The organism is Kutzneria buriramensis (assembly GCF_003387475.1).
Taxonomy (GTDB): domain Bacteria; phylum Actinomycetota; class Actinomycetes; order Mycobacteriales; family Pseudonocardiaceae; genus Kutzneria; species Kutzneria buriramensis.
This window is the reverse complement of sequence record NZ_QUNO01000027.1, coordinates 1-57671: the sequence shown is the minus strand read 5'-3', so window position 1 is coordinate 57671 and position 57671 is coordinate 1. Positions and strand designations below refer to the sequence as shown.

General features: G+C 70.7%; 37 protein-coding genes and 1 pseudogene. 15 read left to right on the top strand and 23 right to left on the bottom strand.

The genetic code is table 11. The annotated features are described in order from the left end of the window. Positions 1-398: 398 nt before the first annotated feature. The 4 genes from BCF44_RS56215 to BCF44_RS49135 form a co-directional block, all read right to left on the bottom strand. Positions 399-542: a hypothetical protein gene (locus BCF44_RS56215; RefSeq protein WP_170218171.1), complete on the bottom strand. Its 144-nt coding sequence runs from the start codon at positions 540-542 to the stop codon at positions 399-401. After that, positions 539-1171 (bottom strand): 8-oxoguanine DNA glycosylase OGG fold protein, encoded by a 633-nt coding sequence (locus tag BCF44_RS49145; protein WP_116181486.1) that lies wholly within the window; start codon positions 1169-1171, stop codon positions 539-541. The genes BCF44_RS56215 and BCF44_RS49145 overlap by 4 nt, the downstream gene beginning before the upstream one ends. A gap of 145 nt (positions 1172-1316) precedes the next feature. Continuing rightward, positions 1317-2519 (bottom strand): PucR family transcriptional regulator, encoded by a 1203-nt coding sequence (locus tag BCF44_RS49140; RefSeq protein ID WP_116181485.1) that lies wholly within the window; start codon positions 2517-2519, stop codon positions 1317-1319. Positions 2520-2684: 165 nt separating this feature from the next. Then, positions 2685-4595, bottom strand: coding sequence for a S53 family peptidase (locus BCF44_RS49135; RefSeq protein WP_116181484.1), 1911 nt, complete (start codon positions 4593-4595; stop codon positions 2685-2687). Positions 4596-4761: 166 nt separating this feature from the next. On the opposite strand from BCF44_RS49135, the gene BCF44_RS49130 reads away from it, so the two are divergent. After that, positions 4762-5745 carry a LuxR C-terminal-related transcriptional regulator gene (locus BCF44_RS49130; RefSeq protein WP_116181483.1) on the top strand — a complete coding sequence of 328 codons (984 nt, stop codon included), beginning with the start codon at positions 4762-4764 and terminating at the stop codon, positions 5743-5745. Between the two features lie 175 nt (positions 5746-5920). Here the strand turns inward: BCF44_RS49130 and BCF44_RS49125 are convergent, their stop codons facing one another. Further along, a complete protein-coding gene (locus BCF44_RS49125) occupies positions 5921-6577 on the bottom strand; it encodes a class I SAM-dependent methyltransferase (RefSeq protein ID WP_116181482.1) in 657 nt (218 codons plus the stop codon). A gap of 116 nt (positions 6578-6693) precedes the next feature. Here BCF44_RS49125 and BCF44_RS49120 point away from each other — a divergent pair, with 116 nt between their 5' ends. From BCF44_RS49120 to BCF44_RS49110, 3 genes are all read left to right on the top strand, one after another. After that, complete coding sequence (locus BCF44_RS49120) at positions 6694-7911, top strand: ROK family transcriptional regulator (RefSeq protein WP_246016262.1); 1218 nt, start codon at positions 6694-6696, stop codon at positions 7909-7911. A gap of 33 nt (positions 7912-7944) precedes the next feature. Continuing rightward, the gene (locus tag BCF44_RS49115; protein ID WP_116181480.1) at positions 7945-9249 is read left to right on the top strand and encodes a 6-phospho-beta-glucosidase; all 1305 of its coding nucleotides are present in this window, start codon (positions 7945-7947) and stop codon (positions 9247-9249) included. A gap of 69 nt (positions 9250-9318) precedes the next feature. Beyond that, the gene (locus BCF44_RS49110) at positions 9319-9954 is read left to right on the top strand and encodes a winged helix-turn-helix transcriptional regulator (protein WP_116181479.1); all 636 of its coding nucleotides are present in this window, start codon (positions 9319-9321) and stop codon (positions 9952-9954) included. A 251-nt stretch (positions 9955-10205) separates the two neighbouring features. Here BCF44_RS49110 and BCF44_RS49105 read toward each other — a convergent pair whose 3' ends face one another. After that, on the bottom strand, positions 10206-10835 hold the full coding sequence (locus tag BCF44_RS49105; RefSeq protein ID WP_116181478.1) for a DUF4360 domain-containing protein: 630 nt from the start codon (positions 10833-10835) through the stop codon (positions 10206-10208). Between the two features lie 162 nt (positions 10836-10997). Continuing rightward, positions 10998-11732, bottom strand: coding sequence for an SDR family oxidoreductase (locus BCF44_RS49100; RefSeq protein WP_116181477.1), 735 nt, complete (start codon positions 11730-11732; stop codon positions 10998-11000). A gap of 205 nt (positions 11733-11937) precedes the next feature. On the opposite strand from BCF44_RS49100, the gene BCF44_RS49095 reads away from it, so the two are divergent. Next, on the top strand, positions 11938-13446 hold the full coding sequence (locus BCF44_RS49095; RefSeq protein WP_211353593.1) for a serine/threonine-protein kinase: 1509 nt from the start codon (positions 11938-11940) through the stop codon (positions 13444-13446). A gap of 38 nt (positions 13447-13484) precedes the next feature. Here BCF44_RS49095 and BCF44_RS49090 read toward each other — a convergent pair whose 3' ends face one another. Then, positions 13485-15056 carry a cellulose binding domain-containing protein gene (locus BCF44_RS49090; RefSeq protein ID WP_116181475.1) on the bottom strand — a complete coding sequence of 524 codons (1572 nt, stop codon included), beginning with the start codon at positions 15054-15056 and terminating at the stop codon, positions 13485-13487. 92 nt (positions 15057-15148) lie between these two features. Between BCF44_RS49090 and BCF44_RS49085 the strand changes: the two genes are divergently transcribed. Both BCF44_RS49085 and BCF44_RS49080 read left to right on the top strand, forming a co-directional pair. Further along, entirely contained in the window at positions 15149-17086 is a 1938-nt protein-coding gene (locus BCF44_RS49085) for an ABC1 kinase family protein (protein ID WP_116181542.1), read from the top strand. Between the two features lie 10 nt (positions 17087-17096). Next, positions 17097-17756 (top strand): 4'-phosphopantetheinyl transferase family protein, encoded by a 660-nt coding sequence (locus BCF44_RS49080; RefSeq protein WP_116181474.1) that lies wholly within the window; start codon positions 17097-17099, stop codon positions 17754-17756. Here BCF44_RS49080 and BCF44_RS49075 read toward each other — a convergent pair. After that, positions 17719-18288 (bottom strand): DUF4360 domain-containing protein, encoded by a 570-nt coding sequence (locus BCF44_RS49075; RefSeq protein ID WP_116181473.1) that lies wholly within the window; start codon positions 18286-18288, stop codon positions 17719-17721. The genes BCF44_RS49080 and BCF44_RS49075 overlap by 38 nt on opposite strands. Before the next feature lie 94 nt (positions 18289-18382). Between BCF44_RS49075 and BCF44_RS49070 the strand changes: the two genes are divergently transcribed. Continuing rightward, positions 18383-19219 (top strand): LLM class F420-dependent oxidoreductase, encoded by an 837-nt coding sequence (locus BCF44_RS49070; RefSeq protein ID WP_116181472.1) that lies wholly within the window; start codon positions 18383-18385, stop codon positions 19217-19219. 172 nt (positions 19220-19391) lie between these two features. On the opposite strand, the gene BCF44_RS49065 is transcribed toward BCF44_RS49070, so the two are convergent. The 3 genes from BCF44_RS49065 to BCF44_RS49050 all read right to left on the bottom strand — a co-directional run bounded on the left by BCF44_RS49065 (position 19392) and on the right by BCF44_RS49050 (position 23430). Then, positions 19392-20009, bottom strand: a complete 618-nt coding sequence (locus BCF44_RS49065; RefSeq protein WP_147328976.1) for a hypothetical protein — start codon at positions 20007-20009, stop codon at positions 19392-19394. 33 nt (positions 20010-20042) lie between these two features. After that, positions 20043-22322, bottom strand: a complete 2280-nt coding sequence (locus tag BCF44_RS49060) for an ATP-binding protein (RefSeq protein WP_116181470.1) — start codon at positions 22320-22322, stop codon at positions 20043-20045. Between the two features lie 295 nt (positions 22323-22617). Next, complete coding sequence (locus tag BCF44_RS49050; RefSeq protein ID WP_116181468.1) at positions 22618-23430, bottom strand: LysR family transcriptional regulator; 813 nt, start codon at positions 23428-23430, stop codon at positions 22618-22620. 70 nt (positions 23431-23500) lie between these two features. Here BCF44_RS49050 and BCF44_RS49045 point away from each other — a divergent pair, with 70 nt between their 5' ends. Beyond that, on the top strand, positions 23501-24670 hold the full coding sequence (locus BCF44_RS49045; RefSeq protein ID WP_170218170.1) for a pyridoxal phosphate-dependent aminotransferase: 1170 nt from the start codon (positions 23501-23503) through the stop codon (positions 24668-24670). Positions 24671-24705: 35 nt separating this feature from the next. On the opposite strand, the gene BCF44_RS49040 is transcribed toward BCF44_RS49045, so the two are convergent. Further along, on the bottom strand, positions 24706-25212 hold the full coding sequence (locus tag BCF44_RS49040; RefSeq protein WP_116181467.1) for a hypothetical protein: 507 nt from the start codon (positions 25210-25212) through the stop codon (positions 24706-24708). 205 nt (positions 25213-25417) lie between these two features. On the opposite strand from BCF44_RS49040, the gene BCF44_RS49035 reads away from it, so the two are divergent. Continuing rightward, positions 25418-26737, top strand: a complete 1320-nt coding sequence (locus BCF44_RS49035) for a lysine N(6)-hydroxylase/L-ornithine N(5)-oxygenase family protein (RefSeq protein WP_116181466.1) — start codon at positions 25418-25420, stop codon at positions 26735-26737. Here BCF44_RS49035 and BCF44_RS49030 read toward each other — a convergent pair whose 3' ends face one another. From BCF44_RS49030 to BCF44_RS49020, 3 genes are read right to left on the bottom strand one after another with little or no spacing between them, the layout of a single operon-like run. Beyond that, a complete protein-coding gene (locus BCF44_RS49030; RefSeq protein WP_116181465.1) occupies positions 26738-27547 on the bottom strand; it encodes an ABC transporter ATP-binding protein in 810 nt (269 codons plus the stop codon). A 6-nt stretch (positions 27548-27553) separates the two neighbouring features. Further along, a complete protein-coding gene (locus BCF44_RS49025) occupies positions 27554-28573 on the bottom strand; it encodes a FecCD family ABC transporter permease (RefSeq protein ID WP_116181464.1) in 1020 nt (339 codons plus the stop codon). Continuing rightward, positions 28573-29592 (bottom strand): FecCD family ABC transporter permease, encoded by a 1020-nt coding sequence (locus tag BCF44_RS49020; RefSeq protein ID WP_116181463.1) that lies wholly within the window; start codon positions 29590-29592, stop codon positions 28573-28575. The genes BCF44_RS49025 and BCF44_RS49020 overlap by 1 nt, the downstream gene beginning before the upstream one ends. 113 nt (positions 29593-29705) lie before the next feature. Here BCF44_RS49020 and BCF44_RS49015 point away from each other — a divergent pair, with 113 nt between their 5' ends. The 4 genes from BCF44_RS49015 to BCF44_RS49000 are packed head-to-tail and all read left to right on the top strand — an operon-like array spanning position 29706 to position 49319. Continuing rightward, entirely contained in the window at positions 29706-47621 is a 17916-nt protein-coding gene (locus tag BCF44_RS49015; protein ID WP_116181462.1) for a non-ribosomal peptide synthetase, read from the top strand. A gap of 3 nt (positions 47622-47624) precedes the next feature. Then, a complete protein-coding gene (gene panD / locus BCF44_RS49010) occupies positions 47625-48059 on the top strand; it encodes an aspartate 1-decarboxylase (RefSeq protein WP_116181461.1) in 435 nt (144 codons plus the stop codon). A gap of 41 nt (positions 48060-48100) precedes the next feature. Then, positions 48101-49099 (top strand): ABC transporter substrate-binding protein, encoded by a 999-nt coding sequence (locus BCF44_RS49005; RefSeq protein ID WP_379798258.1) that lies wholly within the window; start codon positions 48101-48103, stop codon positions 49097-49099. 10 nt (positions 49100-49109) lie between these two features. Continuing rightward, entirely contained in the window at positions 49110-49319 is a 210-nt protein-coding gene (locus BCF44_RS49000; RefSeq protein WP_116181459.1) for an MbtH family protein, read from the top strand. A 54-nt stretch (positions 49320-49373) separates the two neighbouring features. Here BCF44_RS49000 and BCF44_RS48995 read toward each other — a convergent pair whose 3' ends face one another. From BCF44_RS48995 to BCF44_RS48985, 3 genes are all read right to left on the bottom strand, one after another. After that, complete coding sequence (locus BCF44_RS48995; RefSeq protein ID WP_116181458.1) at positions 49374-51125, bottom strand: ABC transporter ATP-binding protein; 1752 nt, start codon at positions 51123-51125, stop codon at positions 49374-49376. After that, on the bottom strand, positions 51122-52792 hold the full coding sequence (locus tag BCF44_RS48990) for an ABC transporter ATP-binding protein (RefSeq protein WP_116181457.1): 1671 nt from the start codon (positions 52790-52792) through the stop codon (positions 51122-51124). The genes BCF44_RS48995 and BCF44_RS48990 overlap by 4 nt, the downstream gene beginning before the upstream one ends. A gap of 226 nt (positions 52793-53018) precedes the next feature. Further along, positions 53019-53351 carry a histone-like nucleoid-structuring protein Lsr2 gene (locus BCF44_RS48985; protein ID WP_116181456.1) on the bottom strand — a complete coding sequence of 111 codons (333 nt, stop codon included), beginning with the start codon at positions 53349-53351 and terminating at the stop codon, positions 53019-53021. Positions 53352-53559: 208 nt separating this feature from the next. Between BCF44_RS48985 and BCF44_RS48980 the strand changes: the two genes are divergently transcribed. After that, on the top strand, positions 53560-54459 hold the full coding sequence (locus BCF44_RS48980; RefSeq protein ID WP_116181540.1) for a dihydrodipicolinate synthase family protein: 900 nt from the start codon (positions 53560-53562) through the stop codon (positions 54457-54459). Positions 54460-54579: 120 nt separating this feature from the next. Here the strand turns inward: BCF44_RS48980 and BCF44_RS48975 are convergent, their stop codons facing one another. The 4 genes and pseudogenes from BCF44_RS48975 to BCF44_RS58275 all read right to left on the bottom strand — a co-directional run. Further along, positions 54580-55278 (bottom strand): GntR family transcriptional regulator, encoded by a 699-nt coding sequence (locus BCF44_RS48975; protein ID WP_116181455.1) that lies wholly within the window; start codon positions 55276-55278, stop codon positions 54580-54582. Then, on the bottom strand, positions 55278-56027 hold the full coding sequence (locus BCF44_RS48970; protein ID WP_116181454.1) for a type 1 glutamine amidotransferase: 750 nt from the start codon (positions 56025-56027) through the stop codon (positions 55278-55280). Before BCF44_RS48970 ends, BCF44_RS48975 begins: the two co-directional genes overlap by 1 nt. After that, positions 56017-57294 (bottom strand): DUF1727 domain-containing protein, encoded by a 1278-nt coding sequence (locus tag BCF44_RS48965; protein WP_246016261.1) that lies wholly within the window; start codon positions 57292-57294, stop codon positions 56017-56019. Before BCF44_RS48965 ends, BCF44_RS48970 begins: the two co-directional genes overlap by 11 nt. 203 nt (positions 57295-57497) lie before the next feature. Next, positions 57498-57671: pseudogene (locus BCF44_RS58275) on the bottom strand (ATP-binding protein); the annotation flags it as partial.

Here is a 57671-nt window from a genome sequence, read left to right as displayed (position 1 = left end):
GGGCGTGAAGCTGAAACTGAGTCGTCAGCCTGACCACACCCGGTCACAGTGGAGGTTCGAGTCCTCCTCCCGGCACCACCGAGCCGGGGTAGCCCAACCGGCAGAGGCAGCCCGGGTATCAACCTCAGACTCTCGCTCCAGCTTCAGCATTGCCGCCGAACACCGGATCGCCCGGGGACGGGCGAGCCTCGCCGAGGTGCGGGTTCAAATCCCGCCGGCCGAGCCACCTGCGGCCGTAGCTCAACGGAAGAGCGCGGCGACCTGAGCGTGACCCGTCCCCTTAAACGTGCCGGTGTGCCAATTGGGCGGACCTCTCGACCCCCGGACTGGCCATGTCCGGGGGTCACCTATATCTCCAGGTTCCGATCCTTCGCCGTCCACTCCGGGGAGCGGCCGATCTACGCGCAGTATTCGGCCCACGTCCAACGGCCGGGCGTCGACCGCTCGGGTCTGGCCCAGTAGGTCTCGCCGGGTTCGACGCAGTCGGTCAGCGGATCGAGCAGATCGTCGGTGATGCCCTCGTGCACGTCATTGGTGGTCATTCGTGCCCCTTGAACAGGAGGAGTTCGATCTCGTCGGCGGCGCGGTCGCGGGTCTTGGCCTCCTGAGCCAGTTGGTCGCAGTACCACGCGTAGGTCTCCGGATACCAGCCCCTGATCGGGAACCAGGTCGCGCCGCAGTGATCGCATACGGAGGTCGCGACCCGCTCGTCGAGAATCAGGCAGCGGTGAAGTGGATCGCCGCCGCCCGCGAAGTACAGGAACTTGGTGAAGAAAGCCGGGCCCAGGTACTTGATCGCGGCCCGGCCGTTGGGCATCAGCAGCTGGTATGCGCCTTCGGGGTCGCGCCGCGCCTCTTCCCGTGCGGCCTCGAGGAGTTTCCTCGCTCCGTCCGGGTCCGCAGCGATGCTGTCCAGGCGGCGCTTGTTGTTTCGGAGGTGAGGACCCGATCCCCACGCGAGGGCCCGCCACAGGAGGGAGAACACGTCGTCGTCGGGAGACCAGACCTCGGCGCGGGTGAGCGACGGTGACGCCGGCGGCGTGCCGTCGAGCCCGAGCCGGTTGATTTCCGCCGACCACCACTGATCGCGAATGTCGATCTTTTGATTGACGACCTTTGTTGCCCGCGGTTCCGACGGAACGGCCCAGTCAGGCAGGCGGAAATCGGTCACGACGCATGCATCGCCGCCCGCCCGGGGCCGTTACGTCAGGCGAGGTCCTGGCGGCGCGGACGGCGTTCCGCCGCCAGGGACCGGCGGTTTCGATCTTCTGCGTGAAACCTACATTCGGTGTGTCCGTGAGCGCGACTCGCGGGGGTCAGCCGGCTTCCTCCTCTTGGACGGGGGGCGCCGGGGCTTCGGTGAGGGAGGCGGCGCGGAGGGCGACCTCCAGCTCGAAGCGGGCGTCGGGGCAGCGGAGTTGGTCGCCGAAGAGGCGTTCGACCTGACGCATGCGGTACCGCACGGTCTGGGGGTGAACCCGAAGGCGGGCGGCGATCTCGGGGGCGCCGCCGCGGGTCTCGAGCCACGCCAGCAGCGTCTCGCCGAGCCGCTTGTGCTGCTTGTCGGTGAGCGGCGCGAGCGGGGCCAGGCGCTTGCGGATGAGCTGCTCCACCAGGAACTCGTCGGTGAGCAGCCACAGCGTGGACAGGTGGTCGACGCAGCGGACGGGCGAGGTGCCGTCGATGGTGTTGCGCCGCACCAGATCCCGCGCGAGCTGGGCGTGCTTGAACGACTTGGCGGAGTCGGTGAGCGCCACCGTGGGGCCGATCACGACGCGCCAGTCGGCCAGCTTGGCGCCGCACCGCGCCCACCAGTCGGCGGCGTCGGGATCGGGCACCAGCACACACGCCTGGGCGCCCTGGACGTCGACGAGCATGTCGTCGGGCAGCTCGGGCACACCGTCCCCGCTGACACGATCCAGCATCACCACGCACAGCTGCGCGGGCAGCGGCCAGCGCGCGACCGGGGCGAGCTCGACGGCCTCGGCGCGGTCCCGGTCCTCCTCGCTGAGCAGCAGCCGGACCAGCCGCTTGCGCCGCCGCTGGAGACCCTGCGCGCTGCGGGCCTGCATGTCGGCGTATCCCTCGACGGACAGCGCGATCAGCTCGTCGGCGTAGGCCAGGGTGGCCTCGCCGAGCGTCCACATCATCTGCGTGGGCAGCCCGCTGCGCTGTCTGAACCGAATCAGGTGCCGCCACGCCACGCGCGTGCCCAGTCGGTACGCCTTCTGCAACGAGTCGAGGCTGCGGCCCTCGCTGGCCTCCAGCCGGCCGAGCTGGCGGTACACCTCGGCGAAGTCGGCACGGGATCGGTCGGGCTCGGCGATGCGGTCCACGAACTGCGTCAGCGCCTGGTTGACACCCAGCCGGATGGCCTGCCCGTAGCAGCCGTCCAGCGGTTTCGCGTATTCCGGGATGGTGGCCCGGATGGTGTGGATGATCTCCTCGGCCAGCGGTGGCAGCTGAGGTCTGATCAGTGTCGCCAATTCCCTGGGCAGCCGTTCGGCGGTCGTTCTCATGGCTTCATCCCCAGAACTGTCGGTGTTCGGCGATTCTGCCACACGGCACCAGGTTTTGACTCCGGTCAGTAATCGTCACCGTCGTGACAGTGACATAGTCACGATCATGACAAAAGCGGGGGCGGAGCACCGCGACGTGCTCCGCCCCCTGTGTAGAAAAGCGTTTCAGCTCAACGTGAGCGCCGTGTCGTCGAGGACGAAGGACGTCTGGAGTGAGGAATCCTCGGTCCCGCTGAACGAGACGGTCACGGTCTGGCCGGCCAGCGACGAAACGTCGTACGAGTGCTGAACGTAACCGGTGGCCGCGTTGAGGTTGGAGAAGGTGGCCACGGTGGTCGAGCCGACCTTGACGGTCAGCTTGTCGTACTGCGTCGTCGTGGTCGTCTCCGCGGTGTCGATGTGCAGCCAGAACGACAGCGTCGCGTGGCAGCCCGCCGGGATGGCGACCGACTGGGTGGCGGAGTCGGTGTGCGTGGTGCCGTAGCCGTCCAGCCAGGCGTAGTGCGTGCCGCCGTGGGCGGTCTCACCGGCGCCGTTGGCGTTGATCACGCCGGCGGTGGTGGTCCACGGCGCGGTGCCCGACTCGAAGCCGGGGTTGCCGAGCTTCTGGCCGGTGCTGGAGCAGCCGCCGCCGCCCTGCGGGTTGATCGTCCACGAGAACGTGGCGCTGCCGGTCTTGCCGGCGGCGTCGGTCACGGTGGCGGTCACCGAGGAGGTGCCGGCCGTGCTGGGTGTGCCGGAGATCAGGCCGGACGAGGAGATCGACAGGCCGGCCGGCAGGCCGGTGGCGCTCCACGTGTACGGCGTGGTGCCGCCGGTGGCCGAGAGCTGGAGGCTGGCCGCGGTGCCGACGGTGCCGGACTGGCTGCCGGGGTTGGTGACGCTGGGCGAGCCGGGCGGCGGCGGGGTGCCGCCGGCGGTGAACGCCGCGGTGCCGTTCGGGGTGCCGAGGCCGGTCGGGCCGTCCCAGCCGGCGCCCGCGTTGCACTGCACGGACGGCGAACAGCTGCCGTTGCTGCCCGAGGTCACGTCGTAGAGGGAGCCGGTGTTGGCGTACGGGTAGGAGGCCGGGCGGTCGCTGGAACCGGGGGTGCCGGCGAGGGCGTACACCGAGGCGATGATCGGCGAGGACGCGCTGGTGCCGCCGTAGACGGCCCAGCCGCTGCCGCCGTAGGTCTGGTACACGGCCAGGCCGGTGTTCGGGTCGGCGACCGCGGACACGTCGGCGTCGGCGCGGTTGGAGCAGCCGGTGTTCACGCTGCCCTGGAACGACGGCTTCGCGACGTCGCTGGAGCAGCCGGAACCCGCGCCGCTCCACGCGGATTCGGTCCAGCCGCGGCTGTTGCTGGCCCGGCTCAGCGACGTGCCGCCGACCGCGGTCACGTACGCGGAGGAGGACGGGTAGCTGATGCCGTAGCCGGAGTCACCGGTGCTGGCGGTGATCGCGACGCCCGGGTGGTTGAAGTAGCTGGAGTCCGAGGAGTTCTCCGTGCCGTCCTCGGAGCCGCCGTAGCTGTTGGAGACGTACTTCGCGCCCAAGCTCACCGCGGTGTTCACGGCGGTGCCCAGGTCGCTCATGGACGGCTGGTTCGCCTCGACCAGAAGAATGTGACAGTTCGGGCAGATCGCCGAAACCATGTCCACGTCCAGCGAGATCTCGCCGGCCCACCCGGTGTCGGCGGTGGGCAGCGGGCTGGTCTGGCCGTTCTCGTTGACCTTCTTGAAACAGCCGTTGGCGGTGGTGCACGCCGGCAGGCCGTAGGTCGAGCGGTAGGTGGACAGGTCCGACTCGGCGTTGGGGTCGTCGTTCGAGTCGACGATGGCGACGGTCGCCGACGCGCTGCCGCCGGCGGTCAGGTTGTAGGCGCTGCGCAGGTCGCTCGGGCCGTAGCCGCTGGGCAGCGACGGCGTGTTCGGCGACGCGGTGACATCCGTTCTGCGCAGGGCGAAGCAGGCCGCGAAGCCCGGCTTCGGGTGTTGGTCGCAGACGTGGGTGACGGGGTGGTTGGTCGGGGCGGCGGGCGCCGGGGTCGCCGAGGCCATCGCCGATCCGGCGGTGAGCGCGATTGCGGCCATTCCGGTGAGGGCGGCCAACCATCGTCTGGGACTGCGCACGTTTCCTCCATGGCAGGGTAGAGGGAAAGCCGTGCTCCGTTGTGTACTCCGCCACGGGCCGCCCCGGTGGCGCACGGGTGTCAGTGGCACTAATGTGCCGAAACGCACCTGCCCGAGGGGGATGCCAATGGGTTCGGCGGACACCGGTCACCTCGTCACCCTCGGACTCGGCGAACAGGCCGCGCGGACCTACCTCGCGCTGGTGGCCCTCGGAACGTCCACATTGGACCAGCTCGCCGAGGTCGTGGGGCATCGGCCGGACGAGATCCGTTGCGGCGTCGAGGAACTGATCCAGGTGGGGCTGGCCGGTCGGGCGGGCCCGGACCGCGGGCAGTTCGTGGCGATGCCGCCCGGCCCGGCGCTGGACCTGTTGACCCGCCGAAGAGAGGCGGAGCTGGCGGCGGCGCGGGTGGCCGCGGCGGACACGTTTCGCGCGCTGCGGCAGGGAGTCGTCGAGGGCGTCGAGAACCTGCTCGAGGTCATCAGGGGACCCGCCGTGCAGGACCGGATCCGGCAGTTGGAGCAGTCGGTGCGCAGCGAGGTCCGCGGCCTGGACTCGCCGCCGTACTACACCGGCGCGGACGTCAACCAGACCGAGCTGGACAATCTCGCCGCCGGCATCCGCTACCGCGCGGTGTATGCGAAGACGGCGCTGGAGCGGTCGGAATACCTGACGGACAACGTGGTTCCGTGCGTCAAGGCCGGCGAGGAGGCCCGCACGCTGCCCGAGGTGCCGGTGAAACTGTTGATATTCGACACGGACTGCGCGCTGCTGTCGCTGTCGTTGGCCGAGATCGACAACGGCGAGGGCGCGGCGCTGCTGATCCGGCCGTCGAGCCTGCTGGCCGCGCTGACCGGGCTGTTCGAGGTGTGCTGGCGGGCCGCGCTGCCGCTGGCGCTGGGGGAGCAGGACACCGGGCCGTACCTGCAACCGAGCGAGCGTCGCCTGCTCGGCCTGCTGGCGGCCGGTCTGGGCGACGAGCAGGTGGCCCGGACGCTGGGCATCAGCCGCCGGACCCTGTTCCGGCACCTGGAGGGCCTGATGTCCCGCACCGGCGCCGCCAACCGCTTCCAGCTGGCCCTGCACGCCAAACGCAACGGCTGGATCTGACAACCCCCGCGGGAGCGCGCGAGGTCGCGCCGGCCTCTGGACCGCAGGCTCAGCTCGATCGAGTCTGTTCATCGATCGAGCTGAGACAAGGAAAGAGGTCGGATCTTCAGCGACCTCGCCCCGCGCGGAACGCGCGGCACAAGCACAGACACACCGAATGTGGGTTTGGGGTAGATCAACTCCGCACGGCGACCAGGGACTTGGTGAGGCCGGCGGCCCGCTCGTGCCAGATGTCCGAGGACGGGAACAGCAGGCGCATCTCGGTCAGCGACAACAGTTCCGTCGCGAGCACCGCGTCCGTCGACTCGTCCTTGCCCTTGATCGCCGCGTGGCCCAGCGGCCACTTCCGCACCGCCGCCGCCCGCGCCGACACCGGCAGGAACTGGAGCCCGGGGAACGCCCAGTGCGGCTCGATCGGGAAGTACCGGTACGGCGTCTGCACCCAGTGCCGTTCCGCGTACCCGTGGATGACCTCCGCGAGCTGCCGCCGCCGCGCGTAGCCGCCGACGTGCTCCAGCAGGCTGTTGGACACCACCAGGTCGAACTTCTCGTCGGACAGGCCCTCCGGCGCGCAGGCGTCGCTGACGACGTGCTCCATCCAGGCTTCCTCGGTGTCGGCGGTCAGCAGGTTCACCGTGGTGACGTGGGCCGGGCGCACGGTGGACTTGCGCCAGAAGTCCGGCATGCCGCCCAGGTCGAGCACCCGCATCGAGTCCAGCGCCGGGAACCGGCGCATCAGCTCGTCCCACCGCTTGGCCCGCGCGCGTGCCGACAACGACCGGGGATCGTTCGAGTTCGTCAGCCGCTGCTGGATCCTGCGCGCGATCGTCATGCCCGCCTCATCGGAGCCGGCAGCCAACCGATTACGGTCCGCGCGCAAGGTTGGTACGTTCGGCTCAAAGTCCCTTCGGCCAGGCCGACGCGGAACCGTTCCGTACACTTCACGGCGTGAGTGAAACGGCCGGCGTTCCCGTCCGCCAGCAGGGGATGCGCGACCACAACCTGGGCGTGGTGCTGCGCAGCGTCGCCGACGGCGAGGGCGTCTCCCGCGCCGAGGTGGCGGCGGCGACCGGCCTGACCAAGGCCACCGTCTCCAGCCTGGTCGACGAGCTGACCCGGCACGGGCTGATCGTCGAGGCCGGCCCGGCCGGCAACAGCGTCGGCCGGCCGGGGCAGGCGCTGCGGCTCAACCCGGACGGCCCGGTCGGCGTCGGCGTGGAGATCAACGTCGACTATCTGGCGTGCTGCGTGCTGGACCTGTCCGGACGGCCCCGGCACCAGGCGGTGTCGCTGGCGGACAACCGGGGCCGCCCCACCGCCGAGGTGCTGGCCGAGGCCGCCGACCTGGTCGACACGGCGTTGGACGGCGCGCGCTCCGCCGGTCTGCCGGTGGCGGGCGTCGTGGCGGCGGTGCCGGGCCTGGTCCGTACGTCCGAAGGGCTGCTGGCGTCGGCCCCGAACCTCGGCTGGACGCAGGTGCCGCTGGTGGCGGAGCTGACCCGGCGCGGCTGGCCGCCGGTGAGCGTGGAGAACGAGGCGAACCTGGCGGCGCTGGGGGAGCTGTGGTTCGGCGCCCCGCCCCGTACGGACTTCATCCACGTCTCCGGCGAGATCGGCATCGGCGCGGGCGTGGTCGTCGGCGGCGAGCTGTTCCGCGGCCGCAACGGCTTCGCCGGCGAGCTCGGCCACGTCACGGTCCGGCCCGAGGGACCCGTCTGCGGCTGCGGCGCGCGCGGCTGCCTGGAGGCGATCGCCGGCCAGGAGGCGATCCTGCGCGCGGCGGGCCTCCCGCCGCGGACCGGCACGACGCTGGCCACCCCCGCCGGCCCGCTGGCGCGGCTGGTGGAGCGGGCCGAGGCCGGCGACGAGCGGGCGGTCGACGCCGTCGAGGCGGCGGGCGAGGCCCTCGGCGTGGCGCTGGCCGGCATGGTCAACCTGTTCGACCTGGACGCCGTGCTGCTCGGCGGCATGTTCGCGTTGCTGGCCCCGTGGCTGCGGGAGCCGGTGGAGGCCGAGCTGTCGGCGCGCGTGCTCGGTGCCCGGTGGACGGAGCCGCGGGTGGAGGTGTCCCGGCTCGGCTGGGAGGCGGCGGTCCGCGGCGCGGCCGGCTCCGTGATCAACCGGATCGTGCAGCATCCCGCCGATCACATGCGTCGCACCGCCTGACCGATTTGGGCGGTGGCGGTTAGGGTCGTCGGCATGAGGCTGACGATCCTGGGCGGCGGCGGATTCCGGGTCCCGTTGGTGCACAGGGCGCTGCTGACCGACGGCGCCGTCACCTCGCTCGTGCTGCACGACCTGGACCCGCAGCGGCTGGCGGCGATCGGCACGGTGCTCGCCGAGCAGGCTCATACCGCGTCGAAGCCGCCGGAGATCACCGTCACCACGGACCTGCGCAAGGCCTTGGCCGGCACCGACTTCGTGTTCTCCGCGATCCGGGTCGGCGGCCTGCGCGGACGGGCCGTCGACGAGCGGATCGCCGTGGAAGAGGGCGTCATCGGCCAGGAGACGGTCGGCGCGGGCGGCATCGCGTACGGGCTGCGGACGGTGCCGGTGGCCCTGGACATCGCGCGGACGGTCGCCGAGGTCGCGCCGAAGGCGTGGGTCATCAACTTCACGAACCCGGCCGGCATGGTCACCGAGGCGATGGCCGAGCACCTCGGCGATCGCGTCATCGGCATCTGCGATTCGCCCGCCGGCCTGGGCAAACGCGTCATGAAGGCGCTGGGCGTGGAGCGGGCGTTCCTGGACTACGCCGGCCTGAACCACCTGGGCTGGCTGCGAGCCGTCGTCGTGGACGGCGAGGATGTGCTGCCGCGGCTGCTCGCCGACGACGCGCGGCTGGAGTCGTTCGAGGAGGGCAAGCTGTTCGGCGCGCCCTGGCTGCGCGCGCTGGGCGCGATCCCCAACGAGTACCTGCACTTCTACTACTTCGCGCGGGAGGCCGTGCGCGCCGGGCAGAGCCGAGGGGCGTTCCTGCTCGAGCAGCAGCAGCGGTTCTACGACGGCGGCGGGTCGCTGGCGAGCTGGGAGCGGACCCGGCTGGAGCGCGAGGCCACGTACATGGCGGAGAACCGGAAGAGCGCCGGTGCGGGGGAGCGGGCCGCCGACGATCTCGACGGCGGCGGCTATGAGCGGATCGCGCTGTCATTGATGCGGGCGATCGCCGGGGACGAGCGGTCGACGCAGATCCTCAACGTGCGCGGCCGCGGGGCGCTGCCCGGCGTGGACGCCGAGGCGGTCGTGGAGCTGCCGTGCCTGGTGGGTGCGAACGGGGCGCGGCCGCTGGCGACGGCGCCGCTGCCCGGTCATGCGCTGGCGCTCGTGACGGCGGTGAAAGCCGTTGAGCGGGCCGTGATCGAGGCCGCTCGGACCGGCTCGCGGGACGCGGCGCTGCGGGCGTTCGCCGTCCACCCCTTGGTCGATTCGGTCACGGTCGCCGGCCGGCTCTTGGATCGATACGTGGAAGAACACCCGGAGCTGGGTGCATTCCGCCGCCCGTGACCGTTCCCGGCGATAAGGTTGTATCAGCAAACTTTCGGCTAGAGTGGCGTCCCGGGGGAGGTGAGGATCTTGAACATCAAGCGTGCCTATCACCAGTACTGCGGCCTCGCGGTCGCGCTGGACGTGCTGGGGGAGCGGTGGACGCTGCTCATCGTGCGGGAGCTGCTGCTGGGGCCGCGCCGGTACAGCGACCTGCTGGCCGACCTGCCCGGCCTGGGCACCAACCTGCTCGCCGACCGGCTGAAGTTCCTGGTCGACCGGGGCGTCATCCGGCAGTGCCCGAGCCGGCCGGCCTACGAGCTGACCGATGCCGGCGCGCTGCTGCGGCCGGTGGTGCTGGACCTCACCCGGTGGGGCTTCGGCTTCACGCCGGAAAAGTCCACTATGGACGCCGTGCGGCCGCGCTGGGGCTTCCTCGCCGCGGAGACCCGGCTGCGCGCCGAGCTGGCCGGCGATGTGGACGAGGACTACGAGTTCCACGTCGACGACGAGGTCTTCCGGTTCGAGGTGCGGGACGGCCGCGTGCAGGCCGCCGCCGGCCGGGCCGGCGAGGCCACCGTGGTGGCGACGGCGGACGCGGTGACGCTGGTGCGATTAGGCGCCGGGCAGATGTCCGCGGCCGACGCCCTGGCCGCCGGCGAGCTCACCATGAGCGGCCCCGACGACGCCGTCCAACGCTGCCGCCGCCTCCTCGACCTGGTGTAACCCCCGCGAGTCGCGCTCTCAGGCACACCGAATGCAGGTTTCGGGCAGATCTGAGACCCGCTGCTCGTCTCTGCCGGAAACCGCAGTTCGGTGTGACGCCGGGCGGGACTCGCCAAGGTGTGTCCGAGACGCGCATTCGGTGTGTCCGAGAGCGCGACTCGCGGGGGTTTGTGGCGTAGCGATACCCCGGGCGATGGGGGGCGCCCGGGGTATCGCAATCTTGCCGCGCCGTCAGTTTCTGTCCCTGGGCGTCAGGGGCAGGTCTTCCAGGCGAAGTGGTAAATGGTGGTAATGCTGGCGTCCGTCGAGTCCATGCTCAGGAAGCTGGTCGTCGTCTTCGTGTTGGACGTTCCGGCGGCGACCCGAAGCTCGGTGTTAATGTTGAAGTCGCGTTCCTGGCCGCACGGCTCCCAGACCAGCGATCCGATATCCGTCGTATCGGTGTTCTGCCAGTCGTCGTCGAACGGGCCGTTGATGGGGTGCGAGACAAACGCAGTCGGTGCGTTCCCCTGGAAGTAGTAGTTCGCGCGCTCCTGTCCGGAGGCACCCTTCTCCAGATGGCCGAAGCCGCGGTAATCGGCCTCGGCGATCGCGTAGGTGAATCCCTGCGGCACGTGAACCCGGAGGTCCAGCTGGCAGTTCTTCCGCAGGTCGGTGGGCTGCGCGCCGACGCCGACCTGGGCCGTGTAGTTGCTGTAGGTCACGGTGAACGCCGTGTTGTCGGGGGCCACGGCGACGGCGGCCGTGCCGGCCGGGCACCCTGAGCCGTTCACCGTCGCGACGTCGATGACAATCTTGTCGGGCGGCGGCGGGTTGGTCCACGCAAACGGCGTTTGCAGCAGTGAGGTAACCACACCGATTGCGGCCAGCGTTTTCAGCATGGGTGTCCTTCCCAATACTCCACGACTGGGGGGCGGGTGAGACACACGGTAGCCGCAAATTGTGAAAAATGTAGCCCTCTGAACGGAGTAACAACTTGAGGCGTATTCACCTTCGTCCTGACAGGGCACGATCGGATGGTCCCATGAGCGGCGGCAATGGGATCAACCGCGACCGATGAATGGCATCGTTGTCGCCATCACCGTCATGAACTGCACGTTGGCGGACAGCGGCAGTCCGGCCATGTAGAGCACCGCGTCGGAAACCGCGGAGACGTCCATCCGCGGTTCCGGCCGAATGGAGCCGTCGGCCTGCGGCACGCCGTCGGCCATTCGGGCGGTCATCGCCGTCTCGGCGTTGCCGACGTCGATCTGGCCGCACGCGATGTCGTAAGCCCTTCCCTCCAACGACAACACCCTGGTCAGCCCGGTCACGGCGTGCTTGCTGGCGGTGTACGCGGCCGAGTACGGCCGCGGCACGTGCGCGGACAACGAGCCGTTGTTGATGACCCGCCCGCCCCTCGGCCGCTGCCGCTGCATCACCCGAAAGGCGGCACGGGCGCACAGGAACGACCCTGTGAGGTTGGTGTCCACAACCTTCCGCCACGACGCCAGCGACATCTCCGCCACGGGCGCGGCGCGCCCGCCGGTGCCGGCGTTGTTGACGAGCAGGTCGAGCCGGCCCCAGGTGCTCTCGACCGTGTCGAACAGGGTGTCCACCTGTTCCTCGACGGCCACGTCGGTGGGCACGACCAGCGTGTTCTCCCGGTCGCCGGCCGTCTCCCGCAGCGTCGCCTCCCGCCGTCCGGCCAGCGCGACGTGCCATCCCGCGTCCAGCAGGGCCACCGCCGTGGCCGCCCCGATGCCGGCGCCCGCGCCGGTCACGATTGCTGTCCTCATGCTGGTCAACGTACCTTCGGGCGTCCATAGTGGACGTCGTGCGGGTGTGGCGTACACCTACTGCCCGTAGTAATACAAGGTCGCTATTGTGTGACCCATCGAGGGACGTGCGGGTCGGGGTGTTCACGAGGAGTAATCGGTCATCGACACGGGGCAGCTGATCGGCGGGCACTACCGGCTGGTCGAACGCGTGGGCAGCGGCGCCATGGGCGTCGTCTGGCAGGCCAGGGACGAGCGTCTCGAGCGCATGGTCGCGATCAAGCAGCTCGTGCTCCAGCCGGGCCTGTCCGAGCAGGAGTCGGACGAGGCGCGCCGGCGCGCCATGCGCGAGGCCCGCATCGCCGCGCGGCTCCAGCACCCCAACGCGATCACTGTGTTCGACGTCGCCGAGAACGACGGCGAGCCCTGCCTGGTGATGGAGTTCCTGCCGTCCCGCAGCCTGTCCTCGGTGCTGGCCGAGCGCGGCACGCTGTCGCCGGAGGAGGCCGCGAAGATCTGCGGCCAGGTGGCGTCGGCGCTGTCCGCCGCGCACAACGCCGGCATCGTGCACCGGGACGTGAAGCCGGCCAACATCCTGCTCACCGAGAACGGCACCGCCAAGATCACCGACTTCGGCATCTCCCGCGCGGTCGGCGACGTCACCGTGACGCAGACCGGCATCTCCGCCGGCACGCCCGCCTACCTGGCGCCCGAGGTGGCCCGCGGCCACGACCCGAGCCCCGCCGCCGACGTCTTCTCGCTCGGCGCGACGCTGTACAACGCGGTCGAGGGCCGGCCGCCCTTCGGCACCAGCCAGAACCCCCTCGCGCTGCTGCACGCCGTCGCCACCGGCACGATCCCGCCGCCGAAGCAGGCCGGCGCCGTCACCACGCTGCTGATGGGCATGCTGGACGCCGAACCGGCGGCGCGTCCCACCATGCGGGAGGCCGCCGACGCGCTGACCGAGGTCGGCGCCGGGCGTCCCGCGGCTTGGACGCCGTCGCAGAAGACGGCGGTGATGGCCGCCGAGGCGCCGGAGCCGCCGTCCCTGTTTCTCGCCACCGCGACGCTGCCGACGGAGCAGTCCACCGCCCAGGACCTCACCGGCCCGCCGGACGACCAGCCCGCGTCGCGGCGGGCGATCATCATCGGCGCGGTGATCGTGGTGCTGGTCATCGCGGCCGGGCTGATCATCATCACGGTGATCAACGACTACAACAGCCCGCCGCCCGTGGTGAACAGCTCGACGACCACGCCGGCGCCCACCACCGCGCCGCAGCAGCCGGGCACCAACGGCACCACCACCGGCAAGAGCGCCACCTCGACGACCGGCAGCAGCACGACGACCACCACCACGACCACCACGACGACGGCGCCGTCCAGCGTCACCAACGACCCGACCGGCGGCCCGATCGACTTCGGCCAGGCCGGCCAGCTGGTGATCAACTACTACGACCAGGGCAACGGCCCCGGCGGGAACTGGGCGATGCTGTCGCCGAACGCGCAGGCGCAGTTCGGCAGCCAGGCCGCTTTCAGCGCCTACTGGGGTCAGTACAGCAATGTCGTCGGCAACAATGCCCAGGGCGTGACCGCGAATCCCGACGGCTCGGACAATGTGCCGGTCGACGTCACGTACACGAAGAACGGGCAGCCGCCGGTCATCCAGCACAAGGTCATCAGGGTGATCCGGTACAACGGCCAGTTGCTCATCGACGGCGACACCCGTCAGAGCTGACCGGGTCGGGGCCTCAAAAGACCCCGACCCGAATCACCTCAGCCCATGAATCCCTCGAATCGCTTGCTGAAGTCGTACGGCTGCTGCGCGACGTTCGTGCAGTTGGTCAGGCTGCCGTTGCACGCGTTCCGGTCGCGGGTGACCTCCCAGAACGCCAGCTCGCCCAGGTGCTTGCCGTTGGCGTAGCTGACCAGCGCCGACGCGTCGGCCAGCGAGAACGTGGTGCCGTCGTCGTTCACGCCCAGCATCGGCGTCACGCCGATCATGCCCCACAGCTGCGAGTCCGTCTTCGCCGGGTAGATCGTCTTCAACTGGTCGTGCGTCGCCTGCGCGGCCTGCTGCGCCTTCAGGCCCATGTCGATGCCGTCGCCCTGGCCGTAATCCATCGCCATCACATTCACCAGGCTGACGTTGACGCCGTGATTCGCCGCCGACTGCACGATGTACGTGCCGTCGGACGTCAATCCGTACGGCATGACCGGCAGCGTGTACGAGACCTGAAGGCCCGGATTCGCCGCCTGCAACTTCGCCAGCACCGCATTGCGCCGGTCCACCGCGGTGTGGTCGACGACCGCCGCGCCCTCGATGTCGAAATCGATCCGACTCGCCGAATACGCCGTGACAATGGCCTGGTACTGCTGCTGGATCGCGGTCTGGTCCGTGCACGACCCGGCCAGCTCCGTGCCGGCCTCGCCGCCGAACGAGATCGTCACGTCGCCGCCCTGGGCCCGCAGCGCGTCGATGTCGTCCCGATCCCACCCGGTGGTCGGGTCGTACGCGTTGAACCACGTCGCCTTGCAGCCGTTGCCGGTGATGAAAGCCAGCGTGAAGTTCTGCAGCCCGGAGGCGTTCGACGTGTCGGTCAGCACCGGCGTCGGCCACGAGCCCATGTCCACGTACGGCGCCACCTTCAGCGGCCAGGTGCTGCCGCTGCCGGAGCCGGCCTGCGTGGTCACCGTGATGGCATTGGACGCCGCCGACTGGTTGCCGGCCAGGTCGTGCGCCTTGACCGTGAACGTGTACTGCGTGGACGGCGCGAGGCCGGTGACGGTCGCCGAGGTGCCGGCGATGGTCAACGCCTTCGTCGATCCCTTGTAGACGTCGTAGCCCGTGACGCCGATGTTGTCCGTGGACGCCGACCAGCTCAGCGCGACGCCGGTGGTGGTGATCGTGCCGGCCTTGAGGTTGGTCGGCGCGGACGGCGGCGTCTTGTCCACCACGCCGGCGCAGGTCGCCCCGTTGAGCAGGCAGTTCGTCGGCGCGGCGGAGCCGGCGGCGACGAAGCCGAACGCCGCGGTGGCCCCGGCGGCGACGGTGCCGTTGTAGCTCTTGTTGGTGAACGTGTAGTGGCTGCCGCTGACCGTCTCGGTGGCGTCCCAGGATGACGACACGGTGGTCCCGGCGGGCAGGTCGAACTCGACCTTCCAGCTGGTGATGCCGTGGTTGCTCTGGTTGTCGATCGTGTACTGGCCCTGGTATCCGCCGCCCCAGACCGACGTCTGGGCGAAGTCGGCGCTGACGGCGCCGGGCGTGGCTGCGGTGACGGGAACCGCGGTGATGGCTGCGAGCGCCAGCGCGGCGGCCACCGGCAGGGTGAGGCGTCTGAACATGAGGCTGCTCCAGTCGGATGGTGGCAGCCGAGCACATCGTGCGGGACCGTTCGTCCCTCGCGCTAGGTCCGTTCGCCGTAGCCTGCACGATCATGGGGAACGTGGCGAACTTCGTCCTGCTCGCGGTGTTCACGGTGGTGACCGGGCTGCTGTTCGCGGGCATGATGTCGCGGCTGCTGGGCCTGAACTTCGGGCTGTGGCGGCGGCTGGCCGCCGGCCTGATCGCGGTCGCCCTGTTCGACCCGATCCTGAACGGGATGCGCACGACGATCCTGGCCGCCGGCGGCGGCGCGCAGCTGTTCCTCACCGTGCTGGGCCTGGCCGCGGCGGTGCTCGGCGCGATGATCTGCCTGGTGCTGGCCGAGGTGCTGGTGCCGACCGGCTCGGTGCCGCACCCGGTGGACCTGGTCCGCGGCCTGCGCGGCCAGGCGGCGCGGGCCCGGCGGTACTCGAGGATCACCCGCATCGCCGTCCGGCACGGCCTCGGGCCGTACCTGACCGGCCGGCGGCGGGCCGACCTGACGCTGCCCAACGGCCGGTCGCGGCTGGCGGCGTCGCTTGCGACCGCGCTGGACGAGGCCGGCGTGACGTTCGTGAAGCTGGGGCAGATCCTGTCCACCCGCAGGGACCTGCTGCCGCCCGAGTTCGTGGACGAGCTGAGCCGGCTGCGGGACCGGGTCGCGCCGGTGCCGTGGCCCGAGGTGGAGCGGGTGCTGGCCCAGGAACTCGGCGGGCCGGTGACCGAGGTGTTCGCGGAGTTCTCGCCCCAGCCGCTGGCGGCGGCGTCGGTCGCGCAGGTGCACGCGGCGACGCTGAAGTCGGGGGAGCGGGTGGTGGTGAAGGTGCAGCGGCCCGGCATCGGCTCGGTGGTGGAGCGCGATCTGGACATCGTGGCGCGGCTGGCCGCCACCCTGCATGCCCGGACCCGCTGGGGCCGCACGATCGGCGTGCGCGATCTGGCCGCGGGTTTCGCCGACGCCATGCGGGAGGAGCTCGACTTCCGCGTCGAGACGGCGAACATGGTGGCCGTCGCGGCCGGCAGCCGCACCGACGTGCACTATCCCAAGCCGTACGAGTCGTTGTCCGGCAAGCGGGTGCTGGTCATGGAGCGGCTGGACGGCGTGGCGCTGAGCGCGGCCGGGCCGGAGACTCCGGACCGTGAGGGGCTGGCCCGCACGCTGCTGGACACCATGCTGCGCCAGGTGATGCTGGACGGCGTCTTCCACGCCGATCCCCATCCCGGCAACGTGTTGCTGCTCGCCGGCGGCGGCCTCGGCATGATCGACTTCGGCTCGGTCGGCCGGCTGGACGGCGCGCTGCGCGAGGCCCTGCAACGCCTGCTGCTGGCCATGGACAAGGCGGACGTGCTCGGCATGGCCGACGCGCTGCTGGAGGTGGTGCGGCGGCCGGACGAGATCGACCAGGTGCAGCTGGAGCGGGCGATCGGCCAGTTCCTGGCCCGGCACCTGAGTGCCGGCGCGCCCGCCGGGGTGCGCATGTTCGCCGACCTGTTCAAGATCGTCGCCGACTTCGGCCTGTCGGTGCCGCCCGAGGTGGCGGCGGTGTTCCGGGCGCTCGCGACGTTGGAAGGCGGCCTCACGCAGCTGTCCCCTGGCTTCGACCTGGTCGCCGAGGCGCGCGGCGTCGCCGCCGGCTACGTGCAGCAGGGCATGGACCCGGAGGCGTTGCGGCAAACCGCGATGGACGAGTTGGTGACGCTCGTGCCGATGCTGCGACGGCTGCCGCGGCGGGTCGAGCGGATCGCCGGCGCCCTGGAGAACGGGCGACTGGGGCTCAACATCCGGCTGTGGGCCGACCGGCGCGACCGCCAGTACGTGACGGAACTGCTGCACCAGGTGCTGCTGACCGTGCTGGGCGCGACCGCCGGCGTGATGGCGGTGATCCTGCTCGCAGCCGACAGCGCCGCGCCGCAGATCACCCTGCTCCAGTTGTGCGGCTACAGCCTGCTGATCATCAGCGCCGTGCTGGTGCTGCGTGTGCTGGCCCTCATCTTCCGGCGCGACCGGTAACGTCGGCCCCGTGATCGAGGACCTGCTGCCCGCCGAGGTGGTCTCCGCCGACGTGGTCGGGGACGACCCCGACGCGCGGCTGCTGCCGGAGGAGGAGCCGGAGATCGCTCGCGCCGTGGAGAAGCGGGTGCGGGAGTACACGATCGCCCGCAGCTGTGCGCGCCGGGCGCTGGGCAAGCTCGGCGTGCCCGAGGTCCCGATCCTGCGTGGACCCAAGCGGCAGCCGCTGTGGCCGGACGGCATCGTCGGCAGCATCACCCACACCCGCGGCTACTGCGCGGCGGCGGTGGCGCGGTCCGCCGAGGTGCTGACCGTCGGCATCGACGCGGAGACGGACGCGGAACTGCCCAACGGGGTGCTCGACGTGGTCACCCTGCCCGAGGAGCGGGCGATGCTCGCCGGGCTGCCGGCGGGGTTGCACTGGGACCGGATCCTGTTCAGCGCAAAGGAAAGCGTCTACAAGGCGTGGTTCCCGCTGACCCAGCGGTGGCTCGGTTTCGGCGACGCCCGGCTGACCTTCCACCCCGGCGAGAACACGTTCTCGGTGGAGCTGCTGGTCGACGACCTGCCGGTGCCGGGTTTCGAGGGCCGGTTCCTGGTCCGCGACGGCTTCGTTCTGACGGCGATCGCCGTCAGCACTGCAACCAGGACAGGTGGTACCGCAGGCTGACCTCGCCGTCGGTCGAGTCCATGGTCATGAAGCTGGCCGCGGACTGTCCGTCCAGCTTCAGGTCGGCGGTGATGGTGAGCGGCTTGTGTTCCTTGCACGGCCCGTGCACCACCGACCCGGCGTCGGGCATGTCGGTGAACTGCCAGTCGTCGTCCACGGGACCGGCGAAGGTCTGCGTGGCGTGCCTGGTCGGCAGGCCGGTGAAGTGGTACGTGGACGTGACGACGCCGCGGGCGCCGGCGTCAAGGTGCGCGAAGCCGCGGAAGTCCGTCTCGTCGATGCCGTAGGTGAAGCCGGCTGGCGGGTTCACCTGGACCGTGAGGGTGCAGTCCTTGTGTGCCGTCTGGCCGTGGCCCTGCACGGTGAAATCGCTGTAGGTCACCGTGAACGCCTGCTTGTCGGGGGAGATCGAGACCGCCGTGGTGCCCGACTGGCAGCCGGTGCCGGTGGCCGAGACCAGGTCGATGGTGACCGGGCCCGGCGGCGTGACGGTGGCCAGCGCGAGCACGGCAACGGACAGCGCGGTGAGCATGCGGTGCAACCTAGCGGTGGCATCCGTGCAGGAGACACCGCCGACCGGCGGCTGCTATCTTGCAACTAGAACACGTTCTAGTTTGCGAGGTGTCATGAGGTTCGGGGTGGTGCTGTTCAGCAGCGACCGGGGCATCCGGCCCGCGGTGTGCGCGAAGGCGGCCGAGGACGCCGGCTTCCACTCGTTCTACGTCCCCGAGCACACGCACATCCCCGTGCGGCGGGACGCGGCGCACCCGCGCACTGGCGGCGCGGAGCTGCCCGACGACCGGTACCTGCGGACGCTGGACCCGTGGGTGTGCCTCGGCGCGGCGGCCGCCGTGACGTCGACGATCCGGCTGGCCACGGCGGTCGCGCTGCCCGTGGAGTCCGACCCGATCACCCTGGCCAAGACCATCGCCACCCTGGACTTCCTGTCCGGCGGGCGGGTCACGCTGGGGGCCGGCTTCGGGTGGAACACCGACGAACTCGCCGATCACGGCATCCCCGGCCGGTACCGGTACACCGCGCTGCGGGAGTACCTGGAGGCGATGCGGGCCCTGTGGACCTGCGATGTGGCGTCGTACCAGGGGAAGTTCGTGTCGTTCGGGGACAGCTGGGCGTACCCCAAGCCGGTGCAGGCGTCGCTGCCGGTGCTCGTGGGCGCGGGCGGCACGGAGCGGACCTTCGACTGGATCGCCGCGCATGCCGACGGGTGGATCACCACGCCGGGGGAGGGCGACGTCGACGGCAGCGTCCGGCTGCTGCTGGAGCGTTGGGCGAAAGCCGGTCGCGCCGGCAAGCCGTACATCGTGGCGCTGGACCGGGCGACCCCCGAGCGCATCGAGCACCTGGCGGGTCTCGGCGTGGACGAGATCGTCATCGGCGTCCCCGACGGCGACGAGCCCACCGCCCTGGCCTACCTCTCCAAAATGGGCTCCCGCCTCCACTGACCCCCGCGAGTCGCGCTCTGGGACAGAGCGAATGTAGGTCTCAGGCAGACCCGGCGAGTCCCGCCCAGCGTCACACCGAAATGCGGTGTCGGGCAGATCCGAGACCGAGGCTCGTTTCTGCCTGAAACCTACATTCGGTGTGTCTGTGAGCGCGACTCGCGGGGGTTGGGACTCAGCTGAAGTGGGAGAGGACGAAGTTGTAGCCCTGGGCGCTGTGGTCGGCGCCGGCGGGGCAGACACCGTTGCCGGGGTAGCCCCAGTAGAACTGCCCGAAGCACTTCTGGCAGAACCGCCACTGGTTCTGGGCGGTGCCGGTCGGCGCGACGTCATGGGTGAGCACGAAGTTGAAGCCCTGGGCGTCGTGTCCGCCGCCGGCCGGGCAGACCCCGTCCGTGGGGTAGCCGCGGAAGAACATGCCGAAGCACTTCTGGCAGAAGTGCCAGTTGTCCTGCGCGTTGGCGTTCGGCGCGACGTCGTAGGACAGCGTGAAGTTGAAGCCCTGGGCGCTGTGGTCCGCGCCCGCCGGACAGACGCCGTTGGTCGGATAGCCCCAGAAGAACAGGCCGTAGCACTTCTGGCAGAACCGCCACTGGTTCTGCGTGCTCAGCGGGGCCGCGGACGCGGCGCCGGAGAGCAGGGTGGGCAGCGCGGCGGCCGCGGCCACGCCGGTGGCGATTTTGACCGCCGTGCTGAGGAAAGCCCGGCGACCGGTCACGTCATGGGTGTCCGTCATGGTGGTCAGGTTCGCGCCCGGCCGCCCCCAGCCGGCAGGGAATGCATTCATGCTCATGCGGGCACTTTTCCCGGCCAGGCCGGGAAAGCGTCACCCTCTCGGCGCGGTGACGCGAGTGTCCGCCATGCGTCGTTCGAGGTCATCGGCCTCGGCGGCGCGGTGCTGTTCCCGGTACAGCGCAAGGGCCTTGCGCCAACAGCAGGAGGCCTCGGCGGGGTCGTCCAGGGCCTCGTGCGTACGCCCCAGGTAGTCGAGCACCGTCGCCTGGTAGTAGAGGTTGCCGACGTTGTACAGCAACGTGTCCGCCCGCTCCAGGTGGCTGCGCGCGGCGACGTGGAAGCCGGTGTTGAAGGCGATGAAGCCGAGCACGCTGGTGCTGAGCGCCTCGTCCTCGGCGAGCGCGTGCCGACGCGCCGTGGCCAGGGCGGCCTCGCCGTCGCAGCGGGCGCGTTCGAAGTCTCCCGACAGCGCGCGGTACCAGCCCATCACTGTCAGCTCACGTGCCTCGCCTGCCGGCATGCCCAGCGCGCGGTACCGCCGCAGCGACTCGGCGGCGTGCCGCAGGGCCCGTTGGTGATCGCCGCGGAGCGACCAGAGCCAGCCGAGGGCGTGATGGGTGTACGCCTGGCCGGGCGTGTCGCCGGCCCCGGCGGCGATGTTCAAGTGCCGCAAAGCTTCCTCGTGTCGGCCGAGCTCGCCGTAGATTGCGCCCAGCAGCTGGTGCGTGCCGGTGCGGATCATCGGATCGTCGAGCTTGGCGGCCGCCGCCTCGCCGGCCCGCCAGACCGCGAGCGCGTCGTGGAACCGACCCTGCCGGTACAGGAACGTGGTCAGCGTCCAGGCCAGCCGCCAGACGTCACGATCGGCGGCAAGGCATTGCGCCGCTTGGAGATTCCGGTGCTCGGCGGCGAACCACGCCAGCGCGCCCGCCTGGTCGGTGATCACTTTGGGGGTGCAGCCGTCGGCCGGCGGGTCGAGCGGGATCGGCGGCAGCAAGGGCTGGAGCAGACGCTCGGCGCCGAAGGCCGTGTGCACATAGAAGTCCGTCAGCCGCTGGAGCGCTGCCGGGTCCGCGGCCTGATCCTTGGCGTACAAGCGGATCAGGTCGTGCATCCGATAGCGGCCGGGTGCCCACTGCTGGATCAGCGACGCGGATTCCAGGCCGTGCAACAGGACTCGGGTCTGTTGGAGTGGACGTCCGACGAGGCTCGCGGCGGCCGACAGGTCGATGTCCGGGCCCGGCGCCAGCCCCAGCAGTCCGAACGCCCTCGCGGCCTCGGCCTCCAACGCGTGGTACGACCAGGAGAACACCGCCCGCAGGTCGGTCGCCGGATCGTCGCCGGCGAAGGCGCTCAGCCGGCTCTCGTCCAGCTCGCGTACGAGGTCCGGCAGCGGAACCCGCGGGTTGACCGCCGCCCGCGCGGCCACGATCGCCAGCGCCAGCGGCAACCGCGCGCAGTGCGCGACGAGTTCGTCCACCGCACCGGGAGCCGCCGCCGCCCGCTCGGCGCCGACGGCACGGGCCAGCAGTTCGCGGGCCTCGTCGGCGCTGAGCACGTCCAGCGTGATCGGCTCCGCGCCGTCCGTCGCGACCAAACCCTTGAGCTGATTGCGACTCGTGACCAGCACCAGACAGCCGGGCGCGCCCGGCAACAACGGCCGCACCTGCGCGGTGTCGCGGGCGTTGTCCAGCAGGATCAGCATCCGCCGATCGGCCAACAGGCTGCGGTACAGGGCGGCCTGTGCGTCCGGGCTTTCTGGCGCCTGATTCACGTGCAGGGCATCGAGAAAACTCCTGATCGCCGCGGGCGGGCTGACCGTCGCGCCGGCGTCGAATCCGCGCAGGTTCACATACAGCTGGCCGTCCGGGAAGCGGTGTGCCATCTGGTGCGCCCACTGCACGGCCAGAGTCGTCTTGCCGATGCCCGCCGCGCCGCTGATCGCCGCGACGCGGACCGCGCCGGGCGTGACCGGCTCGTCCAGGAGCTCGGCCAACGCCGCCAACTCGGTGGCACGGCCGGTGAATCGCCGCACCGAGGCGGGTAGTTGTCGTGGCACGGAGTTCGGCGCCGGCGCGCGATCGGTCCTGCGCAGCTCGGCCACCCGGTCCCGCGCCGTCGCCAGCGCGCCCAGCTCGGCCGGCGTGGCGCCGAGCAGAACCACCAGCGCGTCGAACCGATCGGTCGGCGGCAGGGTCTTTCCCGTGAAGTACTCCGCCACCGCCGTCAGCGACCAGCCGGTCTTCGCCGCGAGCTCGCGATACGTCAACTCGCTGTCCCGGCTGGTGCGGGCGTGTCGCCGACGCAGCGTGCGCAGCAGTTCCGCCAGGTCTGCCAGCGTGTCCGCGCCGGCGGTGTCCAGCTCGGTCACCTGTGCCCGCCCCAGTCTCGGTGTCGCCGAAGGCTATCGCCGTCGAACCGGCCGTCGACAGGTCTGTTCGGCCTTGTTCGCCGATGTTCGGGATCGGCGCCGCCGGGCGCGGCCGCCGACCACGATGCCGTCGCACGTATTCGCGAACATCAAGGGAGCACCAGCGATGAGAGTTCGGCTCGCCAGGGTCGGTGCGGCGCTGTCGATGATCGTGGTCACGATCCTGACGGGCGGCCCGGCCGGCGGCCGCCGGTGATCACGCCGATGGCGACGTGGGCGAAGCGCGGTGCGGTAGTCACGCCAGCTCCTGAAGCGCGCCGATGACGGCTCGGACGGCCGGGCGGACCTGGGATCCGGCGCGGATGACGGCGTCGATCCGCCGGGACCGGCCAGTGGGCGTGGTGGGCACGTCGACGTGCAGCAGCGCCAGCTGGGGGAGGACAGCGGCGCCGACGCCGGCGGCGACCAGGCTGGCGATGGTGGCCAGGCCCATGAACTCCCAGCGGGAGTCGGGTTGCACGCCCAGCTCGGTCATCACCTCCTCGGCGACGCGCCGTGACGGCTGGTCGGCTGGCGCGACGAGCCAGGTCGGGTGGTCGAGGAGGCCGGCGATGACCAGCGGATCGTTCATCAGCGTGGTGCGGACCAGGCCGGGTTCCGGTGGGGCGTCGTCCCACACGTCCACGATGGCGATGTCGACCTCGCGGGTGCGCAGCCGCTCCAGGGCCTCGTCGTCCACGTACTGGCGGAGCACCACCTGCGGGCCGTCGATGAGGACCAGGTGGGGAGCGACGGCGACCGCGACGGTCGGGATGGTGCTGACGACGACGCGGCCGGTGGTGTCGCCGGCGGCGTCGGCGAGGTCGGACTCCGCCGCCTCGACGGCGTCCAGGACCGTGGCGGCGTGTTTGGCCAGGCGGTGGCCCGCTTCGGTGAGGGCGGCGCTGCGGGCGGAGCGTTCGAGCAGGGCGACGCCGGCCTCCCGTTCGAGGACCGCGAGCTGCTGGGACACGGCCGAGGCGGAGTAGCCGGTGGCGGCGGCGACCGCGGCGATGCTGCCGAGGGCGGCGAACTGATGCAGCAGGGCCAGGCGGCGGAGTTCGAGCATCGGGTTAGCTTATGCTCGCCGTCGAAGATTCGCGCTTTACGTGTTGCTCGACGGCGGGCACGGTGGTGGCATGCCAGTCTCCGCAACGCTCGCCGCCAATGACGCGATCGCCCGCCGCAGGGCCCAGGGCTTGCCGGTGGTGCCGCTCGGCTTCGGCGAGGCCGGCCTGCCCGTGCATCCCCTGCTCGCGAAAGCGCTCTCCGACGCGGCCGGGTTCGCCGGCTACGGTCCGGTCGCCGGGATTCCCGCCTTACGGGACGCGGCCGCCGGGTACTGGTCGCGGCGCGGACTGCCGACCGAGGCATCGCAGGTGGTCGCCGCACCGGGCAGCAAGCCGCTGCTGTGGGCGATCCTCGGCGCGCGGGGCGGTGGCGTCGCGCTGCCTCGTCCGAGCTGGGTGAGCTACGCCGCCCAGTCCGCCATGCACGGGCTTCCCGTGGTGCGGGTTCGTAGCGTCGGCGGCGTGCCCGATCCCGTCGAACTCGACGCCGTGGCACGGGAAGGTCGGCTGTCCACGGTGGTCGTGACGCTGCCCGACAACCCGACCGGTCGGTTGGCGCCGCCGCCGGTGATCCGCGAGCTGTGCGAGGTCGCCGAGCGGCACGACCTGCTGATCGTCTCCGACGAGATCTACCGCGACCTGACCGAAATGGAGTTGCTGAGCCCGGCCTCCGTTGTGCCGCACCGGGTCGTGGTCACGTCCGGGCTGAGCAAGAGCCTCGCCCTCGGCGGCTGGCGGCTGGGAGTCGCCCGGTTCGGCGATGACGCCCTGCGCGACGCCGTGATCGACATGGCCAGCGAGGTCTGGTCGGCGCCCGCCCAGCCCGTGCAGCACGCTGCCGCCTTGGCATTCTCCGAGCCGCCGGCCCTGGTGGAACGCGTTGCGCAGAGCCGAAACCTGCACCTGCGGGTCGGGGCCGCCGTCGCAGCCCTCTTCGACACCCCGCCGCCCGACGGCGCGTTCTACCTGTACCCGCACGTGCCCGGCTTCGACACCGACCGGCAGGTCGCCGAACACCTGTTGGCCAGCAACGGAGTTGTCGTGCTCCCCGGCTCCGAGTTCGGCGACGACCCCGCCGCCTGCCGGATCCGCGTCGCCACCAGCCTCCTCTACGGCGACACCGACGCCCAGAAGCTAGCGGCCCTCACCAGCGACACCCCCGAATCCCTCCCCTGGATAGCCGCCCACCTCGCCACCCTCGCCGCCGCCCTGCACCCCGGCGAGTTCGCCCACAAATGAAACACCGTCAGACACCCCGAATGTACGAACGGGATTCACGTCCACTCCCACCGGATCCCGTGCACCCCGGGGCGGGCGTCCAGCGTGACGGTGTGCGCCGACATGCCGCCGGTCAACGTCACCGGCGACTCCACCAGCCGGCCGTCGTTTCCCTGATACCCCAGGCATCGTGCCGGCGGCGCGGCCGGGTGGAACCGGACCTGGATCACCAGGTCCCAGGCGGACGTGGCCAGCACGTGCTCCCAGTGGTCCGACGGGGCCCGGCACACCTCGTACTCCACAATGCACGTCTCGCCGGCCAGCAGGGCGTTGTCGAACAGGAGAATCCCGTTGACGGCCCGGCAGTTCCGGGTGTCGATCACCCGTGATCCCAGTTCGAGGCCCGGCGCGTACCGGTCCACGCCGTCGCGGCGGGCCCGCAGCACCACGCGGGTGCGCGCGGTCTGCCGGGGCGCGTGGACGACGGTGTGCAGCGAGACGATGAAGGCGTCGGCGGCGTCGAGCGGGTCGCAGGTGGTTCTCGGGGCGGGAATCGTCGGCACGGTACTCCCATTGGCGGCTGTCGTCCGCTTCCGATTCTGCGCTGCCGGACGCGCGCCGCGCCGTCTTAACTCTTGACGAGCCGCGTCCGGGAAAGCGCTCCCCCGGGTGATCGCGGGACGAACATCACCGCGAACGTACTAGGGTAGGCTAGCCTAAGTTAGGTTAGGGTGCCCTCAATAACGCAGGACCGTCCAGGGGAGCGACATGAGTGCTGTGGCCGGCGAACAGGTCCCGATCTACGACGTCGTCGGGGTCGGGTTCGGGCCGTCGAACCTGGCCCTGGCGATCGCGTTCGCCGAACACAACGCGGGTGCGGGGGAGCCGGTGACGGCGCACTTCCTGGAGCGGCAGCCACGTTTCGGCTGGCACCGGGGCATGCTGATCGACACCGCCACCATGCAGGTGTCCTTCCTCAAGGACCTGGTCACCATGCGCAACCCGACCAGCGAGTTCAGCTTCGTGAACTACCTGCACGGCGCCGGCCGCCTGGTCGACTTCATCAACCACAAGAACCTGTTCCCGCTGCGGGTCGAGTTCCACGACTACTTCGAGTGGGCAGCGGCCAAGGTCGACGACGTCGTCTCCTACGGCGTCGAGGTCGTCTCGGTGCGGCCGGTCCACGACGGCGACGAGATCGCGTTCTTCGACGTCGAGGCCTCGGACGGCACCACCCTGCGCGCCCGGAACCTGGTGATGGGCACGGGTCTGCGCCCGCAGCTGCCCGACGGCGTCACCGCCGGCTCCCGTATCTGGCACAACAGCGAGCTGCTCTTCCGCATGGAACGCCTGCGCACCGCCGATCCGCGCCGGTTCGTGGTGGTCGGCGCGGGGCAGAGCGCGGCGGAGGTCGCGGCGCTGCTGCACGACGAGTTCCCGCGCGCGGAGGTCTGCGCGGTGTTCGCCCGCTACGGCTACAGCCCGGCCGACGACAGCTCGTTCGCGAACCGGATCTTCGACCCGGACGCCGTCGATCAGTTCTACCGGGCGGGCGAGCCGGTCAAGGACCGCCTGATGCGCTACCACGGCGCGACCAACTACTCCGCCGTCGACGTCGACCTGATCGACGAGCTGTACCGGCGCGTCTATCGCGAGCAGGTGCTTGGCGTGCAACGGCTTCGGCTGTTCAACGTGTCCCGCCCGGTCGAGGTGGTGGACACCGGGAGCGCGGTCACGGCGGCCGTCGAGTCGCTCACCACCGGCGAGCGCACGATCCTCGACGCCGACGCGGTCGTCTACGCCACCGGCTACCGTCCCGCCGACCCGACGTCGCTGCTCGGCGACCTCGGCCCGCGGTGTGCACGCGACGAGGAGGGTCGGCTGCGGGTGGAGCGCGACTACCGGATCACCACGGACACCGTTGTGCGCGGCGGAATCTACCTTCAGGGCGGCACCGAGCACACGCACGGCATCACGTCCTCGCTGCTGTCGAACACCGCCGTACGGGTCGGCGAGATCCTGGGATCCATTGTGGACCGCCGCGCCGTGCCGAACCCGGCTGTCGAATACGCGGTCAGCGCCCGCTAGCTACGCCGGCCCCGGGTGGTGCCGCCCGATCGGGATCACCATCGGTGTCCCGCTTACGGGATCCGGCGCCACCTGGCACCGCACGCCGAACACCAGCTCCACCAGCTCCTCGGTGATCACCTCGCTAGGACGCCCGGAAGCCACGATCTTGCCGGCCTTCATCGCGATCACGTGGTCGGCGTAGCGGCAGGCCTGCGGCAGATCGTGCAGCACCATCACCACCGTCCGCCCCTCCAGCCGGTTCAGGTCGACGACCAGGTCCAGCACGTCGATCTGGTGCGCCAGATCGAGGTAGGTCGTCGGCTCGTCCAGCAGCAGCACCGGCGTGCCCTGCGCGACCGCCATGGCGATCCAGGCCCGCTGCCGCTGGCCGCCGGAGAGTTGGTCCACGGGCCGTTCGGCGAGGTCAATCATCGTGGTCGCCAGCAACGCATCTCGCACGGCCTCTTCGTCCGAAGTGGACCACTGACGCCACCAGGTCTGGTGCGGGGCACGGCCCCGGCTCACCAGATCCGCGACGGTCATGCCCTCCGGTGTCACCGGCGACTGCGGCAGGATGCCCAGCCGCTGCGCCACTTGACGGGTGGGAAGGTCGTGGATCGACCGTCCGTCAAGGTGAACCGTACCGGCGCGCGGCGTGATCAGACGGGCGAGGGTACGTAGCAGCGTGGATTTGCCGCAGGCGTTCGCGCCGACGATCGCGGTGATCCGCCCGGGTGGGATGTCGAGGTCGAGCCCGTCGATGACAACCCGGTCGTCGTAGGCGACCCGCAGCTGCTCCACCCGCAGCGATGGCGCGTCCGATGTCATGGTGTGTCAGCCTCCGGAACGGTTGGCCCTGGCCAGCAGCCAGAGCAGGATCGGGGCGCCGAGCGCGCCGGTGACGATGCCCACCGGCAGCTCGACGACCACACGAGCCAGGATGTCGCTGCCCAGCACGATGACCGCCCCGGTCAGGGCGGACGTGACGATCGGCGGCGCGGACAAACGGGCCAGGCGCTGCGCGATCTGCGGGGCGGTCAATGCGACGAAGGCGATCGGGCCAGCCGAGGCCGTCGCGAACGCGACCAATCCGGCACCAGCCAGCAGCAGGCCCAGACGCACCGGCTGCACCGGCGTGCCGAGCCCGGCGGCGACCTCGTCGCCGAGCTGGAGCGTGCCCATCCATCGCGCCAGCCCCAGCACGACCGGGAACAGCACGGCCAGCGAAAGCGCCAACGGCACAACGTTTTCCCAGCCACGATTGGCGAGGTTGCCGACCAGCCAACCGATCGACGCCTGCGCGTCGGTGATCTGGGCCCGGCTGAGCAGGTAGTCGGTCAGGCTGGTGCACATCGCGTAGATGCCGATACCCACCAACAGAATCCGGTACCCGGTCGTGCCGCGCCGCCATGCCAGCGCATACACCAGCAGCCCGGTTGCCAGGCCGCCGAACAGGCCGAGGGTCGTGGTGCCGAGCCCGCCGCCGAAGCCGACCCCGATGCCGGCGACCACCGCGGTCGCCGCGCCGGCGTTGATGCCGATCATGTCCGGGCTGGCCAGCGGGTTGCGGGTGATGGTCTGGAACACCGCGCCGGACGCGCCGAACGCGAGCCCGGCCAGCAGCCCGGTCAGCGCCCGGGGCATCCGCAGATCCTGCACGATGTACGCGGCTCCGGCGTCCCCGACACCGGCCAGACCCGACAACACGTCCGAAAGGCCGAGGGGGACGTCCCCGATGGTCATGCCCAGGCAGAACAGCAGGAACACCAGCACGAACAGCGTCAGGCCGACGGCCACCAGCCGCGGCCGCAGCCGCCAGGACACGGGTGGAGTGGCGAGACGGACCGTCAGCATCACGACTCCAGCTGCTTGCGCCGGCGGACCAGGTAGATGAAGAACGGCGCGCCGAGGAACGCGACGATCACGCCGGCCCGGATCTCCATGGGCCGTGCCATGATCCGGCCGAGGATGTCCGCCGCCAGCAGCAGACACGGCGCCAGCACGGCGGAATACGGCAGCAGCCAGCGATGATCCGTCCCGAGCACGAACCGCACCGCGTGCGGGACGATCAGCCCGAGGAACACGATCGGCCCGGCGACGGCCACGGCCGCGCCGGTGAGCAGCGTGATCGCCAGGGCGCCGCGCAGCCGCAGCGGACCCAGCCGGCGGCCCAGCGAGATCGCGACGTCGTCGCCGAGGGCGAGGCTGTTCAGCGCCGGCCCGCTGGCGATCGCCAGCACCATGCCGACCAGCATGAACGGCAGCACGCGCGCCAGGGAGCCGCCGTCCACGCTCGACAGCGAGCCGGCCGACCAGAACCGGAAGCGGTTGAGCGCCACCGGATCCGTCAGGACCATCGCGCTGGTGAACGAGCCGAGCAGCGCAGTGACCGCCGCGCCGGCGAGGGTGAGTTTGACCGGGCTCGACCCGGCATTGCCGCGCGTGCCCAGGAAGTAGACGACGGCGGTGGCGGCCAGCGCGCCGGCGAAGGCGAACCAGATGTAGCCGTAGAGCGAACTGACGCCCAACACCGCGATCGAGAAGACGATCGCGAACGCCGCGCCGGCGCTCACGCCGAACAGCCCCGGGTCGGCCAGCGGGTTGCGGGTGAGTGCCTGCATGACGGTGCCGGCCAGGCCCAGCGCGGCGCCGACGAGCACCGCGAGCGCGGTGCGGGGCAGCCGGACACTGTGGATGATCACGGCGTCGGCCGAGCCGTCGTTGTGCAGCAGCACATGCCAGACGTCGTCGAAGGCGATCTCCTTGGAGCCGAGCCACACGCTCAGCAGGCAGAGCAGGCCCAGCGCGGCAACGGCGGCCAGCAGACCGAGCGCCCGGGCCACCTGGTGTGGCGGACGTCGCTCGGGTCCCATGCGCCCTCCGGGTGCTCGTCGATTTAGGTAAGGCTAACCGATGGTACCTGAGCCTATCCTTTGTTAGGGTCGCCTAAGTTTGGGTTCGATCAGGGCAGGAGGCTGGGGTACCGGTGAGCAACGGTGACGCTGTGCGGCAGGTCGCGGACCTCGGGTTCTGGCTTGATCGGCTCGCCACGGCGCCGAAGGAACTCCTGCTGCCGGTGGACCGGCCGCACCCGGCCGAGCCCGCCCCGCCGCGCGGTCGGGCGACCCGAGCGCTGCCGTTCGACCTGGACGACGCGACGCTGATGGCGGCGTTCGTCGTCCTGCTGCACCGCTACGCTGGCACCGCCGACATCGTCTTCGGCACCGGCTCGCTCCTCCCGATTCGCGTCGACCTCGCCGGCGCGCCGGGGTTCGCCGAGGTCGTCACGCGGGTCCGGGGTGCCCACGCCGCGGCCCTGGCGCACCAGATCCCGTTCGACGAGCTGGTCGGCGAGTTGCAGCCCGAGCGCGGCCGCGGCGGTGTCGCGCTGGTGAACATCGGCTTCGCCGCGGAGACGGACCTCCCGCTGGATCTGAATTTGTCCGCGGCCGGCGGCGTTCTCGAGGCGCGCTACCGCGAGGACGTCCTCGATGTGTCCACCGTGGATCAGATGCTGCGGCACTTCGAGCAGCTGCTGACGGATGCGCTGGAGCGTCCACAGTGTCCGGTCGGACACCTTCGCCTGTTGTCGGAGCCGGAATTGCGGCAGCTGCTGGTCGAGTGGAACGACACCGACCTCGACGCGCCGCCGGCCACCTTTCCCGAGCTGTTCGCCGCACGGGTCGCGGCGACGCCGGACGCGGTGGCGCTTGTGTTCGGTGACCGGGAGCTGACCTACACGGAGCTGGACGCCTGGGCGAACCGCCTCGCGCACGTCCTGATCGAGCACGGTGCGGGTCCGGAGCGAGTGGTCGCGCTGGCGGTGCCGCGTTCGCTGGAGACGATCATCGCGGAGTTGGCGGTGCTCAAGGCCGGCGCCGCCTATCTGCCCCTGGACCAGGACTATCCGGCCGATCGCATCGCGTTCATGGTGTCCGATGCCCGGCCGGTCTGCGTGGTGACCACGCGCGAGCTGGCCGACCGCTTCGACGGCGATGTCGTGCTGCTCGACGAGCTGTCGCTGGACGGCGCGCCGGCCACCGACCCCGGCGCGCCGATCGTGCCGGCGAACGCCGCGTACGTGATCTACACCTCCGGCTCCACCGGGCGTCCCAAGGGCGTTGTGGTGTCCCACTCCGGCGTGGCCAAGCTGGTGGCGACGCAGGTGGAGAGGTTCGGGGTGGGGCCGCAGAGCCGGGTGTTGCAGTTCGCGTCGCCGAGTTTCGACGTGGCGTTCTGGGACCTGTGCCTGGGTTTGCTGTCCGGCGGACGGCTTGTCGTCGTGCCGTCCGAGCTTCGCTTCCCCGGCGCCGGCCTGGCGGACTACGCGTTCAAGCACGACGTGAACTTCATGATCCTCCCGCCTGCCCTGCTGGCGGAGTTTCCCGAGGACGTCGATCTCCCTCGGGACAGTGTGCTGCTGGCCGGCACCGAACGGGTTTCGCCCGAGTTGGTGCGCCGGTGGGCTCCGGGCCGGCGGATGTTCAACGCCTACGGCCCGACCGAGGCGACCACGAACTCCACCCTCGGGCTCACGGATCCGGCGAGTCCGATCGTGCCGATCGGCATACCCGACCCGGGTACTCGCGCATATGTGCTGGACGCGGGTCTGCGGCCGGTGCCGCCCGGTGTGGTGGGGGAGTTGTACCTGGCCGGTTCCGGTCTCGCCCGGGGCTATCTGGGTCGCGCGGCGCTGACGTCCGAGCGTTTCGTGGCGGATCCGTTCGGCGACGGCGGGCGGCTGTATCGCACCGGTGACCTGGTGCGGTGGCTGCCCGATGGCCGCCTGGTGTTCCTCGGTCGGGCTGATGACCAGGTGAAGATCCGTGGCTACCGGATCGAGCTCGGCGAGATCGAGTCCGTGTTACTGGAGCACTCACAGGTCGCTCAGACCGTGGTGGTGGCCCAGGACGGTCGCCTGAACGCCTACGTGGTGCCGGTGGCCGGCCGGGACGAGGAAGCCGAGCGGGCGCACCTGGACGAATGGCGTGCCGTGCACGAGGAAATGCACGGCGCCGCCGACGGGAAGCGGTTCGTCGGCTGGAACTCCAGCTACGACGGCTCGCCGATTCGTCGGAACGAGATGGCGGAGTGGCACGCGGCGACGATCGACCGCATCGCCGAGCTGCATCCCAGGCGGGTCCTGGAGATCGGTGTCGGCACCGGCCTGATCCTGTCCAAGATCGCGCCGGACGTCGAGGAGTACTGGGGCGTAGACGTTTCCGAGCGGGCGATCGCCAATCTGTTGCCGGTGCCGGACAATGTGCACCTCGCGGCGCGACCGGCGCACGACCTCGGCGAGCTGCCGACGTTCGACACGGTGATCATCAACTCCGTCGCGCAGTATTTTCCCAGCGCGGACTACCTTGCCGACGTCGTACGGACCGTCGCCGATCACCTCACCCCGGACGGCGCGATCTTCCTCGGCGACATCCGGAACTTGCGGTCACTGAAGGCTTTCCGCACCGCCACCGAGCTGCGGCACGGCCGCCAAGCCGTGGAGCAGGCGATTGCCCGCGAGGGCGAGCTCGTGCTCGAACCCGACTTCTTCACGGAGCTCGGCTTCGGGCACGTGGAGGTGCTGGTCAAGCGCGGGGCGGCACACAACGAGCTGACCCGGCACCGTTACGACGTGATCCTGCGCAAGACCCTGACTCCGATCGTCGAGGAGCAGGTTGTCGCGTTCGAGGACATGCGGTTGGAGGAACAGCCGGCAAGGCTGCGGGTGATCGGGATCCCGGACGCGCGGTTGTCCGGGGAACTCGCCGCTGTGACGGCCCTCGACGAGGGCGATCCGGTGGCAGCGCTGCGTGCGCTCGACGGCCGGGCGGGGACCGAACCGGAAGACTTGTACCGCCTCGGCGAGCGAGCCGGCTACCGGGTGGCCGTCACGCTCGCGGCCGAAGTCGGCCGGCTGGAGGCCGTCTTCACGAAGGGGGAGGCCGGGCCGGCCTACCGGTCTGCCCAGACTCAGAACACCCTCGCCAACAACCCCTCCGCGCGCCGGCGGACCGCCACGCTGGCATCGTCGCTGCGCGCGCATGTGCGGGATCGGCTGCCGCAGTACATGGTGCCGTCGGCGTTTGTCGTGCTGGACCGGCTGCCGGTGCTGGCCTCGGGCAAGCTGGACCGCAATGCCCTGCCCAGCCCGGAACGCGTCACCACCGGTCCGGGGCGGGCCGCACGCAACCCCGTCGAGCAGCTGCTGTGCGAGCTGTTCGCGGACGTCCTCGACGTGCCGCGGGTCGGCCCGGACGATGACTTCTTCGACCTCGGCGGGCATTCGCTCACCGCGACTCGCCTCATCCAACGCATCCGCGCGGCGGTCGGGGCGGAAGTGCCGGTACGGGCCGTGTTCGACGCGCCGACCGCCGCCGCCCTGGCCGACCTGCTCGCCGGAGCCGTGTCGAGCAGCGAGCGCCAGCCGCTCACCAGCGTCGCCGCCAGGCCCGACCGGTGCCCGTTGTCCTTTGCCCAGCAACGGTTGTGGTTCCTGCACGGCCTTGAGGGCGGCTCCGCGACCTACAACATTCCGCTGGTCATGGCGTTGACCGGCGAGCCGGACGTGGCGGCGCTGCGGGCCGCGTTGAACGACGTGGTCGCCCGTCATGAGGCGCTCAGGACCGTCTTCCCGACCGAGGATGGCGTTCCGTACCAGCACGTCCTGCCGGCAATGGAGATCGAGCTGGCCACGAGGCCCGTCACCGAGTCCGAAGTGGACCCCGCAATCGATGAGCTCGTGCGGTCGGTCTTCGATCTCGGCACCGGACCCGCTCTCCGCGCCGAGCTGCTCACGATCGACCAGCGTCGACACGTGTTCGTGCTGGTGGTGCACCACATCGCCGCCGACGGCTGGTCCCTGGCCCCGCTCCGGCGCGACCTCGCCGTCGCGTACGCCGCGCGCAGCCGCAACGATGCTCCACACTGGACCGAGCTGCCGGTCCAGTACGCGGACTACACCCTCTGGCAGCGGGATCTGCTCGCCAGCGAGGAGCCTGCCCAGCTGGCGTACTGGCGCAAGGCCCTCGACGGCCTGCCCGAGCGCATCGCGCTCCCGGTGGACCGCCCGCACCCATCGGTGTCCTCCTACCGGGGCGAGCACTTCACCTTCGTCTGGGACGCCGATCTCCAGGCCGGCCTCGGCGACCTGGCTCGTGCCTGCGGCGCAAGCGTTTTCATGGTGGTGCACGCCGGTTTGACCGCGTTGCTGTCCCGGCTCGGCGGCGGCCCGGACATCCCGATCGGCACCCCGATCGCCGGGCGGACCGACCAGGCCCTCGACGATCTGGTCGGGTTCTTCGTGAACACGCTGGTGCTGCGGGTCACCACCGAAGGCGACCCGAGCTTTCGGGATCTCGTCGCGCGGGTCCGCGAGCGCAGCCTTGACGCGTACGCGCACCAGGACGTGCCGTTCGAACGGCTCGTCGAGGTCCTGAACCCGGTTCGATCGCTGGCGTATCACCCGTTGTTCCAGACGATGTTGGCCTGGCAGAACACTCCCGGCTCCGAGGTCGAGCTACCGGGGCTGACCGTCACCGAGCGGCCGGTCGGCACCGGCACGGCCAAGTTCGACCTGTGGATCTCGCTGACCGAACGCCCCGACGGCATCCACGGCCAGACCGAGTTCAACGCGGAGGTCTTCGACCGCGCCACAGTGAACGCCGTCCTGGCCCGGCTGGTTATCCTGCTGCGCCAGGCCGTCGCCGACCCCGAGCGCCGGCTCAGCGCCCTGGACGTGCTCACCACCGCAGAGCGCGACCGGCTCGAAACCACCTGGTCCGGTGCCACGCAGCACCTTCCGTCGGTCACGGTGCCCGACCTTTTCCAAGCCCAGGCACAGCGCTCACCCAACCACCCGGCCCTGGTCTTCGAGGGTGAGCAGCTCACCTACGCCGAGCTGGACGCCGCCTCGAACCGCCTCGCCCACGCGCTCATCGAACGCGGCGCCGGGCCGGAGCAGGTGGTCGCACTCGTCCTGCCACGCTCGATCGAGCTGGTGACGGCGATCCTCGCCGTGCTCAAGACGGGCGCCGCCTACCTGCCCATCGACCCCGGCTACCCGGCGGACCGCGTCGCGTTCATGCTGGACGACGCCCGGCCCGTCCTGACCCTGACGCCGGAGAACCTCGTTCCCAGCGACAACGCCGAGCCGCCGAACGTCTCGCTGCGCAGCGGAAACCCCGCGTACGTGATCTACACCTCCGGTTCGACGGGGCGGCCCAAGGGCGTTGTCGTGCCACACGCCGGCATCGTCAACCGCCTGCTGTGGATGCAGGACGAGTACGGGCTCGGCCCCGGCGACAGGGTGCTCCAGAAGACCCCGTCCAGCTTCGACGTCTCGGTCTGGGAGTTCCTCTGGCCGCTGATCACCGGCGCCACCGAGGTCGTGGCCCGCCCGGACGGTCACAGGGACCCCGCCTACCTCGCGCGCCTGATCCGCGACGAACACATCACCACCGTCCACTTCGTCCCGTCGATGCTCCAGGTCTTCCTGCAGGAACCGGCCGCCGCGCAGTGCACGAGCCTGCGCAGGGTCCTGTGCAGCGGCGAGGCGCTGCCGCTCGAGGCGGTCGCGCGGTTCGGCCGGACCTCGAACGCCGAGCTCCACAACCTCTACGGCCCCACCGAGGCCTCCGTCGATGTGACGTCCTGGCACATCGTCGACGAGACCGCCCCGATCGGCCGCCCGGTGTGGAACACCCGGACCTATGTCCTCGACGCCGCGTTGAACCCGGTGCCGCCGGGCACGCCCGGTGAGTTGTACCTGGCCGGCGTCCAGTTGGCGCGTGGCTACCTCGGCCGGGCCGCGCTGACCTCGGAGCGGTTCGTCGCCGATCCGTTCGGCGCGCCGGGCGATCGCATGTACCGCACCGGTGACCTGGCCCGGTTCCGGGCCGACGGCGTGCTGGAGTTCCTCGGCCGTGGCGACGAGCAGGTCAAGATCCGCGGCTTCCGCATCGAGCCCGGGGAGATCGCCGCGACCCTCGCCCAGCACGACGGCGTGGCGAACGCCGTCGTGATCCCACGCGAGGACCGACCGGGCGGTGTCCGGCTCGTCGGCTATGTCGTGCCCGCTGCGGAAGATGGTGACGACCAGAGCGAGCAGGTCGGCGAGTGGCGCGAGCTCTATGACGCCATGTACGCCGCGCCGGCCGAGGACGGCGACGATTTCACCGGCTGGAACTCCAGCTACACCGGCGAGCCGATCCCGCTGGTCGAGATGCACGAATGGCGCGATGCCATCGTGACCCGCATCCGCGAACTGGCACCGCGCCGGGTGTTGGAGCTCGGCGTCGGCACCGGTCTCTTGCTGACCGAGCTGGCCCCGGAGTGCGAAAGCTATTGGGGGACGGACTTTTCCGCCGAGGTGATCACCTCGCTGCGCCGGCGGGTCGCGGCCGACCCCGCGCTGGCCGCGCGTGTCGAACTCCGCACCGCCGACGCTGCCGATCTTGACGGCCTGCCTCGAGGGTTCTTTGACACCATTGTGCTCAACTCCGTCGTTCAGTACTTCCCGAGCGGCACCTACCTCCTCAACGTGCTGCGCGGCGCGCTGGATCTGCTCGCACCCGGCGGCGCGGTGGTCGTCGGCGACGTCCGGGACCTGCGCCAGGTCCGCGCTTTCCACGCCGCGGTGGCTGGTGACGACGAGCGCCTGACCGAGCAGCGCCTGCTGCGGGAGAAGGAACTCCTTGTCGCACCGGAGTTCTTCGCCGGCATCGACGGGATCGCCGGCGCCGACATCCGGGTGAAGCGAGGGCGGGCGGTCAACGAGCTGACCCAGTACCGCTACGACGTCGTTCTCCACACCGCTCCCGCAAACGTCTGCGCTGTACGGTCCACCGGTCTGGCGTGGGGCGCCGATGTGTCCACTGTGCACCAGGTGGCCGCGATGCTCGGCGGCGACGAGGAGCTCCGGATCGACGGCGTGCCCAACGCCCGGACCTCGGACGATGGCGTCGACCCCGAAGACTGGTACCAGCTCGGTGCCCGCCTGGGGCGTCGGACCACGGTCACCTGGTCCGCGACCGGCGACGGCTCGGTCGACGTCGTCTTCGCCGCCGACGACCGGTTTCCGGTCGATGCCTTCCGTGCCGGCACCGAACAGCTGTTGGCCTACACGGGCAATCCCGGCCGCTTCCGCCGGATCGCCGCCCTCACCAGGGAACTGCGCGCATTGGCGGCGGATCGGCTGCCCGAGCACATGGTGCCGTCGGCGATCGTCGTGCTGGATACCCTGCCGGTGACGGCCAACGGCAAGCTCGACCGCCGGGCGTTGCCGTCGCCGGACCCGATTGCCCCGACCTCCGACCGCGCGCCGGCGACGCCCGCCGAGCGGCAGCTGTGCGAGCTGTTCGCGGACGTCTTGGGCCTGCCGAAGGTCGGTCCCGACGACAGCTTCTTCGACCTTGGCGGCCATTCGCTGCTGGCCACGCGCCTGATCGCCCGGATCCGGACCGCGATGGGCGTGGAGTTGGCGGTCAGGTCGGTGTTCGAGACGCCGACCGCTGCCGGACTGGCCGGCCTCGTCGACACCGGCGCATCGGCCGCCCGGCCGCCGCTGACCAGGCGGGAACGCCCGGCCCTGGTGCCACTTTCCGGTGCGCAGCGGCGACTCTGGTTCCTGCACCACCTCGAAGGGCCGTCCGCTACCTACAACGTGCCGCTGATCATGCGACTGGAGGGCGACCTCGACGTCGAGGCGCTAGCCACCGCACTGTCCGATGTGGTCGGTCGACACGAGTCCCTGCGCACCCGGTTCCCGCAGCGTGACGGCATTCCCTACCAGGACGTGCTGAGCGACGCCGACGTCAGCCTGCGCGTGCGGGACGTCACCAACCTCGACGAGTTGCTGACCGAGTCGGTGCGTGGCCCGTTCGATCTGGAAGAGCACGCGCCGATGCGCGCCGAGCTGCTGAAAATCGGCGAGCGTGAGCACGTGCTGGCGCTGGTGTTCCACCACATCGCCTCCGATGGCTGGTCGATGGCGCCGCTGTGGCGTGACATCGGCACCGCCTACACCGCTCGCCGCGAAGGCAAAGCTCCACAGTGGACCGAGCTGCCGGTGCAGTACGCGGATTACACGCTGTGGCAGGAGGAACTGCTCGGCGCTGAGGACGATCCGAACAGCGTGCTGTCCCAGCAGCTGGACTACTGGCGCGAAACCCTCGACGGCCTACCAGATCGGATCGAGCTGCCGCTGGACCGGCCGCACCCGACGACCGCCACCTTCAAGGGCGAGCTGCACACATTCGACTGGGATGCCGGCTTGCACGCGGGACTGTCCGCGCTGGCCCGCGAGTGCGGCGCGAGTGCGTTCATGGTCGTGCACGCCGCCCTCGCCGCGCTGCTCACGCGTCTGGGCGCGGGCACCGACGTGCCGATCGGTTCGCCCATCGCCGGCCGCACCGATCAGGCACTGGACGACCTGGTCGGGTTCTTCGTCAACACGCTGGTGCTGCGCGTCGACACCGCGGGCGAGCCGTCGTTCCGCGTGCTCATCGGGCGGGTGCGGGAGCGCAACCTCGACGCGTACGCGCACCAGGACGTGCCGTTCGAGCGGCTCGTCGAGGTGCTGAACCCGACCCGGTCGCTGTCGTACCACCCGCTGTTCCAGGTGATGATCGCCGGCCAGAACAACGCCCGCGCCGAGGTGGCATTGCCCGGGCTGACCGTCACCGAGGTCCCGGTGACCACCGGCACCTCGAAGTTCGATCTCTCGATCTCCCTGACCGAGCACGATGCCGGCATCGCGGGCGTGCTGGAGTTCAACGCGGACGTGTTCGACCACGCCGGCGCCGACGCGATCCTGCGCCGCCTGGAGGTGTTGCTGCGGGCGGCACTGGCCGCGCCCGACTGCCCGGTCGCGGCGCTGGACCTGCTGGCCGGCGACGAGCGCGAACGGGTGCTGACGGACTGGGCGGGCAGCCTCGAACCGGCCGGCACCGAGACGTTCCCGGGGATGTTCGCGGTCCGAGTCCGCGAGACACCGGATGCCGTGGCACTCGTGTTCGAGGACCGGGAGTTGACCTACGCCGAACTCAACGCCTCGGCGAACCAGTTGGCCCACCTGCTGATCGAGCATGGTGCCGGTCCGGAGCGGGTGGTCGCGCTGGCGGTGCCGCGGTCGTTGGAGATGATCATCGCGGAGTTGGCGGTGCTCAAGGCCGGCGCGGCCTACCTGCCGCTCGACACCGACTACCCGGCCGACCGCATCGCGTTCATGGTCGAGGACACGGCCCCGGTCTGCGTCGTGACGACCCGCGAGTTCGACGGCGTGGCCGACCTGCCGCGGGTCCTGTTGGACGACCCGGCGATCGCCGAGATGTCCACAATGGACCCGGAAATGGTGATCCACCCGGAGAACGCCGCGTACGTGATCTACACCTCCGGCTCGTCCGGCCGGCCCAAGGGCGTTGTCCTCCAACACTCCGGCGTCGCCAAGCTGGTGGCGACGCAGGTGGAGAGGTTCGGGGTGGGGCCGCAGAGCCGGGTGTTGCAGTTCGCGTCGCCGAGTTTCGACGTGGCGTTCTGGGATCTGTGCCTGGGCCTCTTGTCCGGTGGGCGGCTGGTGGTCGTGCCTTCTGAGCTGCGGTTTCCGGGCGCTGGGCTCGTCGACTACGCATTCGAGCACGACGTGAACTTCATGATCCTGCCGCCGGCGCTGCTGGCGGAGATGCCCGACGACCTGGATCTGCCGCGTGACAGCGTTCTGCTCGCCGGGACGGAGCGTGTCTCGCCGGAGTTGGTGCGCCGGTGGGCTCCGGGTCGGCGGATGTTCAACGCCTACGGGCCTACGGAAGCCACCACCAACTCCACGCTGGGCCTCACGGATCCGGCGAGTTCGATCGTGCCGATCGGCATACCCGACCCGGGTACCCGCGCATATGTGCTGGACGCGGGCCTGCGGCCGGTGCCGCCCGGTGTGGTGGGCCAGTTGTACCTGGCTGGTTCCGGCCTCGCCCGGGGCTACCTCGGACGGGCTGCCCTGACGTCCGAACGGTTCGTGGCGGATCCGTTCGGCGACGGCGGGCGGCTGTATCGCACCGGCGACCTGGTGCGATGGCTGCCCGATGGCCGCCTGGTGTTCCTCGGCCGGGCCGATGACCAGGTCAAGATCCGTGGCTACCGGATCGAGCTCGGCGAGATCGAATCGGCGCTGGTCGGGCACGAGCGGGTCGGCCAGTCGGTGGTGACCGCGCAGGACGGCCGGCTGATCGCGTATGTGGTGCCGACCGGCCGGCGCGACGAGGAATCCGAACTCGATCACGTCGGCGAGTGGCACGAGCTGCACGAGAACGTGTTCGCCGACGCCGAGGCCGGCGGCATGGAGGAGAACTTCGCCGGCTGGAACTCCAGCTACGACGGCACCGCCATTCCGGTCGACGAGATGCGGGAGTGGCATGCGGCGACGATCGACCGGATTGCCCAGCTACGGCCCAGACGTGTGCTGGAGATCGGTGTCGGCAGTGGTCTGATCCTGTCCAGGATCGCGCCGGACGCCGAGGAGTACTGGGGCGTCGACCTGTCCGAGCGGGCGGTCGCCAACCTGCAGCGGGAACTCGCCGAGCGGCCGGAGCTGGCGGGCAAGGTGCGGCTGGCGGCGCGGCCGGCGCACGATCTCGGCGAGCTGCCGACGTTCGACACGGTGATCATCAACTCCGTCGCGCAGTACTTCCCGAGCGTCGACTACCTCGCCGAGGTGATCCGAACCGCCGCCGCGCGGGTCAACCCGGGCGGCGTGATCTTCCTGGGCGACATCCGGAACCTGCGGTCGCTGCGTGCCTTCCGCACCGCGACCGAGCTGCGCCACGGCCGGCGGAGCACAGCGGCGGTGGATCAGGCGATCGCCCGCGAGGGCGAGCTCGTGCTCGATCCGGACTTCTTCACCGTGCTGGCCCGCGAACTCGACGGCTTCGAGGATGTCGACATCCTGGTCAAGCGTGGCGAGGCGCACAACGAGCTGACCCGGCACCGCTACGACGTGGTGCTGCGCAAGGCCCCCAAGCCCGAAGTCGTGGAACAGGTCGTCGCGTTCGAGGACATGCGGTTGGAGGAGCGGCCGGCGCGACTGCGGGTGACCGGCGTGCCGAACGCCCGTCTCTCCGGTGAGCTCGCGGCCGTTGCGGCATTGGCCGACGATGCCGACGCCGCACTGTCCGCTTTGGACGACCGGTCGTCCGGAGTGGACCCGGAGGCCCTGCAAACGCTTGCGGCCCGGCTGGGTTGTCGGATGTACGCCACTGTCACGGCCGATCCGGGCTTTTTGGAGGTCGTGTTCACGACCGGCGAGCCGGTGGGGATCTACCGTGGCCGGCCGGTTCGCGCCGACCTGAACGCGCTGGGCAACAACCCCGTCGGGCAGCGCGACACCAGCGCGCTGGTGACCTCGCTGCGGGCGCATGTCCGGGACCTGTTGCCGCAGTACATGGTGCCGTCGGCGTTTGTCATGCTGGATCGCCTGCCGCTGCTGGCCTCCGGCAAGGTGGACCGTCGCGCGTTGCCGAGCCCGGATCGTCAGGAGGCGACCACCGGTCGTGCCCCACGGACGCCCGTGGAGGAGGTCCTGTGCGGGCTGTTCGCCGAGGTGCTGGACGCCGGCTCGGTCGGGATCGACGACGATTTCTTCGCTCTCGGTGGGCATTCGCTGATGGCGACGCGCCTGGTGGCGCGGCTGCGGGCGGTGTTCGGCGTCGAGTTGCAGGTGCGATCGGTGTTCGAAGCGCCGACCGTCGCCGGCCTGGCGGCGCGGCTGGCCACGGTGGAATCGGAGACGGCCCGCCCACCGCTGGTACGCGTCGAACCGCGGCCGGAGGTGCTGCCGCTATCGTTTGCGCAGCAGCGGCTGTGGTTCCTGCACCGGCTGGAAGGCCCTTCGGCGACGTACAACATGCCCAGCGCCGTCCGGCTGACCGGTGACCTTGACATCGAGGCACTCAAGGCGGCGCTGAACGATGTGCTCACCCGCCACGAGGCGCTGCGCACGGTGTTCCCCGAGGTCGGGGGCGAGTCCCGGCAGGTTGTCCTTGACGTCGCAAAGATGTCGCTGCCCATCAAGGCCGTCACCGCCGCGACGCTCGCCGACGCGGTGTCCGAGGTGGCGAACACGCCGTTCGAACTGGAGTCGGACATCCCGCTCCGGGCGGCTCTGTTCAGTCTCAACTCCCGCGAACACGTCCTGGTGCTGGTGTTCCACCACATCGCCTCCGACGGCTGGTCGACGGCCCCGCTCTGGCGTGACCTCGCCACCGCCTACACCGCTCGCCGTAACAGTGGCACTCCACAGTGGACGCAGCTGCCCGTTCAGTACGCCGACTACACGTTGTGGCAGCGTGAAGCACTCGGCGAGGCGGTGATCGAGCCGCAGCTGGCGTACTGGCGCGAAGCCCTGGCCGGCCTCCCCGAGCGGATCGAGCTGCCCACGACCCGACCGCACCCGGCCGAGTCCTCCTACCGTGGCGAGCAGTTCTCCTTCGCTTGGGACGCCGAGCTCCACGGCGGCATCGTCGAGCTGGCCCGTGCCTGTGGCGCAAGCGTTTTCATGGTGGTGCACGCCGGTTTGACGGCGTTGCTGTCGAGGCTGGGCGGCGGCACGGACATCCCGATCGGCACCTCCATCGCCGGCCGGACCGATCAGGCACTGGACGATCTGGTCGGGTTCTTCGTGAACACGTTGGTGCTGCGCGTGAACACCCAAGGCGACCCGAGCTTCCGCGACATGGTGGCCCGCGTCCGCGACCGCAGCCTCGACGCCTACGCCCATCAGGACGTGCCGTTCGAGCGGCTGGTCGAGGCGTTGAACCCGGCGCGGTCGCTGGCCTATCACCCGCTGTTCCAGACGATGCTGGCCTGGCAGAACAACGCCGTCGCCGACCTCCGGCTGCCGGGCCTGACCGTCGAGGAGGAGCCGGTCAGCACCGGCACCGCCCGCGCCGACCTGGTGTTCTTCGTCGGCGACCAGGGCGGGATCCGCGGCACCGCCGAGTACAACAGCGACGTCTTCGACCGGGCCGACGTCGAGACGATCCTCGCCCGGCTGCGGGAACTGCTCCGCGCCGCCGTCGCCGACCCGGACACTCGGATCGGCGAGATCGACCTCCTGGCCGATGCCGAACGTGACCTGCTCGTCGACGTCACCGCGACCGAGCTGCCGGCGGAAACCGTCGCCGAGCTGTTCGCCGCCCAGGTGGCCCGGACCCCGGACGCCACCGCGCTGATCATCGGCGCGCAAACGCTCACCTACGCCGAGCTCGACGCCCGTGCGTCGTCGTTGGCGCGAGGGCTGGTGGCCAGGGGAGCAGGCCCGGAGCGGACGGTGGCGATCGCGCTGCCGCGGTCGGTCGAGCTGGTGACCGCGATCCTGGCGGTCCTCAAGACCGGAGCCGCCTACCTTCCGCTGGACCTGAACCACCCCGCCGAACGCGTCGAGCTGATGCTCGCCGACGCCGCTGCGCACCTGGTCATCGCGGCGGACGGCTTCGGCGACCGGCTCGTCCGCCCCGACGAAACCGGCCCGGAGCCGGCGGTCTGGCCGACCGTGCGCCCGGATCACCCGTCGTACGTGATCTTCACGTCCGGCTCGACCGGCCGGCCCAAGCCCGTCGCCGGCACCCAGCGCGCGCTGGCCAACCGCCTGCACTGGGACGCCGTCGAGGGCGTGCGGATCGCCAAGAGCGCCCTGACCTTCATCGACGGCTCCACCGAGCTGCTCGGCGGCCTGACCGCGGGCGACCCCGTGATCCTGGCCGACGACGCGACCGCCACCGATCCGCTCGCCCTCGCCGACCTGGTGCGCCGCACCGGCGCGCAGGTGCTGACGGTCGTGCCGAGCCTGCTGGCGAGCTTCGCCGACGACACCCCGGCCGGGGCGTTCGACACCGTGACGACGTGGATCACCAGCGGCGAAGCGCTTTCCTCCACCTTGGCGGAACGGGTGGCCAGCCGCTGGCCCGGGGCAAAGCTGATCAACCTGTACGGCTGCTCCGAGGTCGCCGGCGACAGCCTGATGCACGTGGTGGACGGCGACATTGCCATCGGCCGGCCCATCGCCAACACCCGCGCCTACGTCCTCGACGAGCGCCTGAAGCCGGTGCCACCGGGCGTGCGGGGCGAGCTGTACCTGGCCGGCGCGGGTCTCGCCCGCGGCTACCTCGGCCGGCCGGCGCTGACGGCGGAGCGGTTCCTCGCGGATCCGTTCGGTGCGTCGGGGGAGCGGATGTACCGCACCGGCGACCTCGTCCGTCGCCGCGCCGACGGCTCGATCGACTTCCTCGGCCGCGCCGACCAGCAGATCAAGATTCGCGGCTTCCGGGTTGAACCCGGCGAGGTGGAGGCCGTGCTGACGGCCGATCCGTCGGTGGCGCGGGCGGTCGTGATCGCCCGCGACGACCGGCTGGTCGCCTACGTGACCGGCGGCGACCCCGTCGCGCTGCGGGCCCTGCTCCGGGAGAAGCTGCCCGAACACATGGTGCCGTCCGCCATTGTCGTGCTGCCGGAATTCCCGGTGAACGCCAGCGGCAAGCTCGACCGCCGCGCCCTGCCCGCCCCGGAGGTCCACACCTCCGACCGGGTCGCCCGGACGCCAGTCGAGCAGGCGCTGTGCGAACTGTTCGCGGACGTCCTGGGCATCGCGGCGGTCGGCCCGGACGACGGATTCTTCACCCTTGGCGGACATTCGTTGCTCGCGACCCGGCTGGTGAGCCGGATTCGCGCGCTACTGGGCGTCGAGGTGCCGATCCGGGCGGTGTTCGACGCCCCGACCCCGGCCCGGCTGGCCGAGCTCCTCGATCCTGGCCGCGGCACCCGGCCGGCGCTGACTCGCGCGGAACGGCCGGAGGTGCTGCCGCTTTCCTATGCGCAGCAGCGACTCTGGTTTCTGGACCGCCTCGACGGCCTCAACCCCACGTACAACATCCCCTGGGCGTGGGAGCTCGCCGGCCGGATCGACACCGCCGCGTTGGCGTTGGCGCTGGCCGATGTTGTTGCCCGACACGAGGTTCTGCGCACGGTGATCGTCGAGGAGAACGGCACACCGCATCAGGTCGTGCTACCGGAGGCCCGGCCGGTGCTGGCCACCGAGACCGTCGCCGAAGCGAACTTCGCGAATCGTGTCGCCGCCGCGGCGGGTCACTGCTTCCGGCTCAACACCGAGATTCCCCTGCGGGCGACGCTGATCTCGGTGAACCCGGGGCGCCACGTGCTTGTGCTGCTGGTGCACCACATCGCCGGCGACGGCTGGTCGTTGCCGCCGCTGAAGCGCGATCTCGATGCCGCCTACACGGCCCGCCTTCGCGGCGAGAATCCACAATGGATCCCGCTGCCGGTGCAGTACGTCGACTACACGTTGTGGCAACGAGAGGTGTTCGGTCGCGCCGACGACCCGGAAAGCCTGCTCGGGCGACAGGCGGCGTTCTGGCGAGACGCCCTCGCCGGCATCCCCGACGAGCTTGCGCTACCGGCCGACCGCCCGCGCCCGGCACGGTCGACCAACCGGGGCGGCGCGGTCCCGTTCACCGCGCCAGCCGAGGTGCACCAGGGCCTGCGCGATCTGGCCTCTCGCTGCAACACCAGCACCTTCATGGTGTTGCAGGCGGCGCTTGCGGCGCTGCTGACGCGTCTCGGCGCGGGTACCGACATTCCGGTCGGCACCCCGGTCGCCGGCCGCACGGATCATGCTCTGGAGGACCTCGCCGGGTTCTTCGTCAACACGGTGGTGCTGCGCACCGACACCGCCGGCGATCCGACGTTCCGGCAACTGCTGGCGCGGGTTCGCGAAGCCGACCTCGCCGCGTACGCACACCAGGACCTGCCGTTCGAGCACCTCGTCGAGCTGCTCAACCCGCCCCGCTCGCTGGCCAGGCACCCGCTGTTCCAGGTCATGCTCGCGGTGTACCACTCGAGTGCTGTGGAGGAGAGGCTTCTGGGCCTGCCGGCGTCCTATCGGGACACCGGCCTGCGGCGGGCGAAGTTCGACCTGTCCTTCGACCTGGTCGAGACGCCGGACGGCATCGACGGCGAGCTGGAGTTCAGTCTCGATCTCTTCGACGAGACCACCGCTCGGACTCTCACCGAGCGCCTGGTGCGGCTCATGGTCGCCGTCGTCGCCGAGCCGGACCGGCCGCTCAGTCGCATCGACGTCCTCGAACCGCGTGAGCGGCAAAGGATCCTGTACGAGTGGGGCACCGGACAACCGCTCACCATGACGGCTCCGACCGTCGTGGACCGCCTGGCCGCACAAGCGGCGGCAACTCCGAACGCCATCGCGGTGAGCGACGCGAACACCAGCGTCACCTTCGCCGAGTTCGCGGCCCGCACCGACCGGCTGGCCCGCTGGCTGACCACCCACGGCGCCGGACCCGAAGCCGTGGTGGCACTGGTGTTGCCGCGATCCGCGGCGTTCATCGAGGCGATCTTCGGCGTGTTCAAGACGGGTGCGGCCTACCTGCCGGTGGATCCGGACCAACCGGCCGACCGCATCGCCGCAGTATTGGAAGGCGCCACGCTGGTACTGACGACAAAGTCTCTTGGCCTCAACGGGCTTTACGTCGAGGACGTTGTGGACACCAATGCCGTGCTCACCCCGCCGTCGCCGGCGAATCCGGCGTACGTGCTGTACACGTCCGGCTCGACCGGCAAGCCCAAGGGCGTGGTGATCCCACATTCCGGTCTGGTGAACCTGTTCCACAGTCACCGCGAGACCCTCCACCGCCCCGCTGCCCGCACTGGGCAACTGCGGATCGGGCACGCGTGGGCGTTCGCGTTCGACGCCTCCTGGCAGCCGCAGCTGTGGATGCTGGACGGGCACGAGGTGCACGTCATCGACGACGACACCCGCCGCGACCCCGACCGCCTCGCCGCAGTGGTGCGGGACCGCCGGCTCGACTTCATCGAGCTGACGCCGTCGCACTTCGCCCAGCTCGCCGCCGCCGGCCTGATCAAGGACGGCAAGTGCGCGCTCGCCGTGGTCGGCGTCGGCGGCGAGGCCGTGCCCCAACAGCTGTGGGAGACGCTGAAGTCCTTGCCCGGCACCGAGTCCTACAACCTCTACGGTCCCACCGAGGCCACCGTGGACGCGCTGGTCGGCCGGGTCCGCGACTCCGACCGCCCGGTCGTCGGCCGGCCCGTGCACAACGCCCGTGCCTATGTCCTCGACGATCGGCTGAACCCCGTTCCGGCCGGCGTACGCGGCGAGCTCTACCTGGCAGGGGCCGGCCTGGCTCGTGGTTACCACGGCCGTCCCGAGCTCACCGCCGAACGCTTCGTCGCCGATCCCTTTGGGCCGCCCGGGGAACGCATGTACCGCACCGGTGACCTCGCGCGGTGGACCCCCGACGGCCAGTTGGAATATCTCGGCCGCGGCGACGACCAGGTGAAGATCCGCGGCTTCCGCATCGAACCCGGCGAGATCGAGAACGTGCTGGCCCGGCACGAAGACGTGGACCAGGCATTGGTCGTCGTCCGGGAGGACCGCCCCGGCGACAAGCGCCTGATCGCCTACACCGCACCGGAAACCGCCGACCCGCAGGAGCTTCGGACGCACCTGGCCCGCGCGCTGCCGGAGTACATGGTGCCGGTCGCGATCGTGCCACTCGCGGCATTACCCTTGACCCGTAACGGAAAGCTCGACAAGGCCGCGCTGCCGGTGCCCGATCTCGCTACCCGTGGCCGTGTACCCGAGACCCCGCTGGAGAAGACCCTCTGCGAGGTGTTCGCCGAGGTGCTACAGGTCGGCGCCGTCGGCGCCGACGACGACCTGTTCACGCTCGGCGGTCATTCCATGCTGCTCGTGGTCCTGCGCAACCGGATCGCCGAGCGGCTGGGGCGCCAGATCCCGATCGCCGAGTTCTTCCGTACCCCCACCGCGGCCGGACTCGCCGCGCTGCTGACCCGAGACGCGAGGTAGTCGATGCACCGCACCCTGATGAACGGCAAGATCCACCGGGCCACGGTCACCCAGGCCGACCTGCACTACGTGGGGTCGCTGACGATCGACGCGGACCTGATGGCGGCGGCCGACATCGTCGAGGGGGAGAGGGTTCAGGTGGTCGACATCACCAATGGCGCGCGGTTGGAGACCTACGCCATCACCGGCGACGCCGGCTCCGGCGTGATCGGCGTCAACGGCGCGGCGGCGCACCTGGTCCACCCCGGCGACCTCGTGATCATCATCACCTACGCCCAGGTCGAGGAGGCCGAGCGCGCCGCGCACCGGCCGCGGGTGGTGCATGTGGACGCCGACAACCGCCAGGTCCACATCGGACACGACCCCGCCGAGCCCGTTCCGGGCGCGCCGGCCCAGCTGACCGGCCGGGCTGTTGCCGTCGGCTCGATCGGTAACTAAGGTATGCCTACCCTAAGAAGTGGCGAGAGGTTCGCATGTCCGTGTTGAGCAGGCGTGGATTCCTGATCGGGGCCGGCGGCCTCGCGGCCGTGACGGCGCTCGCCGCGTGCGGCGCCGGCGACAAGCCGGCGGCCGCGGCGACCGGCCCGTGGTCGTTCACCGACGACCGTGGCCAGAAGGCCGCCCGCGACCAGCGTCCGACCCGGGTCGTGGCCTACGCCAGCTCGGCCGCGGCGCTGTGGGACTACGGCGTGCACGCGGTCGGCGTCTTCGGTCCGCAGAAGACCGCCGACGGCAAGAAGGAGGTCCAGGTCGGCAACGTCGACCTGGCCGCCGAGACGTCCATCGGCAACGCGTGGGACGACTTCAGCATGGAGAAGTTCGCCGCCCTGAAGCCGGATCTGGTCGTCACCGGCCTGACCGGGGCCAAGCCGGCCGACCTGTGGGTGATCAAGGACGACCTCGCGACCAAGGTGCAGCAGATCGCGCCCGTCGTCGCCCTGTCCGAGTACAAGGTCACGTGGCCCAAGGTCATGGCCCGCTACGAGGACCTGGCCGTCGCGCTCGGCGGCGACGCCAAGTCCGCCGCCATCACCAAGGCCAAGGCCGACTTCCAGCAGGCGTCCGACGATCTGAAGGCCGCGATCAAGGCCAGGCCGGGGCTCAAGGTGCTCGTCGTCTCCAGCGACAAGGACAACCTGTACGTCTGCAAGCCCGAGTTCTTCGCGGACCTGTCCTACTACCGCGATCTCGGCATGGACATCGTCAGCGGTGCCGGCAGCGACGACTACTTCGAGACGCTCAGCTGGGAGCAGGCCGCCAAGTACCCCGCCGACCTGATCCTCAGCGACGCCCGGACCTTCGCGCTGTCCCGCCAGCAGCTGGCGCAGATCCCGACCTGGGCGCAGCTGCCCGCCGTGAAGGCCGGCCAGGTCGCCGACTGGTCCACCGAGCCGCGCTTCAACCCCGTGCTGGCCGCCCCGGTGATCCAGAAGGTCGTCGACGTGGTCAAGTCCGCCCGCACCGACATCGTGTCCTGAGGAGGCTCTTGTGACCAACCCGTTCGAGGACCAGGACGGCACATACCTGGTGCTGGTCAACGACGAGAACCAGCACAGCCTGTGGCCGGCCGCGATCGACGTGCCCGCCGGCTGGCGCGTCGCCCACGGCCCGGACGCCCGACAGGCGTGCCTGGACCACGTCGAGGCGAACTGGACCGACATGCGTCCCAAGTCCCTGGCCGACGCCATGGACCGCTGAAGCCGTCTGGCCAGACAGCCCGCCGGGAGATCTGGGGCTCCCGGCGGGCTGTTGCTATCCCCGCTGCCCCGACCAGGCCGCCCAGAGCCTCGCGTACTGCCCGCCGGCAGCAACCAGCTCCTCATGCGTTCCGGATTCCACCACCGCCCCGGCGTCCAGCACCACAACGCGATCCGACGCCACCGCCTGCGTGAGCCGGTGTGCGACAACCAAAGCGGTCCGCCCCGCCAAGGCCGCCGACGCGGCGGATTCCAGCACCCGGGCGCCGGCGCTGCCGGCGTCGGCGGTGGCCTCGTCGAGAATGGCCACGGGCGGATCGGCCAGCACCAAACGAACCAGCGCCAGCTGCTGAGCCTGTGTGACGGTGAGCTGATGCCCGCCCTCGCCGACAACCGTCGCCAGGCCGTCCGGCAAACTGTCCACCCAGGACAATGCGCCGACTTTCTCCAGCGCGGCAAGCATTTCGTCCTCGGTGGCCGAAGGCCGCGCCAGTCGCAGATCGTCCGCCAGCGAGCCGGCGAAGACGTGCACCTCCTGGCTGATCAACGCCACCGTCCGCCGGGTGCCCGCGACGCCCAGTTCCTCCAACGCAACCCCGCCGAGCATGATCGACCCGGCGGACGGCTCGTGGATTCCGGCGATCAACTTCGCCAGCGTCGTCTTGCCGGCGCCGCTCGCACCGACCAGCGCCACCCGCTCCCCGGCCGCGACCTCCAGATCGACGCCACGAAGCACGGGATGACCGTCCACATAGGCGAAACCGACCCCCGAAGTCTTGACGGAGGTGTCGACCGGCCGTGCAACCCGAGCCGGTTCGACCGCCGCGGGCAGATCGGCGACGCCGACGATCCGGGCGAGCGACGCGCCGGCCGCTTGGGCGTCGTCGACCATGGCGAGCACGGTGCCGATGGGCCCGAACAGGCTGTGGAAGTACAGCGCCGCGGCCGTCGCCACGCCGACGCTCACCGAACCGGCGCCGACGAGCAGGAAACCGACGGCCAGGATCGACGACAGGCCGACGAATTCGGCGAGGTTGATGCGGGCGTAGAAGCGGGTCACGAGCCGGACGCCCCGCAGCGCCAAGTCGACGGCAACCGAAGAACGTTGCCCGACCAGGTCCAGATGGGCATCACCCAGTCGGAAAGCGCGGACGGTCCGCGCGCCGCCGATGGTGTCGAGCAGCTGCTGTTGTTGACTGCCGACGGCTTCTCGCTGGCTGGCGTACAGCGGCTTGGCCAGCGGCACGTACCACCGCACGGTGTAGACCTGGATCGGCACGGCCACCAACGCGGCCAGCAGGAACCGCCAGTCGAGCACGGCCAGGGCCATGAACGTCAGCACGACGGTCAGCAGCGATCGCCCCAGCTCGGGCATCGCCCGCCGGACGGCGTCGGCGACGACCGAGACGTCATTGGTGACACGGGCGGTGAGGTCGCCGGAACCGGCCCGTTCGAGCTGGTCGAGCGGCAGGCCCAGGGCCCGTTCGACGAATCGCTCACGCAGCTCGGCGAGGATGGTCTCGCCCAGCCGTGCCACCAGCGACACGCCGACGGCGGCCGCGGCCGCCTGCGTCACGGCGACCACGACGAGTCCGACCACCGGCGGCACCAGTTCGGCGGCCGGCCGGTGGGCCACGACCAGGTCCACCACGCCACCGAGCAGGCGGGCGGTGAGCAGCCCGATCGCCGTGGCCCCGACGAGAATGGCGAACGCGGCGACGGTGCGGCCCTTGGCGCGACCGAGAAGTTCGCCGACGACGGCACGGATTCGACGCCCGTCGGCGACGGGCAGCAGCTCACGGCTCATGCCAGCACCGCCGCCTGGTAGTCGGCCCGCACGGCGAGCGTGGCATGACTGCCCTGGTCGACAACACGTCCGTCGTCGAGGAGCACGACCCGGTCGGTCGCGGACAGCAGCGCGGGGCTGGTGGTGACCAGGATCGTTGTACGGCCGCGCCGCATCGAGGCGAGACCGGCAGCGATCCGGGCCTCGGTGACGGTGTCTACGGCGGTGGTCGGGTCGTGCAGCACCAACACCGGAGCGTCGGCGGCGAGCGCCCGAGCCAACGCGACGCGTTGCCGTTGGCCGCCGGACAGCGACCGCCCCCGTTCGGTGACGGCAGTCTGCACGCCGTCGGGCAAAGCGCTGGCGACCTCGTCCACGGCGGCCGCGGTCAGGGCGTCCTCGACCAGAGGCCCGGTGGAGACGTTCTCGACGATCGTGCCGGCGAACAGGTCGGCGTCATGCGCGGCGACCAGCACCACTTCGCGAACCCGTTGAGAATCCACGGTGGACAGATCGATCGAATCGACGGAAACGCTGCCGGACAAGGGATCCGCCGCCCGCCCCAGACAATCGAGTAGGTCGGTCGCGGCGGCGGGATCGGTGGCGACGACGCCCAGCAGTTCGCCCGGCCTGGCCTCGAACTCGACGTCGCGAAGGGCACCGCGGCTCAACCCCCGCACCTGGACGTGTCCGGTCGAGGGCACCGGCAGCGCACGGGCGCCGGTGCCAACCGCGGGCGGCGCAGCCAACACGTCGGCGATGCGCCCGGCCGACGCCCGGCCCTGCGCGAGCTCGCCGTTGACCCACGAGAAGATCGAGAACGGCGTGATCAGGTACTGCGCCAGGCCCACCGCGGCGACCAGGTCGCCGATGCTGATCTGTCCCGCCGCGGCGAGGTTTCCGCCGACGAGCGCGACCACCGCGATGAAGATCCCGGTCAGCGCCAGCAGCGAACCGTCGTGCCACGCCTGGGCCCGTGCGGCTCGCAGTGTTGCCCGCAGCGAATCCCGGCTGGTCCGGCGGTACCGGTCGATCGCGGCGCGCTCGGCCCCGACGCCCTTGAGCACCCGGAGCCCCGCGACCAGGTCGGCGGCGACGCCGGAGGCGAACGCCGACCGTTCCTGCTCGGCCTCGCTGCGGCGCTCCAGCGGCTTGCCGATCAGGTGGGCGAGGTAGAGCAGCGGGGGAGTGCCGAGCAGGACCAGCAGTCCGAGCGGGACTGAGCGGGTCAGCAGCACGATCGCCGTCACGAGCAGACCGGCCATGCCGGCAACACCGAACGGCAGCACGTTGTTGACGGTGCCGACCCGTTTGGCGTCCGAGGTGCCGATGCTGACCAGTTCGCCGGCGAGGTTGCCGGCCTCCGTGCCGCCGGCGGGGTGCAGCACGCGGCGCGCGATGTCCAGGCGCAGCTCGTGGGCGGCGCGTTCGGCGGCGCGTTCGGCGAACCGCGCGCCCAGCCGGTAGCTGGTCGACAGCGCGGCGAACAGCAGGCCCAGCACCGCGAGCCAGGCCACCAGCGTCAGCGCCGAGGCGCCCGCGACGGCCTGGTCGATCACGACGCCGATCACCACCGGCACCAGCGCCTCGCCGCCCTGGTGGCCCGCCGTCAGCAGCGATGCCAGCGCCACCGACCGCCCCTGCCCGGCGATCGAACGGCGGAGGACGTCCCGTCCGGTCGTGCTCACCCAAGCCTCCCTCACCCAGTCCCAAGTAAGGTAAGGCTAGACTAATTATGGCGGCGGGCGGCACTACGGCCTGGAGGTGCAGGGGCGAAGCGAAGCGAGCCCGAAGGGGGGTCCAGGGGGGCGAAGCCCGCCCTGGCTTGGGGTGTGGGGCGAGAGCCCCGCAAGACACATTGAGCGAGATGTGGCCGGCGCTCTCCGCCGGCACACCTCACCCCTAGCTACGAGCTCAATGCGCGGCCTGGAAACGCGTCACCAGTTCGGACGGGATGCGGCCGCGGTCCGAGATCTTCTCGCCCTGGCTGCGCGCCCATTCCCGGATGGCCTGGTTCTGCGCCTTGTCGCCGGTGCGACCGGCGGGCCGGCCGATCGCGCGCTGCTTGCGGCCGCCCACCCTGCGTGCCTTGTCCACATACGCGGACAGGGAATCGCGCAGGCGTTTCGCGTTCTCAGTGGACAGATCGATCGCGTACTCGACGCCGTCGAGGCCGAATGCGACGCTCTCCGCGGCAACACCGCCGTCCAGATCGTCGACGAGTTCGACGATCGTCTTCTGTGCCATGGTTGCTCCACCTGACGTATGACTATTAGCACAAGCTCATTCCCACCGTATCGCATCGCCACCGGTTTCGGAGCCGGACCAAGCGAGAAATACCACGGATAGGTGCACGCCGAACGCGTCCCGCAATGCGCCATTCGACGTCGCTTATTGCCGCCGATGAGCTGGTCGTCTATGTTGGTATACCAGATACCAGGAGGAGAGGGTGGAGATGCTGGAGGACGTCAAGCGGGCGCTGCGCTCAGTGGTGATGATCACGGTCACCCCGTTCGACGGCGCCGGGCAGGTCGACGGCCCCGGCTATCGGTCGGTGCTGCGGCGGACCCTGGACGCGGGGATCGACGTGGTCACCCCGAACGGCAACACCAGCGAGTTCTACTCGCTCACCGCCGTCGAGCGGGATCAGGCGCTGGAGTTGACCGTCGAGGAGGCCGCGGGCCGCGCGCTGGTGGTCGCCGGCGTCGGATACGACGTGCAGACCGCCGTGGCGTCGGCGCGCACCGCACGCAGTGCCGGCGCCGGCGCGATCATGGTCCACCAGCCGGTGCACCCCTACCTGTCGGCCGCGGGCTGGGTCGACTACCACCGGGCCGTCGCGGACGCCGTCCCGGAACTGGGCGTCGTCTGCTACCTGCGCAGCCCGCACATCCCCGCCGGCGCGGTGGCCGAGCTGGCCCGCGTCGCCCCCAACTTCGTCGGCGTCAAGTACGCCGTGCCGGACCCGGTCGCCTTCGGCGCGGCGGTCGCCGCCGTCGAGGAGGACCGCCTGGTCTGGGTGTGCGGCCTCGCCGAGACCTGGGCCCCGTTCTTCTGGCCCGTGGGCGCCGAGGGATTCACCTCCGGCCTGGCCAATGTCACGCCGGAACTGTCGCTGCGATTCTTCGCGGCGCTGTCCGCCGGTGACCGGCCCGGCGCCCGTGACCTGTGGCAACGGCTCAAGCCGTTCGAGGATCTGCGCGCCGCGAACGGCAGCGCCGACAACGTCACCGTCGTCAAGGAAGCGCTGGCGCAGCTCGACCTCTGCACCCGTACCGTCCGTCCGCCGATCAGCGAACTCCCCGACTCCGGCAAGGCCGAAGTAACCGCCTGGCTCAAGTCCGTGGCCGAGTGAAACCCCCGCGAGTCACGCTCACAGACACACCGAAATACGGTTTTAGGCAGAAACGAGCTTCAGGTCTCAGATTCGCCCGAAACCCACATTCGGTCTGGTGCTGAGCGCGACTCGCGGGGTTCAGCCGGTCATGGCGTCGGCGGCTCGGTGGCCGGACAACTCAATGTGCTGGCGGGTCAGGCGTTGCGCGGATTCGGCGTCGCCGGCGGCCACCGCCTTGAGGATGCCCTCGTGTTCCACGTGTTCGGCCCGCCACGTCGGCCAGTGCGGCCACAGCAGGCTCACCGCCGCCAGCGCGGCCAGGTCCCGCACCTCGTCCAGGCTCGCCACCACGAACTCGTTGCCGCAGCCCGCATACAGCGCCCGGTGGAAGTCCCGGTTGGCCATGCTCAGCTCGCCGTGATCCACGGTGTCCAGGTGCGCCGCCGACCGGGCCAGCGCCGCCCGCGCCCGGGTCACCGAATCGGGAGACCCCAGCCGCGTCGTCGCGGCCACCGCCCACGGCTCGAGCAGCAGCCGGACCTCCTGGATCTTGCGTAGGTCGTCGGCGTCCAGCACCCGCACCGTCGTGCCGCGGGTCGGCGTCAGCACCACCAGGCCGCTCGACGCCAGCATGATCAACGCCTCCCGGACCGGCGTCTTCGACACGCCCAGCTCCGCGGCCAGCCGCCGCTCCACCAGCGTGTCCCCGGGCCGGATCTTGCCGGACAGCACCGCCGTCCGGATCGCCTCGGCCACCAGGTCGGCGCGGCTCGTCACCGGGCTGAGCGGGCTCAGCCCGAGCGACGGCAGCGCCGGCCGCGGGTCCCCGAGCGTCATCAGAACTTGAGCAACCGCTTGCGCCGGTTGGCCATGGCCTGCACGGCCCGCCGCCGCTCCTCGCGCAGCTGCTCGATCACCGGGATCTCCAGCGGCGCCAGCGGCGCGCCGATCGCCCAGCCCAGCAGCAGGTCGGCGAACTCCGGGTTCCGCGCCAGCACCGGGCCGTGCATGTACGTGCCGACCACGTGCCCCGCGTACGCGCCGTCCGCGCCGTCGCCGTTGCCCGTGCCGTACACGACCTTGGACAGCGGCCGGGCGTTCGGGCCCAGCTGGGTGTGCCCCTGGTGGTTCTCGAACCCGGTCATGGACGTGGCCAGCAGCGCCGGGTCCGGCGTGGTCAGCAGCTCGCCGACGGCCCGCGCGCCGGTGCCGGGCGTGGTCCGCACGTCCAGCAGGCCCAGGCCGCTGTACGTGACGCCGTCGGTGCCGGTGAAGTCGTGGCCCAGGATCTGGAGGCCGGCGCAGATGGCCAGCACGACCGCGCCGCGGCCGGCCGCCGCCTGCATGCCCGGATTGGCGGTCAGGTGCGAGACGGCCAGCGTCTGCGCCCGGTCCTCGCCGCCGCCGAGCAGGTAGAAGTCCAGCGAGCTGGGCACCGGCTCGCCCACCGCGAGGTCGACGACCTCGGCGCGGTAGCCCCGCCACTCCAGGCGCTTGCGCAGCACGGTGGCGTTGCCGGAGTCGCCGTAGGTGCCCAGCACGTCCGGCAGCACCAGGCCGATGCGCACGACAGAGTCACGAACCATTGCTCAACCCCGACTTCAGGTCCCGGAACGCGGTGTAGTTGGCGACGAGCTCGATGGCGCCGGGCGGCAGCGAGTCGATCGCCTGGTACGGGTCGGGCACGTGCTGGTGGGCCACGTCCGCGTAGGTCAGCCGCACCGCGAGGTCGGCCGACCGCTCGCCGGTGGCGATCACCGTCCGGCCGGCCAGCCGCTCGAACGGCACGTCCCACAGCCACGACTTGTCGCGGCCGTCGGCCTCCCGGCCGTTGATCGCGATGATGATCGGGTGGTCCGGGCTCTTGGCCAGCAGCGGCAGCGTCTCGGCCCAGCCGGCCGGGTTCTTGGCCAGCAGCAGCCGCACGACCCGCTCGTTGCGGACCAGCGTGGTGTACCGGCCGCCGACGCCGGTGATGGTGCGGATCCGTTCCAGCGCCGGCCGCAGCGGCACGCCCAGGTGCGTGGACGCGGCCAGCGCCAGGGTGGCGTCGGCCTCGTTGGCGCTGCCGGGCAGGCGCAGCCGCAGCTCGACGGACTCGCCGGTGGGGCTGGTCATCTTGCCGTCGACGACCGACCAGGTCGGCGTCGGACGGGCGAAGCCGCAGTCGCAGTACCAGTCGGTCGCGCCGCCGTGCACCCGCATGCCGCAGCGCGGGCACGAGGTGGAGTCGCCGCGCCAGTTGCCGCCGGCGCTGACCCAGATCGTCCGGGGCGCGTCGTACGCCGCCGAGGTGACCAGCACGTCGTCGCAGTTGGCCACGACTGTCGTGTTGTGCAGGCGGGCGATCGCGGTGCGCAGGTGCCGCTCGGTGTGCCGGACCTCGCCGACCCGGTCCATCTGATCGCGGCTCAGGTTCAGCAGCACGATCACCGCCGGCTGCACCGCGTCGGAGATCTTCGGCAGGTAGTTCTCGTCGATCTCCAGCACGCCGACGGGCGCGGTCGGGTCCGTGGACAGCGCCGCGACCAGGCCGTCGGGCATGTTGGCGCCGGTGTGGTTGGTGGCGACCGGGGCGATCACGCTCATCGCCTTGGCCAGCATCATGGTCGTGGTGGTCTTGCCGTTGGTGCCGGTGACCAGCGCGACCGTGCGGTCCTTGCACAGCCGGGCCAGCGCGTTGGGGTCCAGCGCCAGCGTCACGCGGCCGCCGATGATGCCGCCGGCGCCGCCCGCGACCTTGGACAGCCGGGCCGCCAGATTGCCGGCGGCGACCGCCGCGGCCGTCCGGGTCGGCAGCTCGCCGTCGAGGTGGCCGGACGGCACGTCCATACCGGTGTTCCTGGGATCCATCAGCCACCCATCATCGGCCAAGTCTTCGTCAAGAAGATCTTAAGCACTTCTCAGACTACGTGTGTCAGGACGCCATGCCGCCGCCGGGGTTGCGCCACCGGCAACGGATCGCGACCCCGGACACACCACGGGGCCCGTACGGCACATGGTGCCATGCGAGCCCCGCGAAGCCCGGCGCGCACGCGCCGGCCGGCCGTGTCCGGTCAGGCGCGCACGGTCATCCACTTGCGCATCGAGTGCTCGACCAGCGTGATCAGCGTCTGCTTGGTCGACTCCCGGTTGCGCGCGTCACACGTCACGATCGGCACCGACTGATCGATCGTCAACGCCTCCCGCACATCGTCGATCCGATGGTGCAGCATCCCGTCGAAACAGTT

Bases quoted from the DNA above. Each gene is read 5' to 3' on its own strand.
- BCF44_RS56215 (WP_170218171.1), bottom strand. From the start codon at position 542: ATGACCACCAATGACGTGCACGAGGGCATCACCGACGATCTGCTCGAT.
- BCF44_RS49140 (WP_116181485.1), bottom strand. From the start codon at position 2,519: ATGAGAACGACCGCCGAACGGCTGCCCAGGGAATTGGCGACACTGATC.
- BCF44_RS49135 (WP_116181484.1), bottom strand. From the start codon at position 4,595: ATGGCCGCAATCGCGCTCACCGCCGGATCGGCGATGGCCTCGGCGACC.
- BCF44_RS49130 (WP_116181483.1), top strand. From the start codon at position 4,762: ATGGGTTCGGCGGACACCGGTCACCTCGTCACCCTCGGACTCGGCGAA.
- BCF44_RS49125 (WP_116181482.1), bottom strand. From the start codon at position 6,577: ATGACGATCGCGCGCAGGATCCAGCAGCGGCTGACGAACTCGAACGAT.
- BCF44_RS49115 (WP_116181480.1), top strand. From the start codon at position 7,945: ATGAGGCTGACGATCCTGGGCGGCGGCGGATTCCGGGTCCCGTTGGTG.
- BCF44_RS49105 (WP_116181478.1), bottom strand. From the start codon at position 10,835: ATGCTGAAAACGCTGGCCGCAATCGGTGTGGTTACCTCACTGCTGCAA.
- BCF44_RS49100 (WP_116181477.1), bottom strand. From the start codon at position 11,732: ATGAGGACAGCAATCGTGACCGGCGCGGGCGCCGGCATCGGGGCGGCC.
- BCF44_RS49095 (WP_211353593.1), top strand. From the start codon at position 11,938: ATGGGCGTCGTCTGGCAGGCCAGGGACGAGCGTCTCGAGCGCATGGTC.
- BCF44_RS49090 (WP_116181475.1), bottom strand. From the start codon at position 15,056: ATGTTCAGACGCCTCACCCTGCCGGTGGCCGCCGCGCTGGCGCTCGCA.
- BCF44_RS49085 (WP_116181542.1), top strand. From the start codon at position 15,149: ATGGGGAACGTGGCGAACTTCGTCCTGCTCGCGGTGTTCACGGTGGTG.
- BCF44_RS49075 (WP_116181473.1), bottom strand. From the start codon at position 18,288: ATGCTCACCGCGCTGTCCGTTGCCGTGCTCGCGCTGGCCACCGTCACG.
- BCF44_RS49070 (WP_116181472.1), top strand. From the start codon at position 18,383: ATGAGGTTCGGGGTGGTGCTGTTCAGCAGCGACCGGGGCATCCGGCCC.
- BCF44_RS49065 (WP_147328976.1), bottom strand. From the start codon at position 20,009: ATGAGCATGAATGCATTCCCTGCCGGCTGGGGGCGGCCGGGCGCGAAC.
- BCF44_RS49050 (WP_116181468.1), bottom strand. From the start codon at position 23,430: ATGCTCGAACTCCGCCGCCTGGCCCTGCTGCATCAGTTCGCCGCCCTC.
- BCF44_RS49045 (WP_170218170.1), top strand. From the start codon at position 23,501: ATGCCAGTCTCCGCAACGCTCGCCGCCAATGACGCGATCGCCCGCCGC.
- BCF44_RS49035 (WP_116181466.1), top strand. From the start codon at position 25,418: ATGAGTGCTGTGGCCGGCGAACAGGTCCCGATCTACGACGTCGTCGGG.
- BCF44_RS49030 (WP_116181465.1), bottom strand. From the start codon at position 27,547: ATGACATCGGACGCGCCATCGCTGCGGGTGGAGCAGCTGCGGGTCGCC.
- BCF44_RS49025 (WP_116181464.1), bottom strand. From the start codon at position 28,573: ATGCTGACGGTCCGTCTCGCCACTCCACCCGTGTCCTGGCGGCTGCGG.
- BCF44_RS49020 (WP_116181463.1), bottom strand. From the start codon at position 29,592: ATGGGACCCGAGCGACGTCCGCCACACCAGGTGGCCCGGGCGCTCGGT.
- panD (WP_116181461.1), top strand. From the start codon at position 47,625: ATGCACCGCACCCTGATGAACGGCAAGATCCACCGGGCCACGGTCACC.
- BCF44_RS48995 (WP_116181458.1), bottom strand. From the start codon at position 51,125: ATGAGCCGTGAGCTGCTGCCCGTCGCCGACGGGCGTCGAATCCGTGCC.
- BCF44_RS48985 (WP_116181456.1), bottom strand. From the start codon at position 53,351: ATGGCACAGAAGACGATCGTCGAACTCGTCGACGATCTGGACGGCGGT.
- BCF44_RS48980 (WP_116181540.1), top strand. From the start codon at position 53,560: ATGCTGGAGGACGTCAAGCGGGCGCTGCGCTCAGTGGTGATGATCACG.
- BCF44_RS48975 (WP_116181455.1), bottom strand. From the start codon at position 55,278: ATGACGCTCGGGGACCCGCGGCCGGCGCTGCCGTCGCTCGGGCTGAGC.
- BCF44_RS48970 (WP_116181454.1), bottom strand. From the start codon at position 56,027: ATGGTTCGTGACTCTGTCGTGCGCATCGGCCTGGTGCTGCCGGACGTG.
- BCF44_RS48965 (WP_246016261.1), bottom strand. From the start codon at position 57,294: ATGGATCCCAGGAACACCGGTATGGACGTGCCGTCCGGCCACCTCGAC.